At 64.7% G+C, this 56030-nt stretch carries 54 protein-coding genes (2 of these 54 cut by a window edge); 35 read left to right on the top strand and 19 right to left on the bottom strand.

Annotated features, from left to right (window positions below; all coding sequences use genetic code 11):
• From ACT531_RS08110 to ACT531_RS08140, 7 genes are all read left to right on the top strand, one after another.
• Positions 1-16: the end of a DNA-deoxyinosine glycosylase gene (locus ACT531_RS08110; protein ID WP_343735182.1), read on the top strand. It extends 614 nt beyond the left edge of the window; the window shows 16 of its 630 coding nt (coding positions 615-630); its start codon lies off the left edge, out of view; it ends in the stop codon at positions 14-16.
• Positions 17-781 (top strand): class I SAM-dependent methyltransferase, encoded by a 765-nt coding sequence (locus tag ACT531_RS08115; RefSeq protein WP_476017093.1) that lies wholly within the window; start codon positions 17-19, stop codon positions 779-781.
• A gap of 13 nt (positions 782-794) precedes the next feature.
• Entirely contained in the window at positions 795-2588 is a 1794-nt protein-coding gene (gene tfpB / locus ACT531_RS08120; protein ID WP_476017094.1) for a type IV pilus assembly ATPase TfpB, read from the top strand.
• Between the two features lie 196 nt (positions 2589-2784).
• Positions 2785-3273 carry a tripartite tricarboxylate transporter TctB family protein gene (locus ACT531_RS08125; protein ID WP_015013056.1) on the top strand — a complete coding sequence of 163 codons (489 nt, stop codon included), beginning with the start codon at positions 2785-2787 and terminating at the stop codon, positions 3271-3273.
• A gap of 15 nt (positions 3274-3288) precedes the next feature.
• Positions 3289-4800, top strand: coding sequence for a tripartite tricarboxylate transporter permease (locus ACT531_RS08130; RefSeq protein ID WP_060984541.1), 1512 nt, complete (start codon positions 3289-3291; stop codon positions 4798-4800).
• A 119-nt stretch (positions 4801-4919) separates the two neighbouring features.
• Positions 4920-6218, top strand: coding sequence for a DUF3422 family protein (locus tag ACT531_RS08135; protein WP_476017095.1), 1299 nt, complete (start codon positions 4920-4922; stop codon positions 6216-6218).
• Positions 6219-6379: 161 nt separating this feature from the next.
• The gene (locus ACT531_RS08140; protein WP_476017096.1) at positions 6380-7306 is read left to right on the top strand and encodes a DMT family transporter; all 927 of its coding nucleotides are present in this window, start codon (positions 6380-6382) and stop codon (positions 7304-7306) included.
• Between the two features lie 56 nt (positions 7307-7362).
• Here the strand turns inward: ACT531_RS08140 and ACT531_RS08145 are convergent, their stop codons facing one another.
• Together ACT531_RS08145 and ACT531_RS08150 are read right to left on the bottom strand one after the other, a co-directional pair.
• On the bottom strand, positions 7363-8403 hold the full coding sequence (locus tag ACT531_RS08145; RefSeq protein ID WP_476017097.1) for a M48 family metalloprotease: 1041 nt from the start codon (positions 8401-8403) through the stop codon (positions 7363-7365).
• A gap of 12 nt (positions 8404-8415) precedes the next feature.
• Entirely contained in the window at positions 8416-9042 is a 627-nt protein-coding gene (locus ACT531_RS08150) for an SH3 domain-containing protein (RefSeq protein WP_476017098.1), read from the bottom strand.
• Between the two features lie 63 nt (positions 9043-9105).
• Between ACT531_RS08150 and ACT531_RS08155 the strand changes: the two genes are divergently transcribed.
• From ACT531_RS08155 to ACT531_RS08165, 3 genes are all read left to right on the top strand, one after another.
• Positions 9106-9936: an SDR family oxidoreductase gene (locus tag ACT531_RS08155; RefSeq protein WP_476017099.1), complete on the top strand. Its 831-nt coding sequence runs from the start codon at positions 9106-9108 to the stop codon at positions 9934-9936.
• Positions 9937-10086: 150 nt separating this feature from the next.
• The gene (locus ACT531_RS08160; protein WP_476017100.1) at positions 10087-11202 is read left to right on the top strand and encodes a TRAP transporter substrate-binding protein; all 1116 of its coding nucleotides are present in this window, start codon (positions 10087-10089) and stop codon (positions 11200-11202) included.
• Positions 11199-13868, top strand: coding sequence for a bifunctional diguanylate cyclase/phosphodiesterase (locus ACT531_RS08165; RefSeq protein WP_476017101.1), 2670 nt, complete (start codon positions 11199-11201; stop codon positions 13866-13868). Before ACT531_RS08160 ends, ACT531_RS08165 begins: the two co-directional genes overlap by 4 nt.
• Before the next feature lie 103 nt (positions 13869-13971).
• On the opposite strand, the gene ACT531_RS08170 is transcribed toward ACT531_RS08165, so the two are convergent.
• Positions 13972-14871 (bottom strand): DMT family transporter, encoded by a 900-nt coding sequence (locus ACT531_RS08170; protein ID WP_110959477.1) that lies wholly within the window; start codon positions 14869-14871, stop codon positions 13972-13974.
• 159 nt (positions 14872-15030) lie between these two features.
• Here ACT531_RS08170 and ACT531_RS08175 point away from each other — a divergent pair, with 159 nt between their 5' ends.
• A complete protein-coding gene (locus ACT531_RS08175) occupies positions 15031-16014 on the top strand; it encodes a quinone oxidoreductase family protein (protein WP_476017102.1) in 984 nt (327 codons plus the stop codon).
• Positions 16011-16844 carry an NUDIX hydrolase gene (locus tag ACT531_RS08180; RefSeq protein ID WP_476017103.1) on the top strand — a complete coding sequence of 278 codons (834 nt, stop codon included), beginning with the start codon at positions 16011-16013 and terminating at the stop codon, positions 16842-16844. The genes ACT531_RS08175 and ACT531_RS08180 overlap by 4 nt, the downstream gene beginning before the upstream one ends.
• On the opposite strand, the gene ACT531_RS08185 is transcribed toward ACT531_RS08180, so the two are convergent.
• Positions 16798-17892 (bottom strand): SDR family oxidoreductase, encoded by a 1095-nt coding sequence (locus tag ACT531_RS08185; RefSeq protein WP_476017104.1) that lies wholly within the window; start codon positions 17890-17892, stop codon positions 16798-16800. The two genes, ACT531_RS08180 and ACT531_RS08185, sit on opposite strands and share 47 nt — an antisense overlap.
• 97 nt (positions 17893-17989) lie before the next feature.
• Between ACT531_RS08185 and ACT531_RS08190 the strand changes: the two genes are divergently transcribed.
• Positions 17990-18922 carry a LysR family transcriptional regulator gene (locus tag ACT531_RS08190; RefSeq protein ID WP_476017105.1) on the top strand — a complete coding sequence of 311 codons (933 nt, stop codon included), beginning with the start codon at positions 17990-17992 and terminating at the stop codon, positions 18920-18922.
• Between the two features lie 81 nt (positions 18923-19003).
• Here ACT531_RS08190 and ACT531_RS08195 read toward each other — a convergent pair whose 3' ends face one another.
• Positions 19004-19927: a LysR family transcriptional regulator gene (locus ACT531_RS08195; protein ID WP_476017106.1), complete on the bottom strand. Its 924-nt coding sequence runs from the start codon at positions 19925-19927 to the stop codon at positions 19004-19006.
• Positions 19928-20059: 132 nt separating this feature from the next.
• Between ACT531_RS08195 and ACT531_RS08200 the strand changes: the two genes are divergently transcribed.
• Positions 20060-21040: a bile acid:sodium symporter family protein gene (locus tag ACT531_RS08200; protein ID WP_476017107.1), complete on the top strand. Its 981-nt coding sequence runs from the start codon at positions 20060-20062 to the stop codon at positions 21038-21040.
• Between the two features lie 69 nt (positions 21041-21109).
• On the opposite strand, the gene ACT531_RS08205 is transcribed toward ACT531_RS08200, so the two are convergent.
• From ACT531_RS08205 to ACT531_RS08220, 4 genes are all read right to left on the bottom strand, one after another.
• Entirely contained in the window at positions 21110-22765 is a 1656-nt protein-coding gene (locus ACT531_RS08205) for a Na/Pi cotransporter family protein (protein WP_015013072.1), read from the bottom strand.
• 229 nt (positions 22766-22994) lie between these two features.
• Positions 22995-23498 (bottom strand): signal peptidase II, encoded by a 504-nt coding sequence (lspA, locus tag ACT531_RS08210; protein ID WP_110959470.1) that lies wholly within the window; start codon positions 23496-23498, stop codon positions 22995-22997.
• Complete coding sequence (gene ileS, locus ACT531_RS08215; protein ID WP_476017108.1) at positions 23498-26383, bottom strand: isoleucine--tRNA ligase; 2886 nt, start codon at positions 26381-26383, stop codon at positions 23498-23500. Before ileS ends, lspA begins: the two co-directional genes overlap by 1 nt.
• Positions 26384-26496: 113 nt before the next feature.
• Positions 26497-27546, bottom strand: coding sequence for a bifunctional riboflavin kinase/FAD synthetase (locus ACT531_RS08220; protein ID WP_476017109.1), 1050 nt, complete (start codon positions 27544-27546; stop codon positions 26497-26499).
• Positions 27547-27801: 255 nt separating this feature from the next.
• On the opposite strand from ACT531_RS08220, the gene ACT531_RS08225 reads away from it, so the two are divergent.
• Positions 27802-28359 (top strand): HNH endonuclease, encoded by a 558-nt coding sequence (locus ACT531_RS08225; protein ID WP_060984985.1) that lies wholly within the window; start codon positions 27802-27804, stop codon positions 28357-28359.
• Positions 28360-28514: 155 nt separating this feature from the next.
• Here the strand turns inward: ACT531_RS08225 and ACT531_RS08230 are convergent, their stop codons facing one another.
• From ACT531_RS08230 to ACT531_RS08245, 4 genes are all read right to left on the bottom strand, one after another.
• Positions 28515-29909: an alpha/beta fold hydrolase gene (locus ACT531_RS08230; RefSeq protein ID WP_476017110.1), complete on the bottom strand. Its 1395-nt coding sequence runs from the start codon at positions 29907-29909 to the stop codon at positions 28515-28517.
• 88 nt (positions 29910-29997) lie between these two features.
• Entirely contained in the window at positions 29998-31113 is a 1116-nt protein-coding gene (locus ACT531_RS08235) for an acyl-CoA dehydrogenase family protein (RefSeq protein WP_476017111.1), read from the bottom strand.
• Positions 31114-31137: 24 nt separating this feature from the next.
• Complete coding sequence (locus tag ACT531_RS08240; protein ID WP_409889158.1) at positions 31138-32319, bottom strand: acyl-CoA dehydrogenase family protein; 1182 nt, start codon at positions 32317-32319, stop codon at positions 31138-31140.
• A gap of 45 nt (positions 32320-32364) precedes the next feature.
• Positions 32365-33078 carry a YceH family protein gene (locus ACT531_RS08245; protein ID WP_476017112.1) on the bottom strand — a complete coding sequence of 238 codons (714 nt, stop codon included), beginning with the start codon at positions 33076-33078 and terminating at the stop codon, positions 32365-32367.
• 24 nt (positions 33079-33102) lie between these two features.
• Between ACT531_RS08245 and purN the strand changes: the two genes are divergently transcribed.
• Positions 33103-33684: a phosphoribosylglycinamide formyltransferase gene (gene purN, locus ACT531_RS08250; protein ID WP_476017113.1), complete on the top strand. Its 582-nt coding sequence runs from the start codon at positions 33103-33105 to the stop codon at positions 33682-33684.
• Positions 33685-33774: 90 nt separating this feature from the next.
• Here the strand turns inward: purN and ACT531_RS08255 are convergent, their stop codons facing one another.
• The gene (locus ACT531_RS08255; protein ID WP_015013082.1) at positions 33775-34029 is read right to left on the bottom strand and encodes a DUF1653 domain-containing protein; all 255 of its coding nucleotides are present in this window, start codon (positions 34027-34029) and stop codon (positions 33775-33777) included.
• A gap of 66 nt (positions 34030-34095) precedes the next feature.
• On the opposite strand from ACT531_RS08255, the gene ACT531_RS08260 reads away from it, so the two are divergent.
• The 3 genes from ACT531_RS08260 to ACT531_RS08270 all read left to right on the top strand — a co-directional run bounded on the left by ACT531_RS08260 (position 34096) and on the right by ACT531_RS08270 (position 38673).
• Positions 34096-35949 (top strand): M48 family metalloprotease, encoded by a 1854-nt coding sequence (locus ACT531_RS08260; RefSeq protein ID WP_476017114.1) that lies wholly within the window; start codon positions 34096-34098, stop codon positions 35947-35949.
• Between the two features lie 103 nt (positions 35950-36052).
• Positions 36053-37327 (top strand): RsmB/NOP family class I SAM-dependent RNA methyltransferase, encoded by a 1275-nt coding sequence (locus ACT531_RS08265; protein ID WP_476017115.1) that lies wholly within the window; start codon positions 36053-36055, stop codon positions 37325-37327.
• Positions 37328-37458: 131 nt separating this feature from the next.
• Positions 37459-38673 carry a DesA family fatty acid desaturase gene (locus tag ACT531_RS08270; RefSeq protein ID WP_476017116.1) on the top strand — a complete coding sequence of 405 codons (1215 nt, stop codon included), beginning with the start codon at positions 37459-37461 and terminating at the stop codon, positions 38671-38673.
• A gap of 234 nt (positions 38674-38907) precedes the next feature.
• On the opposite strand, the gene rpmG is transcribed toward ACT531_RS08270, so the two are convergent.
• The 3 genes from rpmG to trxB form a co-directional block, all read right to left on the bottom strand.
• Entirely contained in the window at positions 38908-39078 is a 171-nt protein-coding gene (gene rpmG / locus ACT531_RS08275; RefSeq protein ID WP_005797189.1) for a 50S ribosomal protein L33, read from the bottom strand.
• A gap of 11 nt (positions 39079-39089) precedes the next feature.
• Positions 39090-39323: a 50S ribosomal protein L28 gene (rpmB, locus tag ACT531_RS08280; protein ID WP_015013086.1), complete on the bottom strand. Its 234-nt coding sequence runs from the start codon at positions 39321-39323 to the stop codon at positions 39090-39092.
• 269 nt (positions 39324-39592) lie between these two features.
• Positions 39593-40546 (bottom strand): thioredoxin-disulfide reductase, encoded by a 954-nt coding sequence (trxB, locus tag ACT531_RS08285; RefSeq protein ID WP_015013087.1) that lies wholly within the window; start codon positions 40544-40546, stop codon positions 39593-39595.
• 186 nt (positions 40547-40732) lie between these two features.
• Here trxB and ACT531_RS08290 point away from each other — a divergent pair, with 186 nt between their 5' ends.
• The 11 genes from ACT531_RS08290 (at position 40733) to ACT531_RS08340 (ending at position 52303) form a co-directional block, all read left to right on the top strand.
• The gene (locus ACT531_RS08290) at positions 40733-41410 is read left to right on the top strand and encodes a Crp/Fnr family transcriptional regulator (protein ID WP_476017117.1); all 678 of its coding nucleotides are present in this window, start codon (positions 40733-40735) and stop codon (positions 41408-41410) included.
• A gap of 75 nt (positions 41411-41485) precedes the next feature.
• The gene (locus ACT531_RS08295; protein WP_060986905.1) at positions 41486-43822 is read left to right on the top strand and encodes a DNA translocase FtsK; all 2337 of its coding nucleotides are present in this window, start codon (positions 41486-41488) and stop codon (positions 43820-43822) included.
• Positions 43823-43865: 43 nt separating this feature from the next.
• Positions 43866-44498: an outer membrane lipoprotein periplasmic chaperone LolA gene (gene lolA, locus ACT531_RS08300; protein ID WP_476017118.1), complete on the top strand. Its 633-nt coding sequence runs from the start codon at positions 43866-43868 to the stop codon at positions 44496-44498.
• A gap of 94 nt (positions 44499-44592) precedes the next feature.
• Positions 44593-45948, top strand: a complete 1356-nt coding sequence (locus ACT531_RS08305; protein ID WP_476017119.1) for a replication-associated recombination protein A — start codon at positions 44593-44595, stop codon at positions 45946-45948.
• 360 nt (positions 45949-46308) lie between these two features.
• Positions 46309-47238: a branched-chain amino acid ABC transporter permease gene (locus ACT531_RS08310; protein WP_015013095.1), complete on the top strand. Its 930-nt coding sequence runs from the start codon at positions 46309-46311 to the stop codon at positions 47236-47238.
• A 13-nt stretch (positions 47239-47251) separates the two neighbouring features.
• Positions 47252-48328, top strand: coding sequence for an ABC transporter permease subunit (locus ACT531_RS08315; protein WP_015013096.1), 1077 nt, complete (start codon positions 47252-47254; stop codon positions 48326-48328).
• A 25-nt stretch (positions 48329-48353) separates the two neighbouring features.
• Positions 48354-49136, top strand: a complete 783-nt coding sequence (locus ACT531_RS08320) for an ABC transporter ATP-binding protein (protein WP_015013097.1) — start codon at positions 48354-48356, stop codon at positions 49134-49136.
• 2 nt (positions 49137-49138) lie between these two features.
• Entirely contained in the window at positions 49139-49867 is a 729-nt protein-coding gene (locus ACT531_RS08325) for an ABC transporter ATP-binding protein (protein ID WP_209817261.1), read from the top strand.
• 208 nt (positions 49868-50075) lie between these two features.
• Positions 50076-50438: a DMT family protein gene (locus ACT531_RS08330; RefSeq protein WP_015013099.1), complete on the top strand. Its 363-nt coding sequence runs from the start codon at positions 50076-50078 to the stop codon at positions 50436-50438.
• Between the two features lie 187 nt (positions 50439-50625).
• The gene (locus ACT531_RS08335; RefSeq protein WP_015013100.1) at positions 50626-51273 is read left to right on the top strand and encodes a DUF47 domain-containing protein; all 648 of its coding nucleotides are present in this window, start codon (positions 50626-50628) and stop codon (positions 51271-51273) included.
• Positions 51274-51292: 19 nt separating this feature from the next.
• Complete coding sequence (locus ACT531_RS08340) at positions 51293-52303, top strand: inorganic phosphate transporter (RefSeq protein ID WP_056747483.1); 1011 nt, start codon at positions 51293-51295, stop codon at positions 52301-52303.
• Between the two features lie 127 nt (positions 52304-52430).
• Here the strand turns inward: ACT531_RS08340 and ACT531_RS08345 are convergent, their stop codons facing one another.
• Positions 52431-52877, bottom strand: a complete 447-nt coding sequence (locus ACT531_RS08345) for a TM2 domain-containing protein (protein WP_476017120.1) — start codon at positions 52875-52877, stop codon at positions 52431-52433.
• A 12-nt stretch (positions 52878-52889) separates the two neighbouring features.
• Positions 52890-53411: an N-acetyltransferase family protein gene (locus ACT531_RS08350; protein WP_476017121.1), complete on the bottom strand. Its 522-nt coding sequence runs from the start codon at positions 53409-53411 to the stop codon at positions 52890-52892.
• Between the two features lie 144 nt (positions 53412-53555).
• Between ACT531_RS08350 and rpsP the strand changes: the two genes are divergently transcribed.
• From rpsP to ACT531_RS08375, 5 genes are all read left to right on the top strand, one after another.
• A complete protein-coding gene (gene rpsP, locus ACT531_RS08355) occupies positions 53556-53807 on the top strand; it encodes a 30S ribosomal protein S16 (protein ID WP_015013104.1) in 252 nt (83 codons plus the stop codon).
• Between the two features lie 74 nt (positions 53808-53881).
• On the top strand, positions 53882-54454 hold the full coding sequence (gene rimM / locus ACT531_RS08360; protein ID WP_476017122.1) for a ribosome maturation factor RimM: 573 nt from the start codon (positions 53882-53884) through the stop codon (positions 54452-54454).
• A 29-nt stretch (positions 54455-54483) separates the two neighbouring features.
• Positions 54484-55242 carry a tRNA (guanosine(37)-N1)-methyltransferase TrmD gene (trmD, locus tag ACT531_RS08365; RefSeq protein ID WP_476017123.1) on the top strand — a complete coding sequence of 253 codons (759 nt, stop codon included), beginning with the start codon at positions 54484-54486 and terminating at the stop codon, positions 55240-55242.
• A 128-nt stretch (positions 55243-55370) separates the two neighbouring features.
• Positions 55371-55754 carry a 50S ribosomal protein L19 gene (gene rplS / locus ACT531_RS08370; RefSeq protein WP_060986900.1) on the top strand — a complete coding sequence of 128 codons (384 nt, stop codon included), beginning with the start codon at positions 55371-55373 and terminating at the stop codon, positions 55752-55754.
• Positions 55755-55850: 96 nt separating this feature from the next.
• A protein-coding gene (locus ACT531_RS08375) for a CoA pyrophosphatase (RefSeq protein WP_296336824.1) crosses the window boundary here: on the top strand, positions 55851-56030 show its 5' portion. The gene runs 540 nt beyond the window's last position; the window shows 180 of its 720 coding nt (coding positions 1-180); the start codon lies at positions 55851-55853; the stop codon falls past the right edge of the window.

Raw genomic sequence — 56030 nt, forward strand, 5'->3', positions numbered from 1 at the left:
GCACGGATTGCTGTGAATGGCCCGTAAAAAAGAAACCTTGCAAGAACTGCCCGAAGTCAGCGTGTCTGACGACGGCGAAGTGCGCCATCTGCACCTGGGCACACCTTGGATCCAGGGCTCCATGCGCATCGATGAGCCCTTTGACCTGGAGCTGGAGTACGTGCAGCGCATGATGGCCTGGCTGCTGTTTGCTGACCTGGCGCAGGTGTCCAAGGGCCATGCCATGCAGCTGGGCCTGGGGGCGGGTGCCATCACCAAGTTCTGCCACAAAAAGCTGCGCATCTGCACCACCGCCATCGAACTCAACCCGCAGGTGCTGGCCGTGTGCCGCCAGTGGTTCAAGCTGCCGCCCGACGGCCCCAAGCTGCGCGTGGTGCTGGCCGACGCGTCCAAGGAGATCCAGAACCCCATGTGGTTGGGAACGGTGGATGCGCTGGCTGTGGACCTGTACGACCACGAGGCCGCGGCCCCCGTGCTCGACAGCCCCGACTTTTATGCCGACTGCCGCGCGCTGCTCACAGAAACAGGCTGCATGACCGTGAACCTGTTTGGCCGCGCGTCGAGTTTTGACCGCAGCCTGCAGAGCATGGCGCAAGCGTTTGGCGACGATGCGCTGTGGGCGTTCAAGCCCACACGCGAAGGCAACACGGTGGTGCTGGCGCAGCGCACCCCCACGCGGCCTAAGCGCGCGGAGCTGGCCGAAAAGGCCGAGGCCATCCAGGCGCGCTGGGACCTGCCCACTTCCAAATGGCTGCGGGTGTTCAAGCCCGTAAAGCCTTGAAAGGATTCTTGCAATGAATGCTCCCGTCGTGACGCCGGAACGGCTGAAATCGGCTTCGCACATTGGCCCGGTGGACTGGCGCCGTGTGGTGCAGTGGCTCAGTGATGACAAGGTGATCTCGCACGAGGAAGCGCAGCGCACCGTGGCCCGCTGTTCGCAGGCCGAGAGTTCCCAGCATGCCCTGGTGCGTCTGGCCAACGTGGCCATGGAGCGGGCGAGCGATGGCAAGCCGCTCGACATCGAGGCGCTGACTGAGTACCTGGCCCGGCGGGCGGGTTTGGCCTACATGCGCATCGACCCGCTCAAGGTGGATGTGGGGCGTGTGGCCGACACCATGAGCGCTACCTATGCGGAGCGCCACAAGGTGCTGCCTGTGCAGGTGACCAGCAAAGAAGTGGTGGTGGCCACGGCCGAGCCCTTCATCGACGACTGGGTCGCCGAGGTGGAGCGCCAGTCCCGCCGTTCGGTGCGCAGGGTGGTGGCCAACCCGCAGGACATTCACCGCTTCACGGCCGAATTTTTTGCGCTTGCCAAGTCGGTGCGCGCGGCGCAGAAGGCTGGCGGCAGTTCAGGTGGCAACAGCTTTGAACAGCTGGTGGAGCTGGGCAAGAGCAACAAGCAGCTCGACGCCAACGACCAGGGCGTGGTCAAGGTGGTGGACTGGCTCTGGCAGTACGCGTTTGACCAGCGGGCCAGCGATATCCACCTGGAGCCGCGGCGCGACCAGGGCGTGATCCGTTTCCGCATCGACGGCGTGCTGCACCCGGTCTACCAGATGCCCATGGGTGTGCACAACGCCATGGTGGCGCGCATCAAGCTGCTGGGCCGCATCGACGTGGTGGAAAAGCGCCGCCCCCAGGACGGTCGCATCAAGACCCGCAACCAGCGGGGCGAAGAGGTGGAAATGCGCCTGTCCACCCTGCCCACGGCGTTTGGCGAAAAGATGGTCATGCGCATTTTCGACCCCGACAACGCGGTCAAGGACCTGGACGCCCTGGGCTTTGCGCAGCACGATGCACAGCGCTGGGAGGCGCTGGTCAAGCGGCCACACGGCATCATCCTGGTGACCGGGCCCACGGGCTCGGGCAAGACCACCACGCTGTATTCCACCCTGAAGCGCGTGGCGACAGAAGAGGTCAACGTGAGCACGGTGGAAGACCCAATCGAAATGATCGAGCCCAGCTTCAACCAGACCCAGGTGCAGCCGCAGCTCGACTTCAACTTTGCCGAAGGCCTGCGCGCCCTCATGCGGCAGGACCCCGACATCATCATGGTGGGCGAAATCCGTGACCTGGAGACCGCCGAGATGGCCATCCAGGCTGCGCTGACGGGCCACCTGGTGTTCTCTACCCTGCACACCAACGATGCGCCCAGCGCCATCACCCGCATGATGGAGTTGGGGGTGCCGTCGTACCTCATCAATGCCACCCTGCTGGGTGTGCTGGCACAGCGGCTGGTGCGCACGCTGTGCAAGCAGTGCAAGCAGAAGGACGAGTCCGCAAGCCGCGAAGCGCTGACCGAGGTGGTCAAGCCTTGGAAGATCAGCGGCAGCTACCACCCGTACAAGCCGGTCGGCTGCGTGGATTGCCGCATGGGGGGGTTCCGAGGCCGCATGGGGCTCTATGAATTGCTCACCGTCAGCGAAGCGCTCAAGGACAAGATCACGCAGGCGCCTTCCATTGACGTGCTGCGCCGCCAGGCCGTGCAGGACGGCATGCGCCCCCTGCGCCTGGCGGGTGCGCTGCGCGTGGCCGAGGGGCTGACCACGATGGAAGAAGTGATTGCCGCCACGCCGCCCCTGGAGTGAGCGAAGGGGAGGGGCGGGCATTCCTCTGCGGTTACCCTGCCGTCCTCCCGAGTGGTTTTCGAGACAGTCTCCAGGGCGACACGCCCTGCAGTGCAGACCTGTCAGGCGTTACCGGATGTAGGTGGAATCCACATCGCGCCGCCCCCTCCTTGCCAGCACAATCGCGCAGTCGAGAATTCCGTCAAGGAGACAATTCGTGAAAATCAAGAGTAATAAAGACTTTGCGTCCGGGCTCATGTTCATGGGCGTCGGTACCGCATTTGCGTGGGGTGCGACCACCTACAACGTAGGGACCGGTGCGCGCATGGGCCCTGGCTACTTCCCGTTGCTGCTGGGCATTTTGCTGGCCATCATTGGTTTGGTGATCACTTTCAAGGCGATGACTGTGGAAACCGCCGATGGTGACAAGATCGGCAAATGGGCCTGGAAGCCGCTGTTCTTCATCCTGGCTGCCAACTTTGCCTTCGGCATTCTGCTGGGCGGCTTGCCCAGCCTGGGCATCCCGGCCATGGGTCTCATCGTGGGCATCTATGCACTGACCTTCATCTCCAGCCTGGCTGGCAATGAGTTCAATGCCAAGGGTGTGTTTGTTCTGGCCACCGTGCTTGCCATCGGCAGCTATGTGGCTTTTGTGTGGGCGCTCAAGCTGCAGTTTCCTGTGTGGCCGAGTTTCATCGCAGGTTAAGCAGGAGCACCGACCATGGATTTGATTAACAACTTGTCGTTGGGTTTTGGTGTTGCGTTCACCTTCCAGAACCTGATTTACTGTTTTGTCGGCTGTTTGCTCGGTACGCTGATCGGCGTGCTGCCAGGCATCGGCCCCGTGGCGACCATCGCCATGCTGTTGCCCGCCACCTATGCGCTGCCCCCCGTGGCTGCGCTGATCATGCTGGCCGGTATCTATTACGGCGCCCAGTACGGCGGTTCGACCACCGCCATCCTGGTGAACCTGCCAGGTGAGTCTTCGTCGGTGGTGACCGTGATCGACGGCTACCAGATGGCCCGCAAGGGCCGGGCGGGGCCCGCGCTGGCGGCTGCAGGTTTGGGCTCGTTCTTCGCAGGTTGCGTGGGTACGCTGATCCTGGCGGCCTTTGCGCCACCGCTGACCGAAGTCGCGTTCAAGTTCGGCCCTGCCGAATACTTCTCGCTGATGGTGCTGGGTCTGATCGGTGCCGTGGTGCTGGCCTCGGGTTCGCTGCTCAAAGCGGTGGCCATGATCGTGCTGGGCCTGCTGATGGGCTTGGTGGGTACCGACGTGAACTCGGGCGTGGCCCGCTTCAGCTTCGATATCCCTGAGCTGACCGACGGTATCGGCTTCGTGACCATCGCCATGGGCGTGTTCGGCTACGGTGAAATCATTGCCAACCTGTCGCGTCCCGATGACGAACGCGAAGTGTTCACCGCCAAGGTCGAGGGCCTGTTCCCCACCAAGGAAGACTTCAAGCGCATGTTCCCCGCAGTGCTGCGTGGTACGGCACTGGGTTCTGCACTGGGTATCTTGCCCGGTGGCGGTGCACTGCTGGCAGCGTTTGCCGCCTACACGGTCGAGAAGAAGACCAAGCTGCAACCTGGTGAAGTGCCTTTCGGCCAGGGCAACATCCGTGGCGTGGCGTCGCCTGAGTCGGCCAACAATGCCGGTTCGCAGACTTCGTTCATCCCGCTGCTGACGCTGGGTATTCCTCCCAACGCCGTGATGGCGCTGATGGTGGGTGCCATGACCATCCACAACATCCAGCCTGGTCCCCAGGTGATGACGAGCAACCCCGAACTGTTCTGGGGTCTGATCGCCTCGATGTGGATCGGCAATGCGATGCTGGTGATCCTGAACCTGCCGCTGATCGGCATCTGGATCAAGCTGCTCACCGTGCCTTACCGCTGGCTGTACCCGTCCATCGTGCTGTTCTGCGCGGTGGGTGTGTATTCCACCAATAACAACACCTTTGACATCTGGATGGTGGGTGCGTTCGGTCTGATCGGCTACATCTTCCACAAGCTGGGCACGGAGCCTGCACCACTGCTGCTCGGTTTCATTCTGGGCCCGATGATGGAAGAAAACCTGCGCCGTGCGCTGCTGCTGTCGCGCGGCGACTGGAGCGTGTTTGTGACGCGTCCGCTGTCTGCCGGCCTGCTGGCGGCTGCAGCCCTGCTGCTCGTCATCGTGCTGCTGCCCGCCGTGAAGAACAAGCGTGAAGAAGCCTTCGTGGAAGATTGATCCTTCTCTGCGGACTTTCTCACCCTGACCAACGGCACCTTCGGGTGCCGTTGTTTTTTGGGCAGTGGCGTCCACATGGCACGGCTGTCTGCGGTACACAATTGCGGGCAGAGGTCCGCATGTCCACACCCTTTCATCCCACGCAGCATCCCCACCGGGCGATGCTGCACAACGAAATCCACGCCCGTCCCCCTGAGGCGATGAATGCGCCGCTGGCCATCGCGCACATTGTCATGCTCGCCGATGCCGCCGGTCGCGAGGCGAGCCGGGCCCATGTGGCCGCGCTGCTGCGGGACCATCACATGGCGCTGCCTGATGCACAGACCACCCACCTGCGCATGGATCTGGGCGCTTTTCGCCTGCGGTGGGAGCTGCACACCGAGTTTGTCACCTGGACCTTCATGGTCCCGGCGCCGGTCGAGGCTTTTGGAGAGCGGGAGCCGGTCAGTGCGGTGGACTCCGTGCCCCGCGACTGGCTGGCCGCGTTGCCGGGCCAGTGCCTGTGCAGTCTGAACCTCTGGGTGCTGCCCACCCATACGTTTGGCTCGGGCTCGCTGGTCAAGCATGTGCTGCATGAGGACACGCTGGTGGCGTCCACCGTGGCCGATGGCCATGGCGAGGTGTACACCGACTTCGCGATCCATGCCGACGGTTTCTCGCGCATGGTGTTGCTAGCGGGTGGTATGACACCCAGGCGCCTGGGGCGCTTGGTGCAGCGCCTGCTGGAGATAGAGACCTACCGCATGGCCGCTTTGCTGGGCCTGCCGGCCGCCCGCGAGGCAGCCAGCGTGCTGGCCTTTGCCGAGCGTGAACTGGCGGCGCTGGCTGAAGCCATCCGCACAGCCAACCGCGACGACGAGCCGGCTTTGCTGGACCGGCTGACGCGCCTGGCTGGGCAGGTGGAGAGCCAATACGCAGCCACACATTCGCGTTTCTCGGCCAGCAGCGCCTACTTTGAATTGCTGGACCGCCGCATCCAGGACATTGCCGAGTCGCGTCTGGCGGGCATGCAGACCATCCGCGAGTTCATGGACCGGCGCCTGACCCCCGCGCGCAGCACCTGCGAGTGGGCCACCCGGCGGCAGGATGCGCTGTCGCAGCGCGTGTCGCGCATGAGTAACCTGCTGCGCACCCGGGTAGAGATCGAACAGCAGCAAAGCAGCCAGGCGCTGCTGACCACCATGAACCACCGGCAGGATTTGCAGTTGCAGATGCAGTCCACGGTGGAGGGGCTGTCCGTGGCGGCCATTACCTATTACATCGTCGGGCTCGTCAGCTATCTGGCGAAGGGCGCGCAAAAGCTGGGGTGGCCGTTGTCGCCGGAGACCACAGCAGCCCTGGCGATTCCGGTGGTGGCGGTAGGGGTGTGGTGGTCACTGCGGCGCCTGCACCAGCGGGTGTTCCACAAACACCGCTGAGGGTGCAGGTGGCGATCGGCCGGACTGCGCGGGAACTCGTTGAACCCGTGCGCCATCGCTGATCAAGGGGGCGCCCGCACAGAGGTTCGATGGCCTGCTGCCGCCGCATCGTGTCACACTGGGCGCCACTTTCTGACGCCTTTTGATCGGCAGACCATCCAATGGGCGATTCGCACCCCTGCATATCCGTGACCACTGAAAAGAAGAGCATTGCGACCGGCTTGGCGCTGGCATTCCTGGGTTCCATTGCGTTCAGCGGCAAGGCCATCATCGTCAAGCTGGCCTACCGCTATGGGGTGGATGCGGTCACGCTCATCATGTACCGCATGCTGTTCGCACTGCCCATCTTTGCTGTGATGGCATGGTGGGCGAGTCGGGGCAAGCTCCCGCTCAGCCACAAGGACTGGCTGGGCGTGCTGGGCCTCGGGGTCACGGGCTACTACCTGGCAAGTTTTCTTGACTTTGCCGGGCTGGCCTACATCAGTGCCAGCCTGGAGCGGCTGATCCTGTACCTCAACCCCACCCTGGTCGTATTGCTGGGCTGGATGCTGTATGGGCGCGGCATCCGCTGGGCCCAGGCCGCCGGCATGCTGGTGAGCTACAGCGGCGTGGTGCTGGTCTTCGGGCACGAGGCCAACCTGCAGGGCGCCAATGCTGCCTGGGGCACGTTGCTGGTGTTCCTGAGCGCAGTCAGTTACGCCATCTACCTGGTCTACAGCGGCGAGATGGTGCAGCGCCTCGGTTCGCTGCGACTGGTGGGGCTGGCGACCACGGTGGCGTGCCTGTGCTGTCTGCTGCAGTTTGTGGTGCTGCGCCCGTTGAGTGCAGCCATAGTGGCTCCCGAGGTGATCTGGTTGTCGGTGCTCAACGCGACCCTGTGCACGGCCGCGCCTGTACTGATGGTGATGATGGCCATCGAGCGCATTGGCGCGGGTATGGCCGCACAAACCGGCATGGTGGGCCCGTTGTCCACCATCCTCATGGGCGTGTGGATTCTGGGGGAACCCTTCACAGCGTGGGTGGCAGCGGGGACGGTGCTCGTGATGACGGGCATTTTCATTTTTACCCGCATGGCGCGCAGGCCCTGACAGCCCCCATCCCGCAGCCCTCTCGGGTCCCGGGACAGGGGCGGCCTTGGTTGTCTTTATGACGTCTTCTTCTTGGGGGCTGCCTTGCGGGCTGGCGTCTCGGCAGGTGCTGCAGGTGACGGCACCGCTGCGGCGGCGGGTGCAGCCTTGGGGCTCACGCGCTGGGCTACCGTCACGGGGGCCGTGCCGGTGAAACCATCGAGATTCTTGCCCATGGCCAGCTCCAGCTGCTCCAGGCGCGCCTGTGCTGGTGGGTGCGTGGCTAGTGCCAGCGTGAAGGCTGGGTTGTCTGGTGTGGCGGTGCGAAGGTGCTGCAACACCGACACCAGCCCGTAGGGGTCGAAACCTGCACGGGTGGCCAGGGCCACGCCGGTGCGGTCGGCGTCATACTCATCGGTTTGATCCAGGCCGCGCGCATACAGGTTGCGTCCCAAGGCCAGGAACTGCGAGGCCACCACGCTGCCCACGGCGTTGGTCTTGATCTGGGACGCTACCAACTGCGTCAGCATGCCGGACTGGGCCGTCTTGCGGATGGCCAGCAGGTGGTGCTTGGCGGTGACATGGGTGATTTCGTGGGCCAGGATGCCCGCGAGTTCTGCCTCGTCAGCACAGCGGTCGATGAGTCCCTTGGTCACGAACACATAACCCCCTGGGGCCGCAAAGGCGTTGTAGCCGGGGTCGTCCAGCACCACAAACGTCCAGGGCAGGTTGGGGCGGGGGGATTGCAGGCTGATCCAGCGTCCCAACTGGTTCACGTAGCGTTGCAGCGCCATGTCGGGGTGCAAGGGCTTGCTGCCCAGCAGCACGGCCGACAGCTGCCGGCCGATCTCGATCTCGCGGGGCTCGTCAATGCTCTCGACCGAGCGGGTGAGCATGCTGATGAGGTCATCCCCCTGGCCTGTGGGCGCGCCCCCGCCGGTGATGGCGCCCAGGAGGCCGCCACCCGTGTTGCTGGTAGTGCTGCCACCGCCACCGAGGGCGTTGAGCAGGTTCATGACCCCTTGACTCTGCCCCTGGCTGGGCAGCAGGGTCAGGGCCAGGGCGGTGCAGGCCGTTGCAATCAGCCGGATGCGGGGAAGGGAATAGGGCAGGCGCATGGCAGCTCTCGCTCAGTTGGGGCTGAAATTGGGGTCGGACGGGTTGTTGGACGAGCCTGTCGCTCCCGATCCGCCGCTGGAGGAGGGCCGGGGCGGTTCGGCCAGAGGGGCTACATTGCGTGGCTGCAGCGACGCATTGCTGGCGAACTGGCGGGCCTGGTCGGCATTGACACGTAGCCCCTCGGCCTGGGTCACCGCCGCCGGGTTGGGTTGTGCCTTGGCGATGTCTTCAGCGCCCAGGCCTCGGATACCCACGGTGGAGGTGGCGGTCGTGGTACTGCCGCTGTTATTGCCAAAAAGGCTGCCCAAACCGCGAATTCCGCTGGTGGCTGCATTTCCACTGGTGGGCGCAGCGCCGGACTGGGGGCCTAGGTCAAACATGTGGACCCAGCCTGTGGCGCCTTGGGGTGTGCTGACCTTGGTCCATGGGCCCTTGCGCTCGCTGGTTCGCGTGACCACCGCATTGGCTTCCAGGGGCGCCACGCTGGCACCGCTTTCTGCGGGACTGTCCCTTAGCTGTGTTGCGCGTTTGACGACGGCTGCCTCCTGGGCATGTGCTGGGGCAGCCAACAAGGGCAGCACGGCCATCGCGGCCGATGCCAGCCAAGAGGCCAGGGCTCTGCAGTGCAGCCGAATCATTTTGTATCTCTCCACTTATGATTTGTTGTGGCTGCGGCTCGCAGCGTGAAACCGGAGATTGTTATGGATTTGGATATTGCAGGCAAATGGGCGCTGGTGTGTGGCGCGAGCAAGGGGCTGGGTTATGGCTGCGCGCAGGCTCTGGTGCGAGAGGGTGTCAATGTGGTCATCAACGCCCGCAACGCAGAGGCGCTGAACCAGGCTGCTACCCGTTTGATAGCTGAAGGCGCAGCTGCAACGGGCGCCAGCGGCCAGAAGGGCGCAAGCCCACAGGTGCTGGCCGTGGCGACCGACATCACCACCCCTGAGGGGCGTGCGGCAGTGTTCTCGGTGGCCGGAGGTCCGGGGCGGGACTTCGACATCGTGATCACCAACGCTGGGGGGCCTCCCACCGGCGATTTCCGCGACTGGAACCGCGATGCCTGGATCAAGGCCGTGGACGCCAACATGCTCACCCCCATCGAACTGATTCAGGCCACCGTGGATGGCATGGCTGCGCGTGGGTTTGGCCGCATCGTCAACATCACCTCCAGCGCCGTGAAGGCACCCATCGACATCCTGGGCCTCTCCAACGGCGCGCGCAGCGGTCTCACAGGGTTTGTGGCTGGCGTGTCTCGCAGCAAGGTCGCGGCGCGCGGGGTGACCATCAACAATCTGCTGCCCGGCAAGTTCGATACCGATCGCTTGGCCGCCACCGTCAACGCGGCTGCCAGCAAGGCGGGCAAGAGCGTTCAGGACGTGCGCTCTGCCCAGCAGGCGCAGATTCCAGCTGGGCGTTACGGCACGGCGGAAGAATTCGGCGCCATCTGCGCCTTCCTGTGCAGCGTGCAAGCGGGCTACATGACGGGGCAGAACGTGCTGGCCGACGGCGGGGCCTATCCCGGCACGTTCTGAGGCAGCTCGGGCCCGGCGTGGTCTGCGGGCTGACCCGCCGCAGAGGTTCTGCAGAACGGGAGGCAGTCGTGGTGTTTTGCCGACAGCTTTACCGGAGCGCTGAATAATTGGTGGAATACTGCGGGCCAGCGCCCGCTATCGCCCGACGTCATGCATCCTGCCCACACATCCATCCTGCCGCGCCTGAAACGCCACTGCACCGTGCTGTGTCTGGCGCTGGGTGTGGCTGGGGCTGTGCAGGCGGCTGGCGCCGCCAGCGCGCCCGGTGCAAACAGCACTGCGACGGCACCCTATCGGCTGCGCATCGTGGGCGGGCTGGCGGGCATCAGTCAGTACATCCGGCAGGAAGAACCTTTCTGGACCAAAGAGCTGTCACGCCTGAGCGCCGGACGCTTCCAGGCCGAGATCGTGCCCTTTGACCGTGCCGGTGTGCCCGGGGCCGAGATGCTGCGGCTGTTGCAGCTGGGGGTGGTTCCATTCGGCACCACCCTGATGAGCTCCTTCACGGCGCAATACCCCGAATACACCGCGCCCGACCTGGCGGGGCTGAACCCCGACATTGCCACGCTCAAGACCACGCTGGCGGCCTTCCGTCCTTACCTCGAAAAGGCGCTGCGCGAACAGCATGGTGTTGAGGCGCTCGCCATCTACGTGTATCCGGCGCAGGTGGTCTTCTGCAAGAAGCCGCTGCGTACTTTGTCGGAGCTGACCGGCCGCCGTGTGCGTGTGTCGTCGGCCAGCCAGGCTGACTTTGTGGGGGCCTTGGGCGGGGTGCCGGTGCTGACCAGTTTTTCGCAGATCGTGCCCAGCCTGACGGCCGGCAATACCGAATGCGCCATCACCGGCACCATGTCCGGCAACATCCTGGGCCTGCCTTCCATCACCACCCACGTGCACACCCTGCCTGTTACCTGGGGGCTTGCGGTGTTTGGGGCCAACCAGGCCGCCTGGGCGGCCTTGCCAGCCGATTTGCGCACGTTGCTCCAACGGGAGCTGCCCCGCTTGGAGGCCGCCATCTGGGCCGAGTCCGAGCGCGAAACCGCCGATGGACTGGCCTGCAACCGGGGGGCACCCACCTGCAGCGCTGGCACCAAGGGCAGCATGGTGGTGGTGCCGGTGTCGCCACAGGATGAGCGCAGCCGCCAGGAGATCCTCGAATCCACCGTTTTGCCGCGCTGGGTGCAGCGTTGCGGTGCCCGCTGTGCGCAGGTCTGGAACCAGACCATCGGGCCGGCGCGTGGCCTGCAGGCAGCGCCTGCGAAATGACAGAGTCCGCAGCCCCCTCCCGCATCAGGGCCTACGTCTGGGCGGGCGCCGCAGTGTTTGTGGCGGCCGTGGTGGCGGTGGCTGGCACCCTGACGTGGAACGCCCGCCAGGCCGCGCTGGCCGACAGCGAGGCCCAGGCCACGCGTTTTGTGGCCGGCGCAGAGGCCGCACTCAACCGCTCCCTGCTCGCCGTGGACGTGCTGCTGGCCAGCATGGACGAATTGCTGGGCCTGTCCAACGCCATGCCCAAGTGGCTGGACCCCGACACGGCCAGCCAGCGGCTGCGCGGATCGGCGCGGCAGAACCTTATGGTGCGGTACGTGGCGGTGCTCGACGGCACCGGCAAGGCGCTGGCATCGTCCGACCCTGCGGGTGCCAGCCTGTCGGTGCAACTGCCTGCCGGTTTTCTGGAGAGCGTGCTGGAGCAACCGGTATCCACCCTGATGGTCAGCGCGCCGGTGGTGAGCTTTGCCAGTTCCGAGAAGGTGTTGTACTTCGCACGCCATCTGCGCATGGCCGACAGCTCGCGGGTGGTGGCTGTGGCCGAGCTACCGGTGTCGGCCCTGAGCTCAGTGCTGGTGCAGGGCGTGGACATCAGCGGCCTGCAGGTCACGCTGGAGCGGGCCACCGGGCAACTGCTGCTGAGCGTGCCCAACCGCGAAGACGTGACCGCGCCCACCCTCGCGCCCCCCATTGGCGATCTGGCCGATCAGGGCCTGGCCTGGCAAGCCCCGGCGCGACTGACCGGTGAGCCCTCGCTGGTGGTGTTCCGCCCCATCCTGTACCAGGACCTGCGCATTGCGGCCAGCATTCCGCTGGACGCAGCGCTTGCCGGCTGGCGCGAACAGCGCGATGCGATTGCACTGACCACCGCGCTGTTCATTGCCATGATCTTTGCGGCCGGGGTGCTGGCGTTGCGGTATGTGGACCGCATGTCCCAGGCCCGCCTGGCCATCGCGCAGTCCAAGGCCACGCTGGACCAGGCGCTGGAATCCATGGTCAGCGGATTTTTGCTGCTGGACAGCCAGCAGCGTGTGGTGCAGTGGAATCGCCAGCTCGAAACCATCCTCCCGTGGCTGCAGGGCGTGATCACGCCCCTGATGCCGTTCCGAGCGGTGCTGGAAGCCACGGTGGAGCACCATGTGCCCCGCCTGTCTGACGAGGAGCGCAAGCGGTGGGTGAGCCAGCGCCTGGAGCGGCAAAAGCACCAGCCCGAGCCACGCGAACAGTCGTACGCCAACGGCAGCACCATCCAGATCACCGAACGCGCCACGCCCGATGGGGGCCTGGTCATCAGCTACCACGACGTGACCGCGCTGCGCAAGGCCAGCACCGAGATCGAGAGCCTGGCCTTCTACGACCCGCTGACCAACCTGCCCAACCGCCGGCTGCTGATGGACCGCATGCAGCAGGCCATTGCTGCCAGCGTGCGCAGCGGGCAATACGGCGCCCTGCTGTTCCTGGACCTGGACCATTTCAAGACCCTGAACGACACGCGCGGTCACGAGGTCGGCGACATGCTGCTGCGCCAGGTGGCCCAGCGCCTGAAGACCTGCGTGCGGCGCGAGGACACCGTGGCACGGCTTGGGGGCGACGAATTTGTGGTCATGCTCAGCGACCTGTCGGTCCACCGCGACGAGGCCGCCGCCCAGGCGCGCCGGGTGGGCGAGAAGATCCTGCGAAAACTCAACGTGCCGTACACCCTGGGCGGCAACGCGCACCACAGCACGCCCAGCATTGGCGCCACGCTGATGGGCGGTACCCTGCAATCGTCGGTGGACCTGCTCAAGGAGGCCGACATTGCGATGTACCAGGTCAAATCGCAAGGGCGCAACGCGCTGTGCTTTTTTGACCCGCAGATGCAGATCGTCATCAGCATGCGCGCGCAGCTGGAGGCCGACCTGCAGATGGCCCTCACGGCGCGGCAGTTTGTGCTGCACTACCAGCCGCAGTTCCACCTGGATGGTCGCATGGTGGGTGCCGAGGCCCTGATCCGCTGGCAGCACCCGGAGCGTGGGCTGGTAGCCCCGGGCGAATTCATTGGTGTGGCCGAGGAGAGTGAACTCATCGTGCCCATGGGGCACTGGGTGCTGCGCACGGCCTGCGAGCAGCTGGCGGCCTGGCAGGGGGACGAGCGCTACCGGCACCTGCAGGTGTCGGTCAACGTGAGCGCGCGGCAGTTCCGGCAGCGCGACTTTGTGGCCCGCGTGGTGGAGGTGCTGCGCGAGACAGGCGCCCGGCCGCACCTGCTCAAACTCGAACTCACCGAATCGCTGGTGCTGGACAACGTGGACGACACCATCGCCAAGATCGGCATGCTCAAGACCAAGGGAGTGCGCTTTTCTGTGGACGACTTTGGCACCGGCTACTCATCGCTGGCGTATCTCACGCGGCTGCCGCTGGACCAGCTCAAGATCGACCAGTCCTTCGTGCGCAACCTGGGGGTGCGGCACACCGACGATGTGATCGTGCAGACCATCCTCGGCATGGCGCGCAACCTGGAGCTCGATGTGATTGCCGAAGGGGTGGAAACCGAGGCACAGAAGGACTTCCTGGCCCGGCACGGGTGTGTGTACTTCCAGGGCTATCTGCTGGGGCGGCCTACCCCGGTGGCCGACCTGGAGGCGTTGATCGAGTCCGCCGCCACGGTCACTGCCCCGGGTTGATCGGCTCAGTCTCAGGGAATTAGCGCTTTTTGCTACTTTTTGTGTAGCGCTTCAGGCAATCAATACCTGCGCTACCGGCAGTTTGGATCAAAAATTGCGTCCTTCAGCGCCGTGACGACACCACGATGCCGCCCACAATCAGCGCAAACGCCACGCCGTGAAAGGCCTTGGGCGTGTCGCCCAGAAACGCCGCCGACAGCACCCCGGCAAACAGGGGCGTGAGGTTGATGAAAAACCCGGCGGCTGCAGGCCCGGCGCGTTGCACGCCCACCCCCCAGCAGCGGTAGGCCAGCACCGCAGGCCCCACAGCTATGAAGGCCAGGGCGGCAATCAGCGGCCAGCCCCATTCGATATGCGTGCGCCCGCTGGCCCATTCGGCCCCCGCAAAGCTGCCCGACCAGGCCAGCCCAAACACCATCTGTGCCATCAAGAACGCGGCCCAGTCGCCCCGGATGCTGGTGGGCTCGCTGGTGCGTGACAGCAGCCAGCTGTAGAACGCCCACGAGATGGTTGCCAGCAGCATGAACAAATCGCCCGGCACCAGGCGGAAGGCCAGCAGCTGCGACCACTCGCCCCGGCTCAGCACCAGCAGCACCCCACACACCGACAGCAGCGCGCCCAGCACCTGGCGCCGCGTGACGGCCGCGCCGAAGAACAGCGCGCCCACGGCCAGCATCCACACCGGCATGCTCGACCCCACCAGCGTCACATTGATGGGGGTGGAGGTCTGCAGCGCCATGTACTGCAGCGCGTTGTAGGCCCCGATGCCCAGCAGGCCCAGCAGCGCATAGCGGCGCCAGTGTGGCCACAGTGGGCTGTCGGCGCGCAGCACGCCATGGGCCAGGGGCAGCAGGATGGCAAAGGCCAGCACCCAGCGGATGAAGTTCAGGGTGATGGGGGGAATCAGTTCGTGGACCAGCCGCCCTACCACTGCGTTGCCGGCCCACAGCAGGGGCGGAATCACCAGCAGCACGGCCGTGCCGGGTGTGATTTTTTGAGTCATGGGGCTGCACTGTAACGGTGCAGGCAGGGCCCTGCTGCGGCGGGGCCTCATGTCCCCAAGGCAAATCGGTGCGGGCCATGCCCCCGGCACGGTCGTGAGATTCATGGCAGGATGGCCGCCGTTGTCAGCACCCCACCCCTTTTGAGGAGATTGATTGCCATGAGCCTTGCCGTCCAGATCCGCCAGCACGGTGGTCCCGAAGAACTCCACATCGTTGACGTCCCCGTGGGCGAGCCCGGCCCCGGCGAAGTCCGCATCCGCCACCACGCCGTCGGCCTGAACTTCATTGACGTTTACCACCGCACGGGCCTGTACCCGCTGAACATGCCCGCCACCATCGGCATGGAAGGTGCCGGTGTGATTGAGGCCGTGGGCGAGGGCGTCACGCACCTCAAGGTGGGCGACCGCGCCGCTTATGCCAGCAACCCGCCCGGCGCCTACTGCGAAGTGCGCGTGATGCCCGCCAAATGCGTGTGCAAGCTGCCCGACGCGATCAGCTTCGAGACCGGCGCGGCCATGATGCTCAAGGGCCTGACGGCGCAATACCTGCTCAAGAAAACCCGGCCCGTGGAAGGCCTCCAGCCCGGTGACCATGTCCTGTTCCATGCCGCAGCGGGCGGTGTGGGGCTGATCGCCTGCCAGTGGGCCAAGGCGCTCGGCCTGCAGCTCATCGGCACGGCGGGGTCCGATGCCAAGTGCCAGCTGGCGCTGGCCAACGGCGCGGCGCACGCCATCAACTACAGCACCGAGGATTTCGCAGCCCGTGTGAAGGAGATCACCGGCGGCAAGGGCGTGAAGGTGGTGTACGACTCGGTGGGCAAGGACACCTGGGACAAGTCGCTCGAATGCCTGCGCCCCTTCGGCTTGATGGCCAGCTTCGGCAACGCGTCCGGCCCGGTGGCACCGTTTGCGCCGGGCAGCCTGGGTGCCAAGGGCTCGCTGTACGTCACGCGCCAGACGCTGTTCACCCACATCGCCACGCGCGAGGCCACGCAAGCCATGGCGGACGACCTGTTTGCCGTGGTGGCCAGCGGGCAGGTCAAGATCCACATCGACCAGCGCTACCCGCTGGCCGACGTGCAGCAGGCCCACCGGGACCTGGAAGCGCGCAAGACCACCGGCTGCACCATCCTCACGCTGTGAGCGCGGCTGCACAGGCGCCCACGTTCGACCAGTGGCTGGCAGGGGCACGCCAGGCGGCGCAGCAGCCCCCGGCCCTGCCGCGCCAGCCGCTGGTGGTGGCGGGGCAGGTGGTGGGCTCGGTGGCGCCGGGTTTTTTTAAACAAATCAGCCTCCAGCGCTTGATGGATAAGCGTTACCAGCTATCAGAAGCAGAGCATTCTCAGGGCCTTGCATGGCATCTGCAGGCACCGCCCACCGACGCCACCGATGCCCTCAACACCCTGGCCGCCGCGCTGCGCGATGCGGGCCTGTGTGGCCCGTGGCGCGACGAGCAGCTGGCGGTGACCAACCCGGCCGGCGAGGTCATCGGCACCGTGGAGCGCGGGGCCGTGCGCGTGCTGGGCGTGGCTACCCGTGCCGTGCATCTGGTGGGCCTGGCGCCCGACGGGCGCATGTGGGTGCAAAAGCGCTCCCTGACCAAACCCAACAACCCCGGGCTGTGGGACACGCTGATGGGCGGCATGGTCTCGGCGGCCGACTCGCTGCCACAGGCCCTGGCCCGCGAAACCTGGGAAGAGGCCGGTTTGCGGGTCGAGGCATTGGCGGACGTGGCCCACGGTGGCCAGGTGCTGTTCAGCCGCCCCAGCCGCGAGGGCGGGGGTGCGGGCTTCATGATCGAGCGCATCGATTGGTTCCGCGCACAGGTGCCCCAGGGCATGGAGCCCGACAACCAGGACGGTGAGGTCGAGCGTTTTGACCTGCTGCCTCTGGAGGTGGTCCGCGAGCGGGTCGCCCAAGGGGCGTTCACGCTGGAAGCCGGGCTGGTGATTGCGGGGTTTCTGGGGGTGTAGTTGCCCGTGCAGCGTGAGGGCTGCCGCTGTGGCTGGCGCTGGATGGCAGGCAGCCCAGGCCCTGCAAGGCGGCCTGCACTGCCTCGTCCAGCGGGGTGTGGGGCTCCTCGCCCAGCACCGTCCGCAGCCGGTCGTTGGCCATGCGCACGGGCTGCTGCCACAGGTAGCGCATCTCGCGCATCTCCCGCAAGGTGGTTACGAACGGCGAGGCCAGCGTGACCAGCCACCAGGGAAACGCCCGCACGCGCGGCGCTTGGCCGCCCTGCGCCACCACTGCACGGCCAATGGCGGCCGCCATCTGCGTGCCATCAGCATCCCAATGCCCAGCCAGGTGAAAGCGGGCCAACGCGGGCAGCTCGGCGCGCCGCTCCAGCAGCAGCACCATGGCGCGCGCCACGTCCGGCAAGTACGACCACTGGTGCCCGATGCCGGGCGCGCCTGGCTGCTTTACCGTGGCCACCGGTCGGCCCGGCTGGATGAGGCCCTGCGCAAACCAGCTGTTGCCCGCTTGCGGTCCGAAGAAATCGCCCGCGCGCACGATGATCACGCGGCATGTCTCCTCCAGCGGGTGCGGCACGGTGGCTTGCTGCAGGCGGCGCTCCAGTTCCACCCGCAGGGCGCCTTTGCGCGTGCGGGGGTGCTGGGGGGCGTCTTCGTGCAGCACCGGGAAGGCGTCCGGCCCGTAGTTGTAGACGGTGCCTGGCAACACCACCGTGGCGCCGTGCGCTCGGGCCGCTGCAATCGTGTTGTCGATCATCGGCAGCACCAGTTCGCTCCAGCGCCGGTAGCCGGGCGGGTTGACCGCGTGCACGATCACCTGGCAGCCCGTGGAAGCAGCCATCACATCGGCGCGGATCATCGCGTCGCCCCGAACCCAGGTGAACCCGTCGCGCTGCTCTCTGGCCTGCGCTGCATTGCGGTGCATTGCCACCACCTCCCACCCCCGGTCACGCAGCTGGCGCGCCACCTCGCCGCCAATGCCGCCGGTGGCGCCCAGAACCAGTACCTTGGGGCGGCTGCCGATGGGGTTGTGGGGGTTGTTGTTCATCGCGATGCTCCTTCAAAAACTATGGATGGAGGCAGTGTCTGCGCTCCAGCGATTCAATGGAATTGCTGAAAATGAGTGGGTGGCTATACATTTATGTATGGATCAACCGAATCGCCATGACATTGGCTGGGAGCTGTACCGCTCGTACCTCGGCGTGCTGCGGGAGGGCTCCCTGTCGGGCGCTGCGCGGGCGCTGGGCGTGACACAGCCCACCGTGGGCCGCCACATTGCTGCGCTGGAGCAGGCCCTGGGGCTGGTGCTCTTCACCCGGTCGCAGCAGGGCCTGTTGCCCACCGAGGCCGCGCTGGCCCTGCGCAGCTACGCCGAAGCCATGGGCCACTCTGCGGCGGCCCTGGTCCGCGCGGCGGACAGCCAGGGCGACGGCGTGCGCGGCACGGTGCGCGTGAGCGCCAGCGAGGTGATGGGGGTCGAGGTGCTGCCGCCCCTTCTTGCGCAGTTGCAGGCCGAGCACCCCGCATTGACGGTGGAGCTGGTGCTGAGCAACCGCGTGCACGACCTGCTGCAGCGCGAGGCCGACATCGCCATCCGCATGACCGAACCCCGGCAGGACGCGCTCATCGCCCGCCGCGTGGGCACCATCCCGCTGGGGCTTTACGCCCATCCGAGCTACATCGCCGCCCATGGCACGCCCGCCACCCTGGCGGAGCTGGCGCACCACCGCCTGATTGGCTTCGATGCCGAAACCCCGTTTCTGCGCGCGGCGCAAAAGGCCCTGCCAGCGTGGCGGCGAGACCGGTTTGCCGTGCGCAGCGACAGCGACGTGGCGCAACTCGCCTTCATCCGCGCTGGCGCCGGCATAGGCATCTGCCAGGACGCACTGGCCCGCCGCAGCGCCCCCGCGCTGGTGCGGGTGCTGCCGCAGCAGCTCCAATACGGGCTGGAGACCTGGGTGGTGATGCACGAGGACCTGCGCACCAGCCCGCGCTGCAAGCACACGTTCGATGCGCTGGTGGTGGGGCTGGAGCGGTACCTTGTCGAAAGACTAGGCAGCGACGAATCAGCCGATTAGTCCGCTGAATCGGATGAGGGTGGAAGGCTGCGATCTATTGGGCTGCTGAAGATGCCCATGGTGGTACGTCAGAGGCTTCTTTCACCGGCCTTTGCTGCCAAGAGCCTGCACGCCATTGCGCTGCACCGCCGCCGTTTTCACCAGATCCCACGCCGCCTGCGCCACAGGCGAGAGCGCGCGGTGCTTCCGGTGCACCAGCATGATCTCCCGGTCCACGCGCGGCACCAGGGGGCGCACCGCCAGCCGTGCCAGGCCTTCGGGCGGCAAGGCCAGGGTGGGGATCACCGAGATGCCCAGGCCCGCGTCCAGCATGCGGAAGATGGTGGTGGGGTGGCCCACCTCCTGGGCCACTGTGCAGGCCACGCCGTGCTCGGCCAGGGCACGGTCGATCAGGCGGCGGCTACCGGAGTCGTGGTCCAGCAGCACCAGCGCTTCGCCCTGCAGGTCGGTCCAGCGCACCTGGCGTTTGTCCGCCAGCCGGTGGCTGGGTGGGCAGGCCAGGCAGAAGGGTTCGGTGAGGATGGTCTCGCAGTGCAGCGCTTCGCGCTCGCTGGGGTCGATGACCACGCCAAAGTCCACCTCGCCCGACAGCACGCTGGCCAGCACCGCGCTCTGGATGCGGTCCAGCAGCACCAGCTCCAGCCCGGGCAGGGTGCGCTGGCATTCCGCGATGCAGTCGGGCATGAGGTTGGCCGACAGCGTGGGGCTGCTCGCCACGCGCACGCGTCCGCGCCGCTCGGTGGCCATTTCCCGCACGTCCAGCAGTGTGTTCTCCAGCTCTTCCAGCACCCGGGGCAGGCGGGCCGACAGGCGCTGGCCCGCGTCCGTCAGCGTCACCTCGCGCGTGGTGCGGTTGAGCAGCTTCAGACCCAGCTGGGCTTCCAGCTCGGTGATGCAGCGGCTCACGGCCGGTTGGGTGAGGCCCACCGCATCGCCGGTGCGGCTGAAGTTGCGGGTGGCGGCCACCGACTGAAACACGTGCAGCTGGCGCAGGGTGATATTCATGCGCTCGAATCATAAATCAATCAGAGAAATCCATTTCTCTTTGGAATCGGGCTGCGGTCCAATGCGTGTCTTTGGGGTTTGTGTGCCCCATGTCCTTTTGCATTTTTTTGCGCTGCCGCTGCGCTGTCCCCCATGGCCCGTTCCCGCTTCCTTCCTGACAACTTCACCCTGGCCTTGCTGGGCACCGTCACCCTTGCCAGTGTGTTGCCCGCCTCGGGCGTAGCGGCCCAGGCGCTGGAGGGCGTCACAGTGGCGGCCGTGGCGCTGCTGTTCTTCCTGCACGGGGCCAAGCTCTCGCGCGACGCCATCGTGGCGGGGCTCTCGCACTGGCGACTGCACCTGGTGGTGGTGGGCACCACGTTTGTGCTGTTCCCCTTGCTGGGCTGGGCGCTGCGGCCGGTGCTGCTGCCGCTGGTCACGCCTGGGCTTTACACCGGCATCCTGTACCTGTGCGTGCTGCCAGCCACGGTGCAGTCGGCCATTGCGTTCACGGCCATGGCGCGCGGCAACATGCCGGCGGCCATCTGCAGCGCGTCGGCATCGACCCTGCTGGGCATTGTGATCACACCGCTGCTAGTGGGCCTGTTGCTGCCCGAGGCGCGGCAGCAGGCAGGCACTGCGCAGCATGACACGCTGGCCAACATCGGCCGCATCACCTTGCAGTTGCTGGTGCCCTTTGTGGCGGGCCACCTGCTGCGTCCGTGGATTGGCGGTTTTGTGCAGCGCCGTGCGGCAGCGCTCAAGCTGGTGGACCAGGGCTCCATCCTGCTGGTGGTGTTCACCGCCTTCAGCGCAGCGGTGGTCGAGGGGCTGTGGCGGCAGTTGCCAGCGTCTGCACTGCTGGGCCTGGTGGTGGTGTGCGCCGTGCTGCTGACCCTGGCGCTGGTGACCACCACCTGGGTCGCGCAGCGCATGGGGTTCTCCAAGGAGGACGAAATCACCCTGGTGTTCTGCGGCTCCAAGAAGAGCCTGGCCAGCGGTGTGCCCATGGCCAAGGTGCTGTTCGCGTCACACGCGGTGGGCGCCATCGTGCTGCCCATCATGGTGTTCCACCAGATGCAGCTGATGGTGTGTGCGGTGCTGGCGCAACGCTATGCGCGGCGCAGTGCATAGGTAACTGGGATGCTATATTTTGTATAGCTGCAGGCGCATGAAGAACATGCGTCTGCGGCCCCAAAGGCTTCAACTCTGCTCGTTGAGCGTGCGCAGGCGGCTGGGCGCCAGGGCACCGGCCGATTCCAGGATGGGGTAGGCCACCGAGCACAGCAGCGAGTTGATGCGCTTGAGTTCGCTGATCAGGTCGATGTGCAGTGAGCTGGTCTCGATGCTCTGCACCGTGTTGTCTGACAGGCGTGCCAGGTGGGTGGCCGAATAGGCGTGTTCCAGGTCGCGGAACCGGGCTTTTTCTTCCAGCAGCTTTTGTGCGTCGCGCACGCTGCCGTTCAAGAACACGCTCATTGCCAGCCGCAGGTTGTCGATCAGGCGGGCGTGCAGCTCATTGATCTCTTCCATGCCCGCCTCGGAGAACTGACGGCCCTTCTTGATCTTCTTGTCCTCGATGTCGATCAGCACGCGCTCGATGATGTCGCCGATCTGCTCCATGTTGATGGTGAAGCTGATGATGTCGGCCCAGCGGCGGCCCTCGCGCTCGTCCAGGGCCTCGCGCGAGATCTTGGTCATGTAGTACTTGATGGCCGAGTACAGGCCGTCCACCTCGTCATCGAGCTTGCGCAGGTCTTCTGCCAATTGCAGGTCGTCCGTGCGGATCACTTTGTGCAGGCCCAGCAGCATCGATTCGACCACGTCGGCCTGGTGCAGGGCTTCGCGTGCCGCGCACGAGATGGCGAGGGACGGCGTGGCCAGGGCGGAGGGGTCCAGATGCTGGGGGCGGGTGCCTGCAGCAGCCTGTGCCTTTTCCACCGGCAGCAGGCGCTGCACGGCCCGCGCCACCGTACCTGTCAGGCCAATGCAGACGATGCCCACCACGATGTTGAAGGCCAGGTGGAACAGCACCACCAGGGCGGCGGTTTCGGGCACGTAGGGCCGCACATGCTGCAGCCACAGGCCGGTGAGCGGCGTCATGATGAGCACGCCGATGATCTTGAAGAACAGGTTGCCCAGGGGCACCTGGCGTGTCTGCACGTTGGACTTCATGGTGGTCAACACGGCGAGCACGCCGCTGCCCAGGTTGGCGCCCAGCACCAGTCCCAGCGCCACATCGGCCGGAATACCGCCCGAGCCTGCCAGCGCCGCCGTGAGCAGCACGGTGGCAAGGCTGGAATACGCCACGATGGCCAGAATGGCACCGGTAAAGATCTCCAGCAGCAAATCGCTGGTGAGCGCTCCCAGCAGCGTGCGCACGGTGGGCGACTGGGTGAGCACCGTGGTCGATTCGGTGATGAGGCGCAGCGCCAGTAGCATCAGCCCCAGGCCGATCAGCACGCGGCCCACGCGGCCCACGGCGGTGTCCTTGCGCGAGATGAACAGCACCACGCCCACAAAGATGAACAGGGGCGACAGCCAAGAAAGGTCCATGGAGAACACCACGGCCATCACGCTGGTGCCCACGTCGGCGCCCAGCATCACGGCCAGCGCCGCAGGCAAGCCCACCAGGCCCTGGCCCACAAAGGACGACACGATGAGTGCGGTGGCCGTGCTGGACTGCACCACGGCCGTCACGCCAATGCCGGACAGCACGGCAGTAAACCGGCTGCTGACGCTGTGCGCAATCAGCTGGCGCAGGTTGGCGCCGAACACGCGCAGGATGCCGGTGCGCACCAGATGGGTGCCCCAGATCAGCAGCGCCACGGCTGCCAGGAGATTGAGGAGATGCTTCATGAAAACCGTTGTTTCTTCTTCTTGTGATGGGCGCAAACCCTGCAATGACCAGACCCAGAGGCCAATGCAAGAAGCGCGCGCACCGGGCTGTCATAAAACTGACACATAAGCATACTCCTGATTCCATAGCGCCGGAGCAGATGCCCATGTCGGCGCTGGGTGCGTTGCTCCGCACAAACAGCACGGCCCGCATGCAGCGGGCCGTTCAGGGGGTAAAGCCAGTGGGGCCTCAGCGCTCGCGCCGTACCCGCAGCAGCTCGTCCAGGATCAGGCAGGCCGCACCCACGGTAATGGCCGAGTCGGCCAGATTGAACGACGGGAAGTACCAGCCCGCATAGTGGAACTGCAAGAAGTCCACCACATAGCCGTGCATGAGCCGGTCCACCACGTTGCCCACTGCGCCACCCAGAATGCTGGACAGCGCAAAGCTGAACAGCTTCTGGCCCGGGTGCGCGCGCAGCTGCCACACGATGAAGATCGTGGCCGCCACGCCGATACCGGTGAACAGCCAGCGCTGCCAGCCGCCCGCGTCCGACAAGAACGAGAACGCTGCGCCGGTGTTGTGCGCGCGCACGATGTTGAAGAAGCTGGTGATGAACGTGGAGTCGCCCAGCTGGTAGTGGTTGAGGATCAGCGTCTTGGTGATCTGGTCGGCGCCCATCAGCAACACCGCCCATGCCAGCCAGGGCCACATGCCCACGCCGGTACGACCGGCTTGTGTAGAGCGCGCCATCACGCGTGTGCCCGGCTTTCGCCGTCGCCATACAGGTTGCTGGTGCAGCGGCCGCAGATGGTGGGATGGGCGGCGTCGCTGCCCACATCACTGCGGTAGTGCCAGCAGCGTTCGCATTTGGTATCAGAACTGGGTTTGACGCTGATCTGTAAAGCGCTACCAGCTACCAAATCGATAGCGGATGTGATGAACACGAATTTCAGGTCATCGCCCAGGCTGGCCAGCAGCGCATGGTCCTCGGGCGCAGCCGTCAGCGTGACCGTCGCCTGCAGCGAGGAGCCCACCTGGCCCGCAGCGCGCAGGGCCTCGATCTCCTTGTTCACCGCATCGCGAATCTCGCGGATGCGCGACCACTTGGCCAGCAGGCCCTCGTCGGCACCGGCACCCACGCCCGCCACGTTGCCGTAGGTCTCCAGGAAGATGGAGTCGGAGCTGCCGAACACCTTCCAGGCCTCTTCCGCCGTGAACGAGAGGAATGGCGCCATCCAGCGCAGCATGGCGTGCGTGATGTTGTAGAGCGCTGTCTGCGCACTGCGGCGCGCCAGGCTCTTGGGCGCCGTGGTGTACAGGCGGTCCTTGAGCACGTCCAGGTAGAAGCCGCCCAGGTCTTCAGAGCAGTACAGCTGCAGCTTGGCCACTACCGGGTGGAACTCGTAAACCTTGTAGTGGGCCAGCACCTCGGCCTGGAACTCGGACGCGCGGGTGAGTGCGTAGCGGTCGATCTCCAGCATCTGCTCGAACGGCACGGCGTCCTTGGCCGGGTCAAAGTCGCTCACGTTGGCCAACAAAAAGCGCAGCGTGTTGCGAATGCGGCGGTAGGCATCCACCACACGCGCCAGGATCTTCTCGTCGCCCGCAATGTCGCCGGAGTAGTCGCTCGCGGCCACCCACAGGCGGATGATTTCAGCGCCCAGCTTCTTGTTGATCTCTTGCGGGTCGATGCCGTTGCCCAGCGACTTGCTCATCTTGCGGCCCTGGCTGTCCACGGTAAAGCCGTGGGTCAGCAGGCCGCGGTACGGCGCACGGCCTTCCAGCGCCGAGGCCAGCAGCAGCGAGCTGTGGAACCAGCCGCGATGCTGGTCATGGCCTTCGAGGTACAGGTCGGCCTCGGGGCCCGTGTCGTGGTGCACCTCGGGGTGCGTGCCGCGCAGCACGTGGCTGAAGGTGGAGCCGGAGTCGAACCACACTTCCAGGATGTCGGTGCTCTTGGTGTAATGCGGCGCGTCTTCAGCGCCCAGGATTTCTTCGGTCGTCACACGGCTCCAGGCCTCGATGCCACCCTTTTCGACGATGTCGGCCGCCTGGTCCATGATTTCCATGGTGCGCGGGTGCAGTTCGCCCGAATCCTTGTGCAGGAAGAACGGGATGGGCACGCCCCAGCTGCGCTGGCGCGAGATGCACCAGTCGGGCCGGCCGGCGATCATGTCGTGCAGGCGGGCTTTGCCGTTCTCGGGGTAGAAGCTGGTGTGCTCGATCGCATCGAGCGCGATCTGGCGCAGCGTCTTGGCGGGCTTCATGCCTGCTTTAGTGAACACGCCTTCGCCTTCGTCCATGCGGATGAACCACTGGGCAGCCGCGCGGTAGATCACGGGCGTCTTGTGGCGCCAGCAGTGCGGGTAGCTGTGCGTGATGTCCTTGGTGGTCATCAGGCGGCCCGCGTTGCGCAGGGCCTCGATGATGACGGGCACTGCCTTCCAGATGTGCTGGCCGCCAAACAGCGGGAAGTCGGCCGCGTAGGTGCCGTTACCCTGCACGGGGTTCAGGATCTCGTCGAGCGCCATGCCATGCGCGCGGCAGGAGTTGAAGTCTTCCAGGCCATAGGCGGGCGACGAGTGCACGATACCCGTGCCGTCATCGGCCGTGGCGTAGTCGGCCAGGTACACGGGCGACAGGCGGCGGTAGCCGAAGCTGCCGTCTTCGCTGGCCACGTCGTACAGGGGGTGTTCAAACTCCAGCCCGCCCAGGTTCTTGCCCAGGGTGGTGGCCAGCACGCTGCCGGTGACGCCGTAGCGCTCTAGGCACGAGGCCACCAGCGGCTCGGCCACGAGCAGGATGCGTTCACCCGCGTCCACCAGCGCGTAGGTGATTTCGGGGTTCAGGTTCAGGGCCTGGTTGGCAGGGATGGTCCAGGCAGTAGTGGTCCAGATGACCACGAACGCGTCCTTGGTCAGTGCAGGCAGACCAAAGGCGGCCGCCAGCTTGGCCGGGTCGTGCGACTTGAAGGCCACATCCAGCGTGGTGCTCTTCTTGTCCTGGTATTCGATCTCGAACTCGGCCAGCGACGAGCCGCAGTCAAAGCACCAGTACACAGGCTTGAGGCCCCGGTACACAAAGCCACGCTCCATCACGCGCTTGAACGCGCGGATTTCGCCCGCCTCGTTGGCGGGATTCATGGTCTTGTAGGGGCTGTCCCATTCGCCCAGCACGCCCAGGCGCTTGAAGTCCACCATCTGCTGCGCGATCTGCTCGGTGGCGAACGCGCGGCTCTTGGCCTGCATGTCGTCGCGGCTCAGGTTGCGGCCGTGTTTCTTCTCGATGGCGTTTTCGATCGGCAGGCCGTGGCAGTCCCAACCGGGCACGTACAGCGCGTCAAAGCCTTCGAGCTGGCGCGCCTTGGTGATCATGTCCTTGAGGATCTTGTTGACCGCATGGCCCATGTGGATCTGGCCGTTGGCGTAGGGCGGGCCGTCGTGCAGGATGAACTTGGGCGCGCCCCGGCGAGCGTCGCGCAGGCGCTTGTAGATGCCTTTGTCTTCCCATTCCTTCACCCAGCCCGGCTCGCGCTTGGGCAGGTCGCCGCGCATGGGGAAGGGGGTGTCGGGCAGGTTCAGGGTGCTGCGGTAATCCGGGGCAGTGGAGGTGGGCGTGCTGGCGTTGTCGGACATGAGGGAGCCTTAAAACGGGGCATTCCGGGGCGGGCCCGGAGCAATGCGGGGAAACAGGGAGCGAAACGCGAGAGGTGTCGGGCCTGCAGGGCAGGCGCTGCGCAGGCAGCCCCCTAAATTCGGTCGCGCGTGGTCTGACGCCGGGTCTCGGTGTGATTGGGGGCGTGGGCCGATGCAAAGTAGGCGCGCGCATCCGCACAGTCTTTGGCAATGCCCGCTGTCAGGGCGTCCAGACCGTCGTACTTCAGCTCGTCGTGCAGTTTGTGCAGCAGTTCCACGCGCACGATTTTACCGTACGCCCCTTCGGCACCCAGTTCGGCGGGCCAGTGCAGGCAATGGGTTTCGAGCAGCACGCGACCGCCGTTGACGTCGTTCGGGTCCAGCGAGGGGCGAACGCCCAGGTTAGCCACCCCCGGCAGCGGGCCATCGGCCAGGCCATGCACCAGCACCGCAAAGATGCCGCTGGCGGCAGGCTTCCAGTGCGCAAACCGCAGGTTGAGCGTGCGAAACCCGTCACCCGCGCCCTCTGCCGTGGAGCCCAGCTCGCGCCCCAGTTTGCGGCCATGCACCACATGGCCGCTGATGGTGTAAGGCCGCCCCAGCAGGCGCGCGGCGGCCTCCATATCACCTGCGGCCAGCGCCTGGCGCACGGCGGAACTGGACACGCGCAGCCCATGCACCTCGTAGCTGTTCATGCGCGCTACGTCGAAGCCCTTGGCTTGGCCGGCCGCGTCCAGCATGGCGTAGTCGCCCGCGCGCTGGCGGCCGAAGCGGAAATCGTCACCCACCAACACATAGCGTGCGCCCAGCCCGCGCACCAGCACTTCATCGATGAAAGCGTCGGGCGACTTGGCGGCCAGCCGCGCGTCAAACGGCAGCACCACGGTCTGTTGCACACCGCAGCGGGCCAATTCGGTGAGCTTGTCGCGCAAGGTGCCGATGCGGGCTGGGGCCAGTTCCGGCTTGTTATGGGACCCGGCAAAGTAGTCGCGCGGGTGGGGCTCGAAGGTGAGCACGCAGCTTTCCACGCCCCGGTGTGCCGCCTCGCTGTTCAGCAGGGCCAGCATGGCCTGATGCCCCCGGTGCACACCATCGAAGTTGCCGATGGTCAGCGCGCAGGCATCGGCAATGCCCGGGTGGTGGAATCCGCGAAAGATCTTCATCGGTTTGTTATCTTTTTGATAGCGCCATGCGCAGGTCCATCAAGCGCAGGACGCCAATTTGTCACAAAAAGAGTATATTGTGACCCACGGCTGGCCCCGCGCAGGGCTGCCCGCGAGACATCTGCGTTCAGAATCCTTTCGGACTTGCGCAAATCGGGATGCAACAACCGCCTTTTCCTTGGGGCGGGCCACTTGCCAGAGTCCTGTTTTGCGGAAGTCATGTCCTTGTGTACTTTGTGTTCCAGGAGGCGTGTTTTGAAGGTCTTGAAGCTCTCAGCCCAGGGGCTGCCCCAATCGTGGATTTCGCTGGAACAGGCGGTGATTCATTACGCCGCCGGGGAAGTGCGCTGGGAGTCCGGTGCCCAGATTGCCCGGTTCCGGGGCGGGCACAACGCCATATCGGGTGAGCAGTCGGTGATTGCCATCAACAGCATCATCGGCACCAAGGGCGTGCCCAGCATCAACCCGTTCGAGCTCAAGCCCAGCCTGACCAACAGCAAGCTCTTTGCCCGCGACCGCAATGTGTGCGCCTACTGCGGCGGGCGTTTTCACGAAGAAGACCTCACGCGCGAACACATCGTGCCGTTCGCGCGCAACGGCCAGGACCACTGGATGAACGTGGTCACGGCCTGCCGCCCCTGCAACCACCGCAAGGGCCCGCGCACGCCGGAGCAGGCGCACATGCCGCTGCTGTACGCGCCCTATGTGCCGAGCCTGTGGGAGGACTTCATCCTGCGCAATCGGCGCATTCTGGCCGATCAGATGGAATTCCTCATGGCCCATGTCCCCAAGTCTTCACGGCTGTTGGCTTAGTTGGGGTAGTGGCCAATACGACCCTTCTGGCGTCGTTGCTCCGTCTTGCCGTACTAGGCGTACTGTCTGCGACGGAGCGGCTAGCCATAAGGGCCGTCTTGACCCCTCTTGGGGGGTGCTGAGAAGAATGTGGATACTGCCCAGCGCCCTGTTCTTCAATACGTCAATTCCAAAAACACCAGGTGGCCGCTGGCCGCAGGCCAAGTCTGCCCCACCAAGCGCTCGCCATTGAACTCTGCCGCAATAGCGCGCACGCCACCGGCTGGCTTGACCTTGGCCGAGGCCACGCCGGCCCCTGCGGGCACCCCAGCAGGCACTGCGCCGTCCAGCAGCATCTTGTCGCGCGCCGGGTCCAGGTAGCCGCGCGGGCGGGTCAGGGTCACGACGCTGTCGGCACCCTTGTCGGCATCGGCCATGCGTTCTGCGCGCAGATGGATGAGGTCGCTGCTGCGCGGGAAGCCACTGCGGTAGATGTGGGTGGTGGCGTAGCCCGGCGCTGTGATCACGAACTCGACGGGTGCGCCCGGCGAAACCGCCAGCGGACCCCATTGGCCGTCTGCACCCACCGTTTTGCGCAGCAGCGGGTTGCCTTTGCGGGCGCCGGTGGCAGGGTCGGTGGCGTACACCTCCAGCTGTGCGCCCGCCAGCGGCAGGTTGTTGCTGAAGTTGCCGGTCTTGGGGTCGGCAGAATCCACGCCCAGGCCCGTGACCTTGCCGTTCAGCACCACAGATTTTTCTGCAGCGATCTCGGTGCGTGTTGGCGCCTTGCCGGTGATGAATCGGTAGGTGGCTTCAAACGCTGCCGGGGAGTACGACGTCTCGCGGTGGTCGATGCGCGGAATCACCACGTTGGTGGCGCCCTTGAGTTCGGGGCCTGCGGCGGTCACGTTGGTGGCCGTGCCTTTCTGGCCGATCCACAGGCCGTCGGGCTGGGCGAACTTGTCGTTGTTGTCCGAGCGGATGGTCATCCATTTCACCGGGCCGCTCACTTCGTCGCCCGCTGCGTTCTTGGGGGCGTTCAGTGCTTTGAGGAAGGGACCTGTGCCGGAAAATTCGTTGCCTTCACGGAACCCCGGGATCGCCCACACGCCGTGGTTGGGGGTGCCGCCAAGGATGGCGTGGCTCACGGTCTTGTCGCCGCCGCCGTTGTAGATGTAGTTGCGGATGGCGTTGCCCCCGCGCGAATTGCCCACCAATACGACCTGGCTGGCGCCCGTGGCCTTGAGCACCTTGTCCACCTCGGCCTTCAGGTAGGCCATGTGCTCTGCGGCCGATGTGCGGCCTGCCTGGGGTTTTGCATCCTCATCGCGCGACAGCGGGTAGGGCACGTCGATGGCGTGCAGGCGCTCGCGGGGCCAGCCGTTCGATTCGAACCGCCACACGGTGGTTTGCCACAGCGCAGCGGTGTCGCCGTTGCCGTGCACAAAGACGATGGGCGGTGCCTCGGCCGGGCTGGGGCTTTGGGTGGCGCAGCCAGCCAGGGCGAGGGTGGTCGCCGCAGCGGTGGCCAGCAGGAGAGATCGGCGTTGCAGCCAGAGTATGTTGTTCATGAAGCTGTCTCCAGAAAGAAAAAATGCCCGTGGACCAGTGAATCCACGAGCATCGTTGATGGCTGTGACGCGCCTGCGTCAGTGACCGTCAGGCAAACACGCCTGCGGTGTCTTGCATGCGGGCGGACACTTCACCCAGGTGGTGCAGTGTGTCGCCAAAGGTCACTTCCAGCTGCGTGAGCTTCTTGAAGTAGTGGCTCACGATGTATTCGTCCGTCACGCCGATACCACCGTGCAGCTGCACAGCCTGCTGGCCCACAAAGCGCATCGACTGGCCCAGCTGCACCTTGGCGCGGGCCATGGCGGCGCGGCGTTCTTCGGCAGGGGCGCCGAGCTTGAGGCTTGCGTAGTAGCTCATCGAGCGGGCCAGCTCCAGCTGCATCTTCATGTCGGCCACGCGGTGGCGCAGCGCCTGGAAGCTGGAGATGAACACGCCGAACTGCTTGCGCTGGTTCATGTATTCGACGGTGATGGCCACGGTCTTGTCCATCACGCCCACGGCTTCGGCGCAGGCGGCGGCGATGCCGGTGTCCACGGCCAGCTCCAGCGCAGCCAGGCCGTCGGTGGTGATGAGCGTGGCGGGGGCGTTGGCCAGGTGCACTTCGGCGGCGCGGCTGCCGTCTTGCGTGACGTAGCCTTGCGTGGTCACGCCGCTCGCAGCGCGTTCGACGAGGAAGAGGGCGATCTTGCCGTCCAGTTGTGCGGGCACGATGAAGGCGTCCGCCTTGTCACCCGCAGGTACTACGCTTTTGATAGCTGTTACCGCATATCCTGATTGCGCTTTAGCTGCTTTTGCTTCACAAACATCCAGGCGGTAGCGCGCCTTGCGCTCCTGTTGGGCCAGCACCACCAGGGCTTCGCCACTGGCCACGCGGGGCAGCCAGGCACCTTGCACGTCGGCGGGGGCGTAGTGCGACAGCACGCTGCTGGCGATGAAGGCCTGGGCGATGGGCTCCAGCACGATGCCACGGCCCAGTTCTTCGGCCACTACCATCGCGTCGATGGCGCCCTGGCCCATGCCGTCGTGCGCTTCGGGCACGGTGAGGGCCGTGAGGCCCAGCTCGGCCAGTTCGTTCCAGGCGGTGCGGTCAAAACCGCCGGCGGCCACGGCCGCGCGACGGCGCTCAAAGGTGTAGCCCTTGTCCACCCACTTGCGCACGGCGTCGCGCAGTTGTTCCTGGTCGTCAGAAAAATCGAAATCCATGTTCTTGTCTCCTGGAACTTGAGATCAGCCGAGGACGGTCTGAGCCACGATGTTGCGCTGCACTTCGTTGGAGCCACCATAGATGGTGGTCTTGCGCAGGTTGAAGTAGGTGGATGCCAGCGGTGCGTTGGCGGTGACGCCGCCGGGGAAGTTGCCTTGCCAGCCGGCCTCCATGGCCTCTTCGATGAAGGGCATGGCAAAGGGGCCTGCGGCCAGCATCATTAGCTCGGCGTAGCGCTGCTGGATTTCGCTGCCCTTGATCTTGAGCAGGCCGGCGATGTCCAGCGAGTTCTTGCCCGACTTCTCGGCCGACAGCACGCGCAGCACCAGCATTTCCAGAGCCACGATGTCGACTTCGAGCAGGGCGATCTGGTCGCGGAAGCGCAGGTCGTCCCACACGCCTTCGGTCTTGGCGATGCGCTTGAGGCGCTCCAGCTCGCGCTTGCTGCGGTTCACGTCGGCGATGTTGGTGCGCTCGTGGCTCAGCAGGTGCTTGGCGTAGGTCCAGCCCTTGTTCTCTTCACCGATCAGGTTCTCGGCGGGCACTTCGACGTTGTCGAAGAACACTTCGTTTACTTCGCACTCGCCGTCCAGCAGCTTGATGGGGCGCACGGTGACGCCCTTGGACTTCATGTCCACCAGCAGGAAAGAGATGCCGGTCTGGGGCTTGCCCTCGGTGCTGGTGCGCACAAGGTTGAACATCCAGTCGCCGTGCTGGCCCAGGGTCGTCCAGGTCTTTTGGCCGTTGACGATGTACTTGTCGCCCACGCGCTCAGCGCGGGTTTTGACGCTGGCCAGGTCCGAGCCCGAACCGGGTTCGCTGTAGCCCTGGCTCCACCAGACTTCGCCGCTGGCGATGCCGGGCAAAAAGCGCTTTTGCTGCTCCGCATTGCCAAACGCCATGATCACCGGGGCCACCATCACCGGGCCGAACGGCACGATACGTGGCGCGCCTGCCAGGGCGCATTCCTCTTCGAACAAATGCTTTTGCACGGCCGTCCAGCCGGGGCCACCGAACTCCTTGGGCCAGCCAAAGCCCAACCAGCCCTTTTTGCCCAGGATCTTGGCCCAGCCCTGCATGTCTTCGCGGGTCAGGCGCAGGGCGTTGTGCACCTTGTGCGAAATGTCCTTGGGCAGGTTGGCGTGAACCCAGGCGCGAATCTCTTCGCGAAACGCCTGTTCTTCGGGGGTAAATGCGAGATCCATCGGTTTGTCTCCAAGTGATCCGCATTTGTAGCACGGTCGTTCGTTTTATTCCTGTCCGGGTGGCGACATTGGACTGAACTCAGGGGAAATCTCAGGGGAAATGCCCAGCTCGGCGCATAGCCGCTGCACGGTATTGCGCAGGCTTGCCACCTCAGCCTCCAGGGCGTCCACGCGGGCCTGCAGGGCTGGCGATGGGCTGGCGCCCGACCCGCCTGCGGGTGCATGGCTGGCGGAGGTATCCACCGGCCCGCACAGCAGGTGCGCCCAGCGCTGCTCGCGGGCGCCGGGCGCGCGGGGCAGCTGCACGACCAGCGGGCCACCCTTTTCGGCGCTGCGCTCCTGCAGCTCGTCCAGAAACGCCTCGACAGAGGAGATGTCCGCAAACCGGTACCAGCGCTCTGCGTTGATGCGCAACTCGCCGGCGGTCTGCGGGCCGCGCAGCATCAGCAGGCCCAGCAGCACGGCCGACTGCTCGGGCACGCCCACGCCGCGCTGAAAGTTGTGCTCCCAGCGTGTGGTGCGATTGCCGCTGCTCTCAAACGCCAGCGTCAGCAGCTTGAGCGAATCCAGCGCCTCCTGCGCCTCGGTGTCGCTCAGGGTCATCACCGGGTCGCGGCTGGTTTTCTGATTGCAGCCGGTGACCAGGCCATTGAGCGACATGGGGTAGCTGTCGGGGACGGTGCGCGCCTTTTCCATCAGGGTGGCCAGCACGCGGGCTTCGTTGGGGGTAAGGGGGCGGGTCGCAGGATCAAAAGGCATGGCTGGGATAATCCGGGGCAATTTATGAAGAACATCGTCATTCTGATCTCTGGCGGCGGCTCCAACATGGCCACCATCGTCCGCACGGCCCAACAGGAGCACTGGGAGCAGCGCTACGGCGCCCGCGTGGCGGCCGTCATCAGCAACAAACCGGACGCCGCCGGGCTGGTGTTTGCGCGCGAGCAGGACATAGTGGCGGAGGCGCTGGACCACAAGGCTTTTGCCAGCCGCGAGGCGTTCGATGCCGAGCTGGCCGCCACCATCGACCGACATCAGCCAGCGCTGGTGGTGCTGGCAGGGTTCATGCGCATCCTGACGCCCGCATTTGTGGCGCACTACGCGGGGCGGCTCATCAACATCCACCCCTCGCTGCTGCCCGCCTTTACCGGGCTGCACACGCACCAGCGCGCCATCGATGCGGGCTGCAAGTTTGCGGGCGTGACGGTGCACCAGGTGACGGCCGAGCTGGATGTGGGGCCCATCCTGGACCAGGCCGTGGTGCCAGTGCTGCCGGATGACACGGCCGAGACGCTGGCCGCCCGGGTGCTGACCCAGGAGCATGTGATTTACCCGCGCGCCGTACGGGCGCTAATTCAAACGCTGTAGCTAACACCCGGCTGCAGCGATCTGATTGCTATTGAAAATATAGCGTAGAGCGCTTTTCGGACGAGCACCGAAGCCGCTTTTGGGTGCCAGCTATACGGGCGCCGTCCCCTCTGCGCATTTCTGGAAGCGGGGCTGCAGCACCCCGTCGATCAGTACCTGCTCCTCAAACATGGCGGCGGGCCGCACCCACAAGCCACGCTGGCCGTACAGCGCGCGGTACAGCGTCATGGGTTCCAGCGTTTCGCTGTGGCGCACGGTGTCGATCACTTCATAGAGCATGCCCTTGTAGTGGCGGTACAGGCCGGGTGGCGTGCGGATGAGTTCGGGCAGGTCGTCGTCGGTCATGGTGCTGCGGTGGCGTGAATGGTTAGGATGGCGGCTTAAAAAAATTAACCAGAGTGAGGGAAGTCCGTGGACCAGGCAGATTTTGTGCACATGGTGCGCATGAGCGAGCATGCCAGCGCCGACAACAGCCGTGCGTACCGCCGCAGTGTGGCTGCGTTTGCGGCGTTGGGTTATGCCTGGGTGCTGGGGTGTCTGGCGCTCGCTGTGGGTATTTTGTTGTGGGTGGTGCCCCAGTTGCTCCATGGGCGCTTTCGGCTGGCGATGGTTTGGGCTTTGCTGGGGGCCGGAGGTCTGCTGTGGGTCAGCCTGCGTGCGCTGTGGGTGCGGTTTGATGCGCCGGAGGGGGTGGAAATTACCGCGCTGGACGCGCCTGACCTGTTTGAAGCCCTGGCGCGCATCCGCCGCAAGATCAAGGGCCCGCCCATTCACAAGGTCACGTTGACCGACGAGTTCAATGCCAGCATCCAACAGTTGCCGCGTTACGGCCTGCTGGGTGGGGCGGTCAATCACCTGAGCATTGGCCTGCCCCTGCTGATGGCGCTGGACCGGCCGCGCTTCTTGGCGGTGCTGGCGCACGAGTACGGCCATCTGCGGGGCGACCACGGTCGCTTTGCGGCCTGGATCTACCGCACCCGCCTGTCGTGGATGCGCCTGAATCACAGCCTGGCCGACGATGAGGGGCCGGTGGCTGCCGCCACGCAGCTGTTCATGCGCTGGTACTTTCCACGGTTTTCGGCCAAGACCTTTGCACTGGCCCGCCAGGATGAATACGAGGCCGACCGCATCGCCGGCAAGCTGCTGGGCCGCGATGTGACCGCTGCGGCCTTGGCCGAGATCGAGATCCGGGGCGCGTGGCTGCAGGCGGAGTTCTGGGGCAACCACTGGTGTGCAGCGGCGGGTAACCCGTTGCCAGTAGGCCCGTACCGCAGCATGCGCCGCGCCCTGGCCAAGGCGCCCGATGCCGCCTTTGCCAATGACGCCCTGCGCCAGGCGCTCAAGCGCCTGAGCAATCTGGACGACACCCACCCCAGCCTGCGCGACCGCATCGAGGCACTGGACGCCACGCCCACCCTGCCGGAATGGTCGCGCGGCAACGCGCTGGCCCTGCTGGGCCCGGACACCAAACGCTGGGTGGCGCATTTCGACAAGCAATGGTGCCGCGACAACGCCAGCGAATGGAAGCAGCACCACGCCTGGCTGGGGCGTGTGCGCTCACGCGCCGAGGCCCTGGGTGCATCGACGGCACAGAGCAGCGCTGCGGACCTTGTGGAACTGGCCCGCCTCAAGCGCCATCTGGACCCACATGCCGATGTGCGCGCCCTGTACGAGCTGGCACTGCAGCGCAGCCCCGAATACCCTGCCGCGCTGCGCGGGCTGGTGCCATGCCTGGCGGAGGAGGATCGGGAGGGCAAGCTGCAGCTGCTGCACCGCCTGTGGGAGACGGGCAGCAGCGACCGCTACTGGGCCGCGCGCACGGCATTGGCCGAGCTGGAGACCCCACGCCTGGGGCTGGACCACGATGCGGCCGCTTTCAAGCAGTGGCGCAAGCGGCTGGAGCGCGCGCAAGAATCCGAAGAACGGGCCTGGGAAGAGCTGTCGGGCACCTCGTTCTTCAGCCAGATCGTGCGGCATGACCTCAGCTCGTTCGAGCTGGCCGAGCTGCAGTCTGAGCTGGTCCGCTGCGCACCGCTGGCGCGCTGCTGGCTGGTGCGCAAGAACCTGCGCGAATACCCCCAGCGCAGGGCCTACCTGGTGTTTGTCGAGCTGCCAGGCATGGACGATGAAAGCCGCTACCACCTGTGCCGCGCGCTGGAGCGCAACCTGAGCCTGCCGGGCCCCGCGCTGGTGCTGTGGGCGGGGGAGTCGCCGACCCTGCAGCAGATCGAGCGCTCGGCGTTCGAGCCGATCTACAGCCGCTGACGACCTTGCCGTGCATGGAGCGGCTTGTTCGTTGACTTGCGGCTGTCGGTCTGGGCGGGTAAGGGGACATCGGTAGCGTAGCGGGGAATGGGACAATCGCAGAATGCATCCCAAAGTTCTTCTCGACGCCTGCGCCGAACTGGTCAGGCTCACCCTCACGTTTGAACACCCCGCCGACGCGGTGGTGTCACGATTCTTCCGCGACAACCGGGGCCTGGGGCCGCGCGAGCGCGCCACGCTGGCGGAAACGGTCTACACCGTGCTGCGTAAAAAGCTGCTGTTCGACCACATGGCCCCCTCGGGCTCGGGGCCCAAGGAGCGCCGTCTGGCCATCCTGGGGTTTCATGGTCCGCGTGATTTTCTCAAGAGTGCCCTGACCGAGCAGGAAAAAAAATGGCTCGACCAGTGCGATGCGGTCACGGTGGACGACTTGATGGAGCGCCATCGCCACAACCTGCCTGAATGGCTGGTCAAACCCCTCAAGGACCAATTGGGCGACGGTTTCTGGCCGCTGGTGGAAAGCCTGGCGCAGAGCGCACCGCTGGATCTGCGTGTCAATGCACTCAAGGACAAGCGCGCCGACGTGCAAAAGGAGCTGGCCAAGGCGGGCATCAAGGCGCATCCCACGCCGTATTCACCCTGGGGCCTGCGCATTGACGACAAGCCTGCGCTGACCAAGCTGGACGCCTTCACACGCGGCGCTATCGAGGTGCAGGACGAGGGTTCCCAACTGCTGGCACTGCTGCTGGATGCCAAGCGCGGCGAGATGGTGGTGGATTTTTGTGCCGGGGCCGGGGGCAAAACCCTGGCCATTGGCGCCAGCATGCGCAATACCGGGCGTTTGTACGCTTTTGATGTGTCGGGCCACCGGCTGGATGCGCTGAAACCCCGCCTCGCCCGCAGCGGCCTGTCGAACGTGCACCCCGCCGCCATCGCCCATGAGCGTGATGACCGCGTCAAGCGTCTGGCTGGCAAGATCGACCGCGTGTTGGTGGACGCGCCCTGTTCGGGTCTGGGCACCTTGCGGCGAAATCCGGACCTCAAATGGCGCCAGTCGCCCAAGGCCGTCGAGGAACTGGTGGCCAAGCAGACGTCCATCCTGGACAGCGCGGCCCGCCTGCTCAAGCCGGGCGGCCGCTTGGTGTACGCCACTTGCAGCATCCTGCCGCAAGAAAACGAGGCCATTGCCGAGGCGTTCAGTGCCGCCCATCCGGACTTCCAGTTGTTGGACGCCAGCGAGCTGCTGGAGCAACTCAAGGTCGAAGGCGCCAAGGGTTTGTGCAGTGGCGGTGCATCGGGCAGTAGTTATTTGCGCCTGTGGCCCCATCTGCACCAGACTGACGGATTCTTTGCGGCCATCTGGGCCAAGAAGGACTGAAATGCTGGGTGTAGGGCTCTAAACCAGCGTAAACACGCTGGATTTCCCTGATCCTTTCAGAGGCAGGCCCTCTAAAATGAAATAGCTGCTTCGTTGGTGAGCAGGTTCTCTGTAGTAAGGTTTTTGTGAATATGCTGTTACCCGACTGGGCTGTACTGAACGCCGCCATTGACTGGCTTGGAAATGGGTTGTGGAACCTGGCCTGGTGGCAGATCGTGTTGTACACCCTCGCCACGACCCACATCACCATCGCAGCGGTCACGATCTTTCTGCACCGCGCCCAGGCCCACCGCGCGCTGGACCTGCATGCCATTCCTTCGCATTTCTTCCGCTTCTGGCTGTGGATTGGGACCGGCATGGTCACCAAGGAATGGGTGGCCATCCACCGCAAGCATCACGCCAAATGCGAAACCGTGGACGACCCGCACAGCCCCCAGACCCGTGGGCTGGACACCGTGATGTGGCGCGGCGCCGAGCTGTACCGCGCCGAGTCCAAGAACATGGAAACGATCAAGAAGTTCGGTCACGGCACGCCCGATGACTGGATGGAGCGCAATGTTTACACCCGCTACGGCTGGCAAGGCGTGGGCCTAATGCTCATTCTGGACCTAGCCCTGTTCGGCGCCCTGGGCGCGGCAGTGTGGGCGGTGCAGATGCTCTGGATTCCGTTCTGGGCCGCCGGTGTGGTCAATGGCGTGGGTCACTACTGGGGCTACCGCAACTTTGAGGCGCAGGACGCCAGCACCAATTTGTCCCCCTGGGGCATCATCATCGGTGGCGAAGAGCTGCACAACAACCACCACACGTACCCCACATCGGCCAAGTTCTCGGTCAAGCCCTATGAGTTCGACATTGGCTGGGTGTACATCAGCCTCATGAAGAAAATCGGCTGGGCTACGGTGAAGAAGGTGCCGCCCAAGCTGCAATTGGGCGATGTGAAGCCCGTGGCCGACGAAAAGACTTTGGAAGCCTTGATCGCCAACCGCTACGAAGTGATGGCTGGCTATGCACGCGGCGTGCGGCAGGCTTGCAGGGACGAGATTGCCGCGCTGCAGGCGCGTCAGGCCGATGTGTCGGTGCTCAAGGCGGCCAAGCGCTGGCTGCACCGCGATGCCGAGAAGGTGCCAGCGGGCGCCTTGTCGCAGTTGGCGCAGGCCCGTGCGGCATCACCGACGCTCGACAAGATGGTGACCATGCGTGAAGAGCTGCGTCAGCTGTGGTTGAACACCTCCCAGTCCCGCGAGCAGCTGACTGCTGACCTGCAAGCCTGGTGCCGCCGTGCGGAAGAAAGCGGTGTGGCGGCTCTGCGAGAGTTCTCCATCCGACTGCGCGCTGCGCGTGCCTGACCAGATGTTCTCAGGACGTTGAGGGGCTGGCTACAGGTCCGGGCACCTCAGGCGCACCTCCCAACAAACCGCTGTAAGGACTTGTGCCTGCAGCGGTTTTTTGTTGGCTTCAGCGGAGAAGGAAGGAGCGCGGCGGGGATGCCGCCAGGCTGTACGCAAAGACCTGCATGCCCATGAAAAAAGCCGCCGGGCTGGACGCCGGGCGGCTTTTGGGAAGACCAGAAAGAGGCTGAATTACTTCAGCTTCATTTCCTTGTATTCCACGTGCTTGCGAGCCTTGGGATCAAACTTCATGATCGCCATCTTCTCGGGCATGGTCTTCTTGTTCTTGGTGGTGGTGTAGAAGTGGCCGGTACCCGCAGTGGATTCCAGCTTGATCTTGTCGCGTCCGCCTTTGCTTGCCATGGTGCTACTCCTTAAGCCTGGCCACGGGCACGCAGGTCTGCGAGCACCGAGTCGATACCGTTCTTGTCGATCAAACGCAGGGCAGCGCTCGAAACACGCAGGCGCACCCAACGGTTTTCGCTCTCAACCCAGAAACGGCGGTATTGCAGGTTCGGCAGGAACCGGCGCTTGGTTTTGTTGTTGGCGTGGGAAACGTTGTTCCCAGTCATGGGCTTCTTGCCCGTTACGTCGCAGACGCGTGCCATGAGGACACTCCGATACTGTATTAACGGCCGTTCGCTGAGCCCTGGGCGTTTGATTTGCTCAAGTTTGCTTGCGGCCTCACCTCGCCAGAAAGGGTGGCGGTAACCCGATTCGCCGGTTTCGGATGACCGCAAAAAACGGGCCGAATTCAGCAAAGCCACAGATTATAGCCTGCAGCTCGATTTTTGTCGACGGGCCGCCCCAAGACAAAAAAGCCCCCTTGGGGGGCAGCGACCCGCGCAGCTGCGGAGCGTGGGGGGCTTGCTCGTGATCAAGCTTCTTGTTCAAGGAAGCGCTGCGCGTCCAGCGCGGCCATGCAGCCGGTCCCGGCGCTGGTGATGGCCTGGCGGTAAACGTGGTCCTGCACGTCGCCCGCGGCGAACACGCCGGGCACGCTGGTCTGCGTGGCAAAACCCTTGAGTCCGCCCTGGGTGATGATGTAGCCGTTTTCCATCTCCAGCTGGCCCTGGAAGATTTCGGTGTTGGGCGCATGGCCGATGGCGATGAAGCAGCCCTGCAGCTTGATGTCTTGCGTGCTGCCGTCCTGGGTGCTCTTGATGCGGATGCCTGTCACGCCCGTGTTGTCGCCCAGCACCTCGTCCAGGGTGTGGAACAGTTTGAGCTCGATCTTGCCCGCTGCGACCTTCTCATGGAGCTTGTCCACCAGGATGGGCTCGGCCTTGAACTTGTCGCGGCGGTGCACCAGGGTGACCTTGCGGGCGATGTTAGACAGGTACAGCGCTTCCTCCACGGCGGTATTGCCGCCACCCACCACGCAAACGTCCTGGTCGCGGTAGAAGAAACCGTCGCAGGTGGCGCAGCCGGACACGCCCTTGCCCATGAAAGCTTCTTCCGACGGCAGGCCCAGGTATTTGGCCGATGCGCCGGTGGCCAGGATCAGTGCGTCACAGGTGTAGGTGCCGCTGTCGCCCGTCAGGGTGAAGGGGCGCTTGCTGAAATCGACCTTGTTGATGTGGTCGAAGATGATCTGGGTCTTGAAGCGCTCCGCGTGCTCCAAAAAGCGCTGCATCAGGTCCGGGCCCTGCACGCCGTGCACATCGGCGGGCCAGTTGTCCACCTCGGTCGTGGTCATCAGCTGGCCGCCTTGGGCCATGCCGGTGATCAGCACCGGGTTCAGGTTGGCGCGCGCTGCATAAACCGCTGCGGTGTAGCCCGCAGGGCCAGAGCCCAGGATCAGAACTTTCGCGTGTTGGGTGGTGGACATGGTAAAAGCCTGTGTTTTGCGCCCGCTACATGGGGCGCTGTTGGGAAAGCTGGGGGTCGAGCCGCCGAGTATCAACCGGCGTCCGCTCGCACGAGTGGCCCCGTTTTCAATCACCGCGATTGTAAGAACCCATTGATAACCCGTTGCGGCTCCGGTTGGGTCGCACCCCTGAAAGGAGATGTTTGCATGTCCACGATGTTGTCCAACCTCGACCTGCTGCGCCGGGTGCCCTTGTTTTCGCTGCTGACGGTGGCGCAGGCGGAGGTGATCAGCGGCGCGGTGATCAAGCGCCGCTTCAAGCGGGGCGAAGCGCTGGTGGAACAGGGGCAAAAGTCCAATGCCTTGTTTATCCTGCTCACTGGCCGCGCCCGGGTCATGACCTCGGACAGCCGGGGGCGCGAGGTGATTCTGGCCACGCTGGCTCAGGGCGACTACCTGGGCGAGATGAGCATCATCGACAACGAACCCCATTCGGCCACCGTGCGTGCCGAGGTGCAGACCGACGTGCTGATGCTGGGGCGTGCAGAGTTTGCGCGCTGCCTGACGGAAAACGCCTCCATGTCGCTGGTGGTGATGCGCGGGCTGGTCAAGCGCTTGCGCCATGCCGATCGCAAGATTGAGTCACTCGCGTTACTGGATGTGTACGGCCGGGTCGCCCACGCCTTGCTGGACTTTGCGGTCGCCGATGTACAAGGGCAACTGCTCATCAAGGAAAAAATCTCGCGCCAGGACCTGGCCAAGATGGTGGGCGCGTCCCGCGAGATGGTGAGCCGGGTGATGAAAGACCTGGAGGAGCGCGGCTTCATTGAAGCGTTGCCCAATGGGGCCACCTTGCTCAAGGACCGGCTGAACGCCTTGGGCTGAAAGTGGGGTGGCAGACCCTCAGTGCCGGGTGCCGCGCCCGGCGCAATGCATGCGGTAAGCTCACCCCGCACGTTTATGACCTATTCCCTCAATACCCTGAATGCATCGGCGGCAGCCAAGTCGCCGCCCCGCACGGGCGCTGCCCGTTTTGGCCACGAAATCGCCCTGGTGGTGGGCTTGCTGGCCCTGGTTTTCTGGCTGCTGGCGCTGGTCAGCTATTCGGCGCAGGACGCGGCCTGGTCCACCTCCGGCGCCCGCGACGTGCGCTCTGTCGCCAACTGGGCGGGGCGTTTTGGTGCCTGGCTGGCCGATGGCAGCTACTTTGCGCTGGGCTTTTCGGTGTGGTGGTGCGTGGCGGCTGGTGTGCGCGCCTGGCTGTCGTCGCTGGCACGCTGGATGCGTGGGGGCGAAGTGGTGGCCGGTGCTGCCAGCCCCCTGGTGCGCCGGGCCACGTTCTGGGGTGGACTGGTGGTGCTGATGTGCTCCAGCACGGCGCTGGAGTGGTCGCGGCTGTACCGGTTTGAAACCTTCCTGCCTGGTCACGCTGGGGGCGTGCTGGGTTATGTGGTGGGGCCAGCCAGTGTGAAGTGGCTGGGTTTCACAGGCTCTGGGTTGCTGGCCATCGTGCTGGCGGTGGCGGGCGCAGCGCTGGTGTTCCGCTTCTCGTGGGGCCATGTGGCGGAGTTTCTGGGCGGGCGCATTGATGCGCTGGTGCAGTCTCGCCTGGCCAAACGCGAGGTGGCCAAGGACGTCGCCGTGGGCCGCAAGGCCGCCCGCGAGCGCGAGGTGGTGGTGCTCGAAGAGCGCACCGAAAGCGAAGTGCACCACCCCGAACCCGTGCAGATCATTGAGCCGGTGCTGGTCGATGTGCCGCAAAGCACCCGCGTGGTGAAGGAGCGCCAGAAGCCCCTCTTCACTGACATGCCGGACAGCAAGCTCCCGTTGGTGGATTTGCTCGACAGCCCACAGCAGCGCCAGGAGACCGTGGCGCCCGAGACGCTGGAGATGACCAGCCGCCTCATCGAGAAAAAGCTCAAGGACTTTGGCGTGGAGGTGCGCGTGGTGGCCGCCATGCCCGGCCCGGTGATCACCCGCTACGAGATCGAGCCCGCCACAGGCGTCAAGGGCTCGCAGATCGTGGGCCTGGCCAAGGACCTGGCTCGCTCGCTCAGCCTGGTGTCTATCCGTGTGATCGAGACCATTCCGGGCAAGAACTACATGGCGCTGGAGCTGCCCAACGCCAAGCGCCAGTCCATCCGCCTGTCTGAGATCCTGGGTTCGCAGGTCTACCACGAGGCCAAGAGCATGCTCACCATGGGCCTGGGCAAGGACATCGTGGGCAACCCGGTGGTGGCTGATCTGGCCAAGATGCCGCACGTGCTGGTGGCTGGTACCACGGGCTCGGGCAAGTCGGTGGGGATCAACGCCATGATCCTCTCGCTGCTCTACAAGGCCGAGGCACGCGATGTGCGCCTTTTGATGATCGACCCCAAGATGCTGGAAATGTCGGTCTACGAAGGCATTCCGCACCTGCTGGCGCCCGTGGTCACTGACATGAAGCAGGCGGCGCACGGCCTGAACTGGTGTGTGGCCGAGATGGAGCGCCGCTACAAGCTCATGTCCAAGCTGGGCGTGCGCAATCTGGCGGGCTACAACACCAAGATCGACGAGGCCAAGGCGCGCGAAGAGTTCATCTACAACCCCTTCAGCCTGACGCCCGAAGAGCCCGAGCCGCTGCAGCGCCTGCCACACATTGTGGTCATCATCGACGAGCTGGCCGACCTGATGATGGTGGTGGGCAAGAAGATCGAGGAGCTGATCGCGCGCCTGGCGCAGAAGGCGCGGGCGGCCGGCATTCACCTGATCCTGGCCACCCAGCGCCCCAGCGTGGACGTGATCACCGGCCTGATCAAGGCCAACATTCCCACCCGCATTGCGTTCTCGGTGGGCTCCAAGATCGACAGCCGCACCATCCTCGACCAGATGGGCGCCGAGGCCCTGCTGGGCATGGGCGACATGCTCTACATGGCCAGCGGCACGGGCCTGCCGATCCGGGTGCACGGTGCCTTCGTGTCGGACGAAGAAGTACACCGTGTCGTCAGTTACCTCAAGGAACAAGGGGAGCCGGACTACATAGAAGGCGTGCTCGAAGGCGGAACTGTGGATGGCGAGGGCGATCTGTCAGGGGAAGGCGGCGGTGGTGAAGGCGGCGAGAAGGACCCCATGTACGACCAGGCCGTCGAAGTGGTGCTCAAGGACCGCAAGGCGAGCATCTCGTACGTGCAGCGCAAGCTGCGCATTGGCTACAACCGCTCGGCGCGGCTGCTGGAAGACATGGAAAAAGCCGGTCTGGTCAGCGCCCTCACGGCCAGCGGCCAGCGTGAAGTGCTGGTGCCCAACCGCAGCGAGTGACCGGCTGGACCGCAAGGCCGGTCCCCCCTTACAGGAGTTCGTGTTGAAAAAGATCGCTACTGCAATTTTGATAGCTGCTGCGGCAAGCGTGGCTAGCGCTGACGGGCTGAAAAGCCTGGAATCCTTCATGAAGGGCACGCAGACGGGCAGGGCCGACTTCACGCAGACCGTGACATCGCCGACCAAGGACGGCCAGGCCGCGCGCACCAAGACGTCGAGTGGCAGCTTCGAGTTCCAGCGTCCCGGGCGCTTCAAGTTCGTCTACAAGAAGCCTTTCGAGCAGACCATCGTGGCCGACGGCCAGACGTTGTGGCTGTACGACGTGGACCTGAATCAGGTCACGCAGCGCTCGCAGTCGCAGGCGCTGGGCAGCACGCCCGCTGCACTGCTGGCGTCCGCGCCGGATTTGTCGGCGCTGAAGGCCGATTTCACGCTGGAGGCCGCCCCCGACGCCGATGGTTTGCAGTGGGTGCTGGCCAGCCCCAAGACCAAGGACGGCCAGCTCAAGAGCGTGCGCGTGGGCTTTGCGGGCGAGCAACTGGCGGCGCTCGACATCCTGGACAGCTTTGGTCAGCGCTCGCTGATCCGCTTCAACGGCATGCAGGCCAATGCAGCCTTGCCCGCCAGCACCTTCCAGTTCAAGCCTCCGGCTGGGGCTGATGTGGTGAAGCAATAGATTGCTCCTAAAAATGTAGCTGTCAGCGCATGATTTGTAGGCGCTAGAGGCCTATCTGGCTTGAAAATCAGCCTACTGTAGACAGGACACGACCATGGCAGCACGCAGTGCCTCCGCCCCTTCTTCGGCGCACCCATCCAGCCACCAGCCCCTGGCCGAGCGCCTGCGGCCCCGCGCGCTGGGCGAGGTGATCGGCCAGCAGCATGTGCTGGGCCCGGGCATGCCGCTGCGGCTCGCGTTTGAGTCGGGCCGTCCGCACAGTTGCATCCTGTGGGGCCCGCCGGGCGTGGGCAAGACCACCATTGCGCGGCTCATGGCCGACGCGTTTGATGCGCAGTTCATCAGCATCAGCGCCGTGTTGGGCGGGGTCAAGGACATCCGCGAAGCGGTGGAGCAGGCCCAGGCCGCGCGCGACGGGCTCATGCAGCAGCGCACCATCGTGTTTGTCGATGAAGTGCACCGCTTCAACAAAAGCCAACAGGACGCCTTCCTGCCGCACGTCGAATCGGGCCTGTTTACCTTCATCGGCGCCACCACCGAGAACCCTTCGTTTGAGGTCAACTCCGCGTTGCTGTCGCGCGCGGCAGTCTATGTGCTGCAGCCCTTGTCCGAAGGGGATTTGAAGCGAATTGTGGACCTGGCGCAGGCAGAACAAGCGCTGCCAGCTATTGAAAGCGTAGCAATCGACCGCCTGGTGGCCTACGCCGATGGCGACGCGCGCCGCTTGCTCAACACGCTGGAGACGCTGGCCATGGCGGCCGCGCAGGAGAAGCTCACCGAGATCACCGACGCGTGGCTGCTCAAGGTGCTGGGCGAGCGCATGCGCCGCTACGACAAGGGCGGCGAGCAGTTCTACGACACCATCAGCGCGCTGCACAAGTCGGTGCGCGGCTCCGACCCCGATGCCGCGCTGTACTGGCTGGTGCGCATGCTGGACGGCGGCGCCGACCCGCGCTACATGGCACGCCGGCTGGTGCGCATGGCGGCCGAAGACATTGGCCTGGCCGACCCCCGCGCGCTGCGCCTGGCGCTGGACGCGAGCGAGGTATACGAACGCCTGGGCAGCCCCGAGGGCGAGCTGGCGCTGGCCGAATGCGTGGTCTACTTGGCCGTCGCCCCCAAGTCCAACGCCGTCTACAAGGCCTACAACGCCGCTCGCGCCTGGGTCAAGCAGGACGGCACGCGCCCCGTGCCCATGCACCTGCGCAATGCGCCCACCAAGTTGATGAAAGAGCTCGACTACGGCAAGGGCTACCGCTACGCGCACGACGAAGAGGGCGGCTTTGCGGCAGGCGAAAACTATCTGCCCGAGGGCATGGCCGAGCCCGGCTTCTACCAGCCCGTGGAGCGGGGGCTGGAGATCAAGATCGCCCAGAAGATGCGGGATTTGCGAGAGCGCAATGTCGCCGCCGCCCACCCGGACGTGCAGGCGCCAGACACCGGCGTCTGATCGCGGGGCTGGCCTTTAGATCGCCCGGGAGTGGGGCGGCGCCTTTTCAGCCGAAGCTGCGTCCTTAAAAACCGCGTTATGCCGATTCGGCATGATCAAGGTAATAAGTTTGCACATCAATTATCTTGCGTGCATCAAAAATGCTTATGCAGTGCGTGGCGCGCTGATGTGATCAAAACCCGAGGGAAAACCCCGCCCGGCTTGGATTGGGGCGGTTGTGACTACTCGCTACAATCCCGTCCACAAACCCGCACAGCTGCATTCCTGGCGGGTTTTTTGCTAGATGGCAGTCGGGCCCACAAGGCTGTACCGATTCCGGTGCCAAAGCGGTGGGTACGTCACAAACGAAGGACTTCTCTTATGGACATTTTGCTGCAACAGATCATTAACGGTCTGGTACTCGGCAGCATGTACGCCTTGATAGCCTTGGGCTACACGATGGTGTACGGCATTATTCAACTCATCAATTTCGCCCACGGCGAGGTGCTCATGATCGGCGCCCTCACCAGCTGGAGCTGTATTGGAATGATGCAGGCCGCCATGCCGGGCGCGCCGGGCTGGACCATCCTGCTGCTGGCCACCATCATCGCGTGCGTGGTGGCTGCCACCCTCAACTACACCATCGAGAAGATTGCGTACAAGCCGCTGCGCAACAGCCCGCGCCTCGCACCCCTGATCACTGCCATCGGCATGTCGATCCTGCTGCAGACGCTGGCGATGATCATCTGGAAGCCCAACTACAAGCCGTATCCCACGCTGCTGCCAAGCACGCCGTTCCAGGTGGGCGGCGCCTTCATCACCCCCACGCAGATCCTGATCCTGGGTGTGACGGCGGTGGCCCTGGCTTCGCTGGTCTATCTGGTCAACCACACCAACCTGGGCCGCGCCATGCGCGCCACGGCGGAGAACCCCCGCGTGGCATCCCTGATGGGCGTGAAGCCCGACATGGTGATCTCGGCCACCTTCATCATCGGCGCCGTGCTGGCGGCCATCGCCGGCATGATGTACGCGTCCAACTACGGCACGGCACAACACACCATGGGCTTCCTGCCTGGCCTCAAGGCCTTCACGGCGGCGGTGTTTGGCGGCATTGGCAACCTGGCCGGCGCGGTGGTGGGCGGCATTCTGCTGGGCCTCATCGAAGCCATCGGCTCGGGTTACATCGGCACGCTCACGGGCGGTTTGCTGGGCAGCCACTACACCGACATCTTTGCGTTCATCGTGCTCATCATCATCCTGACGCTGCGTCCCTCGGGCCTGCTGGGTGAGCGTGTGGCCGATCGCGCCTGAGGAGCCTCACACCATGAAGAACACCAAAACCAACTGGATCATCGGCGCCGTGGCGCTGCTGGTGCTGCCGCTGATCCTGCAATCCTTCGGCAACGCCTGGGTGCGTATTGCCGACCTGGCCCTGCTGTACGTGCTGCTGGCCCTGGGCCTGAACATCGTGGTGGGCTACGCCGGCCTGCTGGACCTGGGCTACGTGGCGTTCTACGCCGTGGGTGCCTACCTGTTTGCCCTGATGGCTTCGCCACACTTGGCAGACAACTTTGCGGCGTTTGCCGCCATGTTCCCCAACGGGTTGCACACCTCGCTGTGGATCGTGATACCGGTAGCGGCGTTGTTAGCGGCGTTCTTTGGCGCCATGCTGGGGGCGCCCACGCTCAAGCTGCGCGGTGACTACCTGGCCATCGTGACGCTGGGCTTCGGCGAAATCATCCGCATCTTCCTGAACAACCTGGACCACCCCGTCAACCTGACCAACGGCCCCAAGGGCCTGGGCCAGATCGACTCGGTCAAGATCTTCGGCCTGGACCTGGGTAAACGCCTGGAACTGTTCGGCTTCGACATCAACTCCGTCACGCTGTACTACTACCTGTTCCTGGTGCTGGTGGTGGTCTCCATCGTGATCTGCTACCGCCTGCAGGACTCGCGCATCGGCCGCGCCTGGATGGCGATCCGTGAAGACGAAATCGCAGCCAAGGCCATGGGCATCAACACCCGCAACATGAAGCTGCTGGCCTTCGGCATGGGCGCTTCGTTCGGCGGCGTGTCGGGTGCGATGTTCGGTGCCTTCCAGGGCTTCGTGTCGCCCGAGTCCTTCAGCCTGATGGAGTCGGTCATGATCGTCGCCATGGTGGTGCTGGGCGGTATCGGCCACATCCCTGGCGTGATCCTGGGTGCCGTCCTGCTGTCGGCCCTGCCCGAAGTGCTGCGCTACGTGGCCGGCCCGCTGCAGGCCATGACGGACGGACGCCTGGACTCCGCCATCCTGCGCCAGCTGCTGATTGCCCTGGCGATGATCATCATCATGCTGATGCGCCCCCGCGGCCTGTGGCCGTCGCCTGAGCACGGCAAGAGCCTGACGCAGAAGACCTGAAGAAGAACACCACCGAAAGTTAGCAATGACAGAGAAATCCAATGAAGTGGTGCTGAAGGTCGCCGGTATCTCCAAGCGCTTCGGCGGCCTGCAGGCCCTGTCCGACGTGGGCATCACCATCCAGCGTGGCCAGGTGTATGGCCTGATCGGCCCCAACGGCGCGGGCAAGACCACGTTCTTCAACGTGATCACCGGCCTGTACACCCCCGACGCCGGGACGTTCGAGCTGGCCGGCAAGCCCTACGAGCCCACGGCCGTGCACGAAGTGGCCAAGGCCGGTATCGCCCGCACCTTCCAGAACATTCGCCTGTTTGCCGAAATGACGGCGCTCGAGAACGTGATGGTGGGCCGCCACATCCGTACCAAGTCCGGCCTGCTGGGCGCGGTGCTGCGCACCAAGGGCTTCAAGGAAGAAGAAGCCGCGATTGCCAAGCGTGCCCAGGAACTGCTGGACTACGTGGGCATCGGCAAGTTTGCCGACTACAAGGCGCGTACCCTGAGCTACGGCGACCAGCGTCGCCTGGAAATTGCCCGTGCGCTGGCCACCGACCCGCAGCTGATCGCGCTGGACGAGCCCGCCGCCGGCATGAACGCCACCGAGAAGGTGCAGCTGCGCGAGCTGATCGACCGCATCCGCAATGACAACCGCACCATCCTGCTCATCGAGCACGACGTGAAGCTGGTGATGGGCCTGTGCGACCGTGTGACGGTGCTCGACTACGGCAAGCAGATTGCCGAGGGCAACCCTGCCGAAGTGCAGAAGAACGAAAAAGTGATTGAGGCCTATCTGGGCACCGGAGGACATTGAGAATGGCCGAAAAATCCAACAAGGTACTGCTGCAGGTCAAGGGCCTGAAGGTCGCCTACGGCGGTATCCAGGCCGTGAAGGGCGTGGACTTTGAAGTGCGCGAAGGCGAGCTGGTCTCGCTGATCGGCTCCAACGGCGCCGGCAAGACCACCACCATGAAGGCCATCACCGGCACGCTGGCGATGAACGATGGCGACATCGAGTACCTGGGCGAAAGCATCAAGGGCAAGGGCGCCTGGGACCTGGTGAAAAAGGGCCTGGTCATGGTGCCGGAAGGCCGCGGCGTGTTCGCGCGCATGACCATCACCGAAAACCTGCAGATGGGCGCGTACACACGCTCAGACAAAGCGGGCATCCTGGCCGACATCGAGAAGATGTTCACCATCTTCCCGCGCCTGCGCGAGCGCAAGGACCAGCTGGCCGGCACCATGTCCGGCGGCGAACAGCAGATGCTGGCCATGGGCCGCGCGCTGATGAGCCAGCCCAAGGTGCTGCTGCTGGACGAGCCGTCCATGGGCCTGTCGCCCATCATGGTGGACAAGATCTTCGAGGTGGTGCGCGATGTATACGCCCTGGGCGTGACCATCGTGCTGGTGGAGCAGAACGCCAGCCGCGCGCTGGCGATTGCCGACCGTGGCTACGTGATGGAGTCGGGCCTGATCACCATGACCGGCCCCGGCCAGCAACTGCTGAGCGACCCCAAGGTGCGCGCCGCCTACCTGGGCGAATAAGCCGCTGCAGCAAACGCACCGCCCAGTCGGTGCCGCACTCTCTGAAAGGCACTCCAGTGGAGTGCCTTTTTTGTGTCTTCTGCCGGGTGCAGTGGAGAGAATGTTGCTATTAAATGAATAGCTGTCAAGGCATGTAACACCGGCGCGATCGGCTGATTTTGTTCATAATCGATCGATTCGTTCACTCTCTCAGCCCTGACGCCTCACCATGAACGCGCTCCAGTCCCTGCCCATCTCGCTGCAAACGGTGCTGCTGCTCACCGCCAGCAACATCTTCATGACCTTTGCCTGGTATGGGCACCTCAAGAATCTGGCCTCCTCGCCGTGGTACGTTGCAGCCCTTGTCAGCTGGGGCATCGCGCTGTTTGAGTACCTGTTGCAGGTGCCAGCCAACCGCATCGGCTTCACCCAGTTCAACGTGGGGCAGCTCAAGATCATGCAGGAGGTCATCACGCTGGGCGTGTTTGTGCCGTTCGCCGTGTTCTACATGGGTCAACCCCTGAAATGGGACTACCTCTGGGCGGGGCTGTGTCTGGTGGGTGCTGTGTATTTCATCTTCCGGGGTGCCTGACGGGGGAAGGCCGAGACGGGTGTCGCCCCGCCGCCCGTGACCCTGTGCGCAGGGCGGCATGACCGCATGAGGCAGCGGCATCAACCCCCTGCAGGGCGCACGGTTAAACTCGCCGGGTCACGAAAGCGTCATGGTTTTGTCATGGCGCAGCCTTTTCTCACCATTCGTTCCCGATCCAGGAGTCTCCATGCTGTTTGCCAAGCTGTTGCCACGCGAAGGCAATTTTTTCGAAATGTTCAACCAGCATGCGGACCGCATCGTCGAGGCGGCCCGGGCCTTCTCGCAACTGGTGGCCAACTACAGTGACCCGCACCTGCGCGACAAATACAACCAGGATGTGGACAACGCCGAGCGTGCTGCCGACCGCGTGACGCACGAGGTGAACAAGGCCATCCACAAGACCTTCATCACCCCCATCGACCGTGAGCAGATCCACACCCTGATCAACACCATGGACGACGTGGCCGACCTGATCCAGGACTCGGCCGAGACCATGGCGCTGTACGACGTGCGCCACATGACGGAAGAAATCACCCGCCTCACGGACCTGAGCCTCAAGTGCTGCGAGCGCCTGCGCGATGCCGTCAAGCTGCTGGAGAAGATCGCTGACCCGGCCGTGGCCGAGGCCGCGCTCAAGACCTGCGAGGAGATCGACAAGCTCGAATCCGACGCCGACCGTGTGATGCGCAGCGCCATGAGCAAGCTGTTCCGCGAAGAGCCCGATGTGCGCGAGGTGATCAAGCTCAAGGCCATCTACGAGCTGCTGGAGACCATCACCGACAAGTGCGAGGACGTGGCCAACTGCATCGAGGGCATCGTCCTCGAAAATTCCTGAACCCCGCAGGCTGACCAGTATGGAAACCGTACAGACGGCCCTCTGGGTTGTGGTTCTGCTTGTGGCCCTGGCGATCCTGTTCGACTTCATGAACGGGTTTCACGACGCGGCCAATTCGATCGCCACGGTGGTCTCCACCGGCGTGCTCAAGCCGGCGCAGGCGGTGCTGTTTGCCGCCTTCTTCAACTTTGTGGCGATCTTCGTCTTCCACCTCAGCGTGGCGGCGACGGTGGGCAAGGGCATCGTGCAGCCCGGCATTGTGGACACGCACGTGGTGTTTGGCGCCCTGGTGGGCGCGATCACCTGGAACGTGATCACTTGGTATTACGGCATTCCCAGCAGCTCCTCGCACGCCCTCATCGGTGGCATCGTGGGTGCGGTGATTGCCAAGGCCGGTGCGGGGGCGCTGATCTCGGCAGGCATCCTCAAGACCGTGGCGTTCATCTTTGTGTCCCCACTGCTGGGTTTTGCGCTGGGTTCGCTCATGATGGTGGCGGTGGCCTGGATCTTCCGGCGCACGCGCCCGAGCAAGGTGGACAAATGGTTCCGCCGGCTGCAGCTGGTGTCTGCCGGCGCCTACAGCTTGGGGCACGGCGGCAATGATGCGCAAAAGACCATCGGCATCATCTGGCTGCTGCTGATTGCCACGGGGTACTCGTCGGCGTCTGATGCCTCGCCCCCGACCTGGGCCATCATCAGCTGCTACGTGGCCATTGGCCTCGGGACCATGTTTGGCGGCTGGCGCATTGTGAAGACCATGGGCCAGAAGATTACCAAGCTCAAGCCGGTGGGCGGCTTCTGTGCCGAAACGGGCGGGGCGCTGACCTTGTTCCTGGCCACCACGCTCGGCATTCCGGTCTCCACCACGCACACCATCACGGGCGCCATCGTCGGTGTGGGCTCCACCCAGCGTGCCAGCGCCGTGCGTTGGGGCGTGGCGGGCAACATCATCTGGGCGTGGATATTGACCATTCCCGCCAGTGCGTTTGTGGCCGCCGTCGCCTACTGGATCAGCCTGCAGCTGTTCTGATGGGCGATATGCCCAGATGCTTCCGATTGCTATTAAATGGATAGCTTTCAGGGCAAACAGCACTAACGCAAAAGCCCCATTGAATGCGAATTCAATGGGGCTTTTTGTTTGGGTGCCTGTCGGTAGATCACTGAGAGATCTTGCGCGCTTCCTCGATCTGGTATTCAAAGTACCGCTGGAAGCTGAACGCCAGGCTGGCCATCAGCACCGTGGTGCCAATCAGCAGCGACACCACGATGGCGCCCACGGTGATCCATTGCGTCCTGCCCGGTGCGGCATCGGGCGCGGCACTGGGGTTGTAGCGCGCATTCCAGGCCTCGGGCGTCATCAGCGCATACAGGATGGCACGCAGCGCACAGGCGGCAATCGTGAAGCCCAGCAACGGAATCAGCACCCAGCTGTAATGGTCATCCTGGCCGAGTTGTTGCACCCGCTGGATGCCATAGATGCCCAGCGCCGTGGGAATGGGCAGCAGCCAGCCGAGCATGTCAGACAGGCCATGCAGGTAGAAACGGTGCAGGCCCAGGGGCCCGCCCATAAAGGCGAGCCAGGCTGCCACAGTTTTGTTTTTCATGGGGGCGTCGCGTTATTCGGGGGAGGTGGTGTCGCCTGCGCCCAGGGTCTTTTCCATGAGCACGATGTCGCGCCAGGCGCCAAACTTCCAGCCCACCGAGCGCATGATGCCCACGTCGGTGAAACCCATTGCCCGGTGCACGCCGATGGAGCCTGCGTTGGCCGAGTCGCCAATCACCGCCAGCAGCTTGCGCACGCCCACGGCCTCGGCCTGCACGGCCAGCTCGGCCAGCAGCTTGCGGCCCAGGCCCATGCCACGGGCGCTGTCCGCCACGTAGATCGAGTCCTCGGCCGAGAAACGGTAGGCCGGACGGGGCTTGAACCAGTTGGCATAGGCAAAGCCCAGCACCTGTCCATCCTGCTCGGCCACCAGCCAGGGCAGGCCGCGCGCCAGTACGTCAGCGCGGCGGCCTGCCATGTCGGCTTCGGAAGGTGGGTCGATCTCGAACGTGCCCGTGCCGTGGAGCACATGGTGTTGGTAAATGGCGGTAATGGCGGGGATATCGCTGTCGGTGCTGGGGCGGATGGTGGACATTGGAACAAATAGATATAATCGCGGGCTTTGCAGCGTGTCGCTGGCCGGGTGGCCATGTCGCGTGTCTCAAGCGTTGCGAATATGGTTGCGAACACTGTGGCTTACGGCAAATGTTGCCGGAGTTCACCACCCGAAGGATAAATCATGGTCGTCATTCGACTCTCCCGCGGCGGCTCCAAGGGCCGTCCTTTCTTCAACATCGTCGTTGCTGACAAGCGCGTGCGCCGTGATGGCCGCTTCATCGAGCGCATCGGCTTCTACAACCCCACCGCCAAGGAATCCGAAGAAGGCCTGCGCATCGTGCAAGACCGTCTGGCTTACTGGGTGGGCGTGGGCGCCCAGTCCTCCCCCACGGTGGACCGCCTGATCAAGCAAGCCGCCAAGAAGGCTGCTTAAAGCTCCCCGAAAAGGGCGGGTTCCGTCGGCTGGTCTGGCGGAACCCGCCCTTTTCTCATTCTGGATTCACTGCCATGGCCACCACACCACTGACCCTCGAACCCGCAGAACTGCCTGCTGACGCCGTTGAAGTAGGGCGCATTGCAGATGCCTGGGGCGTGAAGGGCTGGTTCAAGGTGCTGCCGCACAGCAGCAATCCCGAGGCACTTTTTTCGTCCAAACGCTGGTACCTGCAGCCGTCCCAGCGCGGGGCCAAGACCTTCAACGGTACCGTGCTGCTGCCCATCCGCCAGGCCAAGGACCATTCGGACTCCGTGGTGGCCTGGGCGCAGGGCATTGACGACCGCAACGGCGCAGAGGCGTTGCGGGGCGCACGGATTTTTGTGCCGCGTTCCAGTTTTCCATCCACTTCGGATGACGAGTACTACTGGGTCGATCTGATCGGCCTGTCGGTATTCAACCGCGAAGGCGTGGCGCTGGGCCAGGTGCGCGAGCTGATGTCCACCGGCCCCCAGACCGTGCTGGTACTGGCTTACGAGCAGGATGGCAAGGCGCAGGAGCGCATGATCCCGTTTGTCTCGGCCTTTGTGGACAAGGTGGATCTGGCCGAGAAGCGCATCACCGTCGACTGGCAGCCCGACTACTGACAGGCGCTCCCCGAGCCGCGCCGCGCACCATGCGCTTTGACATCATCACCCTCTTTCCCGAGCTGTTTGCCCCCTTTCTGGCAAGCGGCGTGACCCGACGCGCCTATGCCAGCGGCCAGGTCGATGTGCGCCTGTGGAACCCCCGGGACTACGCCGACGGCAACTACCGCCGGGTGGATGACCGTCCGTTTGGCGGCGGCCCGGGCATGGTGATGATGGCCGAGCCCCTGGCGCGCTGCCTTGCGGCCGTCCGGGCGGAGCGGGGTGAGCCCGAGGAGGCTCAGGCGCCGGTGGTGCTTTTCTCTCCCATCGGCGAGCCGTTGAACCACGCTGCGGTGGAGCGCTGGTCCGCCAGCGAGGGGGCAGTGTTGCTGTGTGGCCGCTACGAAGGCATCGACCAGCGGTTCATCGATGCCCATGTGGATCTGCAGATGAGCCTGGGCGACTTCGTGCTCTCGGGGGGCGAGATTCCTGCCATGGCCTTGCTGGATGCCGTGGCGCGCTTGCAGCCCGGCGTGCTCAATGACGAGGGCAGCCACCAACTCGACAGTTTCAATCCCGCGCTGGATGGCCTGCTGGACTGCCCGCACTACACCCGGCCGGAAGAGTGGGCGGGGCAGCAGGTGCCTGCCGCACTCTTGTCGGGTCACCATGCGCAGATCGAGCGCTGGCGGCGCGATCAGCGCCTGGCCACCACGGCTCGTCACCGGCCCGATCTCATCGACGCCGCGCGCCAGGCAGGGCGTTTGGCACCCGCCGATGAGGCGGTATTGGCCAAGCTCGGCTGAATTGCTATAATCAAAGGCTTTTCGATCCTCTGGCCGGCCGTTTTGCTTGGGAGTTCTCCCGCAAAACACTGAGACGTCAATCCCGACGCAGCCATTTTTGGCGCGGACAAGATCACTAGGAAACTCACATGAACCTGATCCAGACCCTGGAAGCGGAAGAAATCGCCCGCTTGAACAAGTCCATCCCCGAATTCGCCCCTGGTGACACCGTCATCGTGAGCGTGAACGTGGTGGAAGGTAACCGCAAGCGCGTGCAGGCTTACGAAGGTGTGGTGATTGCCAAGCGCAATCGCGGCCTGAACAGCGGCTTCACCGTGCGCAAGATCTCCAGCGGTGAAGGCGTGGAACGTACGTTCCAGACCTACAGCCCGCTGATCGCCAGCATCGAAGTCAAGCGCCGTGGTGACGTGCGCCGTGCCAAGCTGTACTACCTGCGCGACCGCAGCGGCAAGTCGGCACGTATCAAGGAAAAGCTGCCTTCGCGCGTCAAGGCTGCTGCCACCGCCGCTTAATCCAAGCAAGGCGAGGGCCTGTCCTGACAAGCCGCTACAGCATCAGCCTGTAGCGGCTTTTTGTTTTTGGTCCGTCGACAACCTGTTTCGCTTCTTGTGAACCCTCCTTCTCCTCCTGCCGTCTCATCGGTCATCGCGCCTCTGTCGAGCCTGCCCGACTTTGACCCCCGCATGGTGCCGGTGGTCGGGGTGGATGCGCACCTGCCTGCCGTGCCTCTGACTGCGCAGACGCCCGATGCACTGCGTGCGCGCTTTGCGCAGCCGCCCCAGTGGGAG

Source organism: Acidovorax sp. DMC1, from assembly GCF_056314325.1.

Bases quoted from the DNA above. Each gene is read 5' to 3' on its own strand.
- rplS (WP_060986900.1), top strand. From the start codon at position 55,371: ATGAACCTGATCCAGACCCTGGAAGCGGAAGAAATCGCCCGCTTGAAC.
- ACT531_RS08130 (WP_060984541.1), top strand. From the start codon at position 3,289: ATGGATTTGATTAACAACTTGTCGTTGGGTTTTGGTGTTGCGTTCACC.
- ileS (WP_476017108.1), bottom strand. From the start codon at position 26,383: ATGTCCGACAACGCCAGCACGCCCACCTCCACTGCCCCGGATTACCGC.
- ACT531_RS08145 (WP_476017097.1), bottom strand. From the start codon at position 8,403: ATGCGCCTGCCCTATTCCCTTCCCCGCATCCGGCTGATTGCAACGGCC.
- ACT531_RS08255 (WP_015013082.1), bottom strand. From the start codon at position 34,029: ATGACCGACGACGACCTGCCCGAACTCATCCGCACGCCACCCGGCCTG.
- ACT531_RS08350 (WP_476017121.1), bottom strand. From the start codon at position 53,411: ATGTCCACCATCCGCCCCAGCACCGACAGCGATATCCCCGCCATTACC.
- ACT531_RS08235 (WP_476017111.1), bottom strand. From the start codon at position 31,113: ATGGATTTCGATTTTTCTGACGACCAGGAACAACTGCGCGACGCCGTG.
- ACT531_RS08195 (WP_476017106.1), bottom strand. From the start codon at position 19,927: ATGAATATCACCCTGCGCCAGCTGCACGTGTTTCAGTCGGTGGCCGCC.
- ACT531_RS08155 (WP_476017099.1), top strand. From the start codon at position 9,106: ATGGATTTGGATATTGCAGGCAAATGGGCGCTGGTGTGTGGCGCGAGC.
- ACT531_RS08325 (WP_209817261.1), top strand. From the start codon at position 49,139: ATGGCCGAAAAATCCAACAAGGTACTGCTGCAGGTCAAGGGCCTGAAG.
- ACT531_RS08205 (WP_015013072.1), bottom strand. From the start codon at position 22,765: ATGAAGCATCTCCTCAATCTCCTGGCAGCCGTGGCGCTGCTGATCTGG.
- ACT531_RS08345 (WP_476017120.1), bottom strand. From the start codon at position 52,877: ATGAAAAACAAAACTGTGGCAGCCTGGCTCGCCTTTATGGGCGGGCCC.
- ACT531_RS08150 (WP_476017098.1), bottom strand. From the start codon at position 9,042: ATGATTCGGCTGCACTGCAGAGCCCTGGCCTCTTGGCTGGCATCGGCC.
- ACT531_RS08335 (WP_015013100.1), top strand. From the start codon at position 50,626: ATGCTGTTTGCCAAGCTGTTGCCACGCGAAGGCAATTTTTTCGAAATG.
- ACT531_RS08330 (WP_015013099.1), top strand. From the start codon at position 50,076: ATGAACGCGCTCCAGTCCCTGCCCATCTCGCTGCAAACGGTGCTGCTG.
- ACT531_RS08295 (WP_060986905.1), top strand. From the start codon at position 41,486: ATGACCTATTCCCTCAATACCCTGAATGCATCGGCGGCAGCCAAGTCG.
- lspA (WP_110959470.1), bottom strand. From the start codon at position 23,498: ATGGCGCGCTCTACACAAGCCGGTCGTACCGGCGTGGGCATGTGGCCC.
- purN (WP_476017113.1), top strand. From the start codon at position 33,103: ATGAAGAACATCGTCATTCTGATCTCTGGCGGCGGCTCCAACATGGCC.
- rpsP (WP_015013104.1), top strand. From the start codon at position 53,556: ATGGTCGTCATTCGACTCTCCCGCGGCGGCTCCAAGGGCCGTCCTTTC.
- ACT531_RS08220 (WP_476017109.1), bottom strand. From the start codon at position 27,546: ATGAAGATCTTTCGCGGATTCCACCACCCGGGCATTGCCGATGCCTGC.
- trxB (WP_015013087.1), bottom strand. From the start codon at position 40,546: ATGTCCACCACCCAACACGCGAAAGTTCTGATCCTGGGCTCTGGCCCT.
- ACT531_RS08265 (WP_476017115.1), top strand. From the start codon at position 36,053: ATGCATCCCAAAGTTCTTCTCGACGCCTGCGCCGAACTGGTCAGGCTC.
- ACT531_RS08115 (WP_476017093.1), top strand. From the start codon at position 17: ATGGCCCGTAAAAAAGAAACCTTGCAAGAACTGCCCGAAGTCAGCGTG.
- ACT531_RS08190 (WP_476017105.1), top strand. From the start codon at position 17,990: ATGGATCAACCGAATCGCCATGACATTGGCTGGGAGCTGTACCGCTCG.
- ACT531_RS08290 (WP_476017117.1), top strand. From the start codon at position 40,733: ATGTCCACGATGTTGTCCAACCTCGACCTGCTGCGCCGGGTGCCCTTG.
- ACT531_RS08315 (WP_015013096.1), top strand. From the start codon at position 47,252: ATGAAGAACACCAAAACCAACTGGATCATCGGCGCCGTGGCGCTGCTG.
- ACT531_RS08200 (WP_476017107.1), top strand. From the start codon at position 20,060: ATGGCCCGTTCCCGCTTCCTTCCTGACAACTTCACCCTGGCCTTGCTG.
- ACT531_RS08135 (WP_476017095.1), top strand. From the start codon at position 4,920: ATGTCCACACCCTTTCATCCCACGCAGCATCCCCACCGGGCGATGCTG.
- ACT531_RS08230 (WP_476017110.1), bottom strand. From the start codon at position 29,909: ATGAACAACATACTCTGGCTGCAACGCCGATCTCTCCTGCTGGCCACC.
- ACT531_RS08245 (WP_476017112.1), bottom strand. From the start codon at position 33,078: ATGCCTTTTGATCCTGCGACCCGCCCCCTTACCCCCAACGAAGCCCGC.
- ACT531_RS08185 (WP_476017104.1), bottom strand. From the start codon at position 17,892: ATGAACAACAACCCCCACAACCCCATCGGCAGCCGCCCCAAGGTACTG.
- rimM (WP_476017122.1), top strand. From the start codon at position 53,882: ATGGCCACCACACCACTGACCCTCGAACCCGCAGAACTGCCTGCTGAC.
- rpmB (WP_015013086.1), bottom strand. From the start codon at position 39,323: ATGGCACGCGTCTGCGACGTAACGGGCAAGAAGCCCATGACTGGGAAC.
- ACT531_RS08165 (WP_476017101.1), top strand. From the start codon at position 11,199: ATGACAGAGTCCGCAGCCCCCTCCCGCATCAGGGCCTACGTCTGGGCG.
- ACT531_RS08170 (WP_110959477.1), bottom strand. From the start codon at position 14,871: ATGACTCAAAAAATCACACCCGGCACGGCCGTGCTGCTGGTGATTCCG.
- ACT531_RS08240 (WP_409889158.1), bottom strand. From the start codon at position 32,319: ATGGATCTCGCATTTACCCCCGAAGAACAGGCGTTTCGCGAAGAGATT.
- ACT531_RS08175 (WP_476017102.1), top strand. From the start codon at position 15,031: ATGAGCCTTGCCGTCCAGATCCGCCAGCACGGTGGTCCCGAAGAACTC.
- rpmG (WP_005797189.1), bottom strand. From the start codon at position 39,078: ATGGCAAGCAAAGGCGGACGCGACAAGATCAAGCTGGAATCCACTGCG.
- ACT531_RS08140 (WP_476017096.1), top strand. From the start codon at position 6,380: ATGGGCGATTCGCACCCCTGCATATCCGTGACCACTGAAAAGAAGAGC.
- tfpB (WP_476017094.1), top strand. From the start codon at position 795: ATGAATGCTCCCGTCGTGACGCCGGAACGGCTGAAATCGGCTTCGCAC.
- ACT531_RS08270 (WP_476017116.1), top strand. From the start codon at position 37,459: ATGCTGTTACCCGACTGGGCTGTACTGAACGCCGCCATTGACTGGCTT.
- ACT531_RS08320 (WP_015013097.1), top strand. From the start codon at position 48,354: ATGACAGAGAAATCCAATGAAGTGGTGCTGAAGGTCGCCGGTATCTCC.
- ACT531_RS08310 (WP_015013095.1), top strand. From the start codon at position 46,309: ATGGACATTTTGCTGCAACAGATCATTAACGGTCTGGTACTCGGCAGC.
- trmD (WP_476017123.1), top strand. From the start codon at position 54,484: ATGCGCTTTGACATCATCACCCTCTTTCCCGAGCTGTTTGCCCCCTTT.
- ACT531_RS08340 (WP_056747483.1), top strand. From the start codon at position 51,293: ATGGAAACCGTACAGACGGCCCTCTGGGTTGTGGTTCTGCTTGTGGCC.
- ACT531_RS08305 (WP_476017119.1), top strand. From the start codon at position 44,593: ATGGCAGCACGCAGTGCCTCCGCCCCTTCTTCGGCGCACCCATCCAGC.
- ACT531_RS08160 (WP_476017100.1), top strand. From the start codon at position 10,087: ATGCATCCTGCCCACACATCCATCCTGCCGCGCCTGAAACGCCACTGC.